At 71.8% G+C, this 57430-nt stretch carries 53 protein-coding genes and 1 pseudogene (2 of these 54 cut by a window edge); 23 read left to right on the top strand and 31 right to left on the bottom strand.

Annotation, left to right across the window (positions count from 1 at the left end; genetic code table 11):
• Positions 1-148 carry the end of a M28 family metallopeptidase gene (locus QK442_RS17805; protein ID WP_282694932.1) on the top strand. Its footprint begins 1157 nt before the window's first position, so the window shows 148 of its 1305 coding nt (coding positions 1158-1305); its start codon lies off the left edge, out of view; the stop codon is at positions 146-148.
• 75 nt (positions 149-223) lie between these two features.
• Here the strand turns inward: QK442_RS17805 and QK442_RS17800 are convergent, their stop codons facing one another.
• The 3 genes from QK442_RS17800 to QK442_RS17790 all read right to left on the bottom strand — a co-directional run bounded on the left by QK442_RS17800 (position 224) and on the right by QK442_RS17790 (position 4376).
• Complete coding sequence (locus QK442_RS17800) at positions 224-1465, bottom strand: sigma-E factor regulatory protein RseB domain-containing protein (RefSeq protein WP_282694931.1); 1242 nt, start codon at positions 1463-1465, stop codon at positions 224-226.
• A 172-nt stretch (positions 1466-1637) separates the two neighbouring features.
• Positions 1638-2648, bottom strand: coding sequence for a polyprenyl synthetase family protein (locus QK442_RS17795; protein ID WP_282694930.1), 1011 nt, complete (start codon positions 2646-2648; stop codon positions 1638-1640).
• A 369-nt stretch (positions 2649-3017) separates the two neighbouring features.
• A complete protein-coding gene (locus QK442_RS17790) occupies positions 3018-4376 on the bottom strand; it encodes a peptidase (RefSeq protein WP_282694929.1) in 1359 nt (452 codons plus the stop codon).
• Positions 4377-4668: 292 nt separating this feature from the next.
• Here QK442_RS17790 and fahA point away from each other — a divergent pair, with 292 nt between their 5' ends.
• From fahA to QK442_RS17775, 3 genes are all read left to right on the top strand, one after another.
• Positions 4669-5895: a fumarylacetoacetase gene (gene fahA, locus QK442_RS17785; RefSeq protein ID WP_282694928.1), complete on the top strand. Its 1227-nt coding sequence runs from the start codon at positions 4669-4671 to the stop codon at positions 5893-5895.
• 113 nt (positions 5896-6008) lie between these two features.
• Positions 6009-6755: a hypothetical protein gene (locus tag QK442_RS17780; RefSeq protein ID WP_282694927.1), complete on the top strand. Its 747-nt coding sequence runs from the start codon at positions 6009-6011 to the stop codon at positions 6753-6755.
• On the top strand, positions 6752-7150 hold the full coding sequence (locus tag QK442_RS17775; protein WP_282694926.1) for a GntR family transcriptional regulator: 399 nt from the start codon (positions 6752-6754) through the stop codon (positions 7148-7150). Before QK442_RS17780 ends, QK442_RS17775 begins: the two co-directional genes overlap by 4 nt.
• Before the next feature lie 76 nt (positions 7151-7226).
• On the opposite strand, the gene nuoN is transcribed toward QK442_RS17775, so the two are convergent.
• From nuoN to QK442_RS17705, 14 genes are read right to left on the bottom strand one after another with little or no spacing between them, the layout of a single operon-like run.
• Positions 7227-8876, bottom strand: a complete 1650-nt coding sequence (nuoN, locus tag QK442_RS17770) for an NADH-quinone oxidoreductase subunit NuoN (protein WP_282694925.1) — start codon at positions 8874-8876, stop codon at positions 7227-7229.
• Positions 8873-10489, bottom strand: a complete 1617-nt coding sequence (locus QK442_RS17765) for an NADH-quinone oxidoreductase subunit M (protein WP_282694924.1) — start codon at positions 10487-10489, stop codon at positions 8873-8875. Before QK442_RS17765 ends, nuoN begins: the two co-directional genes overlap by 4 nt.
• A 5-nt stretch (positions 10490-10494) precedes the next feature.
• Positions 10495-12432, bottom strand: a complete 1938-nt coding sequence (gene nuoL / locus QK442_RS17760) for an NADH-quinone oxidoreductase subunit L (protein WP_282694923.1) — start codon at positions 12430-12432, stop codon at positions 10495-10497.
• A gap of 11 nt (positions 12433-12443) precedes the next feature.
• Positions 12444-12743: an NADH-quinone oxidoreductase subunit NuoK gene (gene nuoK, locus QK442_RS17755; protein WP_282694922.1), complete on the bottom strand. Its 300-nt coding sequence runs from the start codon at positions 12741-12743 to the stop codon at positions 12444-12446.
• Positions 12740-13600, bottom strand: coding sequence for an NADH-quinone oxidoreductase subunit J (locus QK442_RS17750; RefSeq protein WP_282694921.1), 861 nt, complete (start codon positions 13598-13600; stop codon positions 12740-12742). Before QK442_RS17750 ends, nuoK begins: the two co-directional genes overlap by 4 nt.
• The gene (gene nuoI, locus QK442_RS17745; protein ID WP_282694920.1) at positions 13597-14214 is read right to left on the bottom strand and encodes an NADH-quinone oxidoreductase subunit NuoI; all 618 of its coding nucleotides are present in this window, start codon (positions 14212-14214) and stop codon (positions 13597-13599) included. The genes QK442_RS17750 and nuoI overlap by 4 nt, the downstream gene beginning before the upstream one ends.
• Positions 14207-15535 carry an NADH-quinone oxidoreductase subunit NuoH gene (nuoH, locus tag QK442_RS17740; RefSeq protein WP_282694950.1) on the bottom strand — a complete coding sequence of 443 codons (1329 nt, stop codon included), beginning with the start codon at positions 15533-15535 and terminating at the stop codon, positions 14207-14209. The genes nuoI and nuoH overlap by 8 nt, the downstream gene beginning before the upstream one ends.
• Positions 15536-15564: 29 nt before the next feature.
• Positions 15565-18057, bottom strand: coding sequence for an NADH-quinone oxidoreductase subunit G (locus tag QK442_RS17735; protein ID WP_282694919.1), 2493 nt, complete (start codon positions 18055-18057; stop codon positions 15565-15567).
• Complete coding sequence (nuoF, locus tag QK442_RS17730; protein WP_282694918.1) at positions 18054-19403, bottom strand: NADH-quinone oxidoreductase subunit NuoF; 1350 nt, start codon at positions 19401-19403, stop codon at positions 18054-18056. Before nuoF ends, QK442_RS17735 begins: the two co-directional genes overlap by 4 nt.
• The gene (gene nuoE, locus QK442_RS17725) at positions 19403-20167 is read right to left on the bottom strand and encodes an NADH-quinone oxidoreductase subunit NuoE (protein WP_282694917.1); all 765 of its coding nucleotides are present in this window, start codon (positions 20165-20167) and stop codon (positions 19403-19405) included. The genes nuoF and nuoE overlap by 1 nt, the downstream gene beginning before the upstream one ends.
• The gene (locus QK442_RS17720) at positions 20164-21486 is read right to left on the bottom strand and encodes an NADH-quinone oxidoreductase subunit D (protein ID WP_282694916.1); all 1323 of its coding nucleotides are present in this window, start codon (positions 21484-21486) and stop codon (positions 20164-20166) included. The genes nuoE and QK442_RS17720 overlap by 4 nt, the downstream gene beginning before the upstream one ends.
• Entirely contained in the window at positions 21483-22214 is a 732-nt protein-coding gene (locus QK442_RS17715; protein WP_282694915.1) for an NADH-quinone oxidoreductase subunit C, read from the bottom strand. Before QK442_RS17715 ends, QK442_RS17720 begins: the two co-directional genes overlap by 4 nt.
• Complete coding sequence (locus QK442_RS17710) at positions 22211-22765, bottom strand: NADH-quinone oxidoreductase subunit B family protein (protein WP_282694914.1); 555 nt, start codon at positions 22763-22765, stop codon at positions 22211-22213. The genes QK442_RS17715 and QK442_RS17710 overlap by 4 nt, the downstream gene beginning before the upstream one ends.
• Positions 22766-22784: 19 nt before the next feature.
• A complete protein-coding gene (locus QK442_RS17705) occupies positions 22785-23144 on the bottom strand; it encodes an NADH-quinone oxidoreductase subunit A (protein WP_019888619.1) in 360 nt (119 codons plus the stop codon).
• Between the two features lie 691 nt (positions 23145-23835).
• Here QK442_RS17705 and QK442_RS17700 point away from each other — a divergent pair.
• Positions 23836-24753, top strand: coding sequence for a C40 family peptidase (locus tag QK442_RS17700; RefSeq protein ID WP_282694913.1), 918 nt, complete (start codon positions 23836-23838; stop codon positions 24751-24753).
• Between the two features lie 74 nt (positions 24754-24827).
• On the opposite strand, the gene QK442_RS17695 is transcribed toward QK442_RS17700, so the two are convergent.
• A complete protein-coding gene (locus tag QK442_RS17695) occupies positions 24828-26114 on the bottom strand; it encodes a geranylgeranyl reductase family protein (RefSeq protein ID WP_282694912.1) in 1287 nt (428 codons plus the stop codon).
• 129 nt (positions 26115-26243) lie between these two features.
• Here QK442_RS17695 and QK442_RS17690 point away from each other — a divergent pair, with 129 nt between their 5' ends.
• Positions 26244-26990, top strand: a complete 747-nt coding sequence (locus QK442_RS17690; protein WP_282694911.1) for a peptidase inhibitor family I36 protein — start codon at positions 26244-26246, stop codon at positions 26988-26990.
• Positions 26981-28369 (top strand): phosphodiester glycosidase family protein, encoded by a 1389-nt coding sequence (locus QK442_RS17685; protein ID WP_282694910.1) that lies wholly within the window; start codon positions 26981-26983, stop codon positions 28367-28369. The genes QK442_RS17690 and QK442_RS17685 overlap by 10 nt, the downstream gene beginning before the upstream one ends.
• Positions 28370-28390: 21 nt before the next feature.
• Here QK442_RS17685 and QK442_RS17680 read toward each other — a convergent pair whose 3' ends face one another.
• Positions 28391-29086: a demethylmenaquinone methyltransferase gene (locus tag QK442_RS17680; RefSeq protein ID WP_282694909.1), complete on the bottom strand. Its 696-nt coding sequence runs from the start codon at positions 29084-29086 to the stop codon at positions 28391-28393.
• Between the two features lie 114 nt (positions 29087-29200).
• Here QK442_RS17680 and QK442_RS17675 point away from each other — a divergent pair, with 114 nt between their 5' ends.
• On the top strand, positions 29201-29752 hold the full coding sequence (locus tag QK442_RS17675; protein WP_282694908.1) for a SigE family RNA polymerase sigma factor: 552 nt from the start codon (positions 29201-29203) through the stop codon (positions 29750-29752).
• A 9-nt stretch (positions 29753-29761) separates the two neighbouring features.
• On the top strand, positions 29762-30520 hold the full coding sequence (locus QK442_RS17670; RefSeq protein WP_282694907.1) for a hypothetical protein: 759 nt from the start codon (positions 29762-29764) through the stop codon (positions 30518-30520).
• Here the strand turns inward: QK442_RS17670 and QK442_RS17665 are convergent.
• The 3 genes from QK442_RS17665 to QK442_RS17655 all read right to left on the bottom strand — a co-directional run bounded on the left by QK442_RS17665 (position 30505) and on the right by QK442_RS17655 (position 33389).
• Positions 30505-31104, bottom strand: coding sequence for a hypothetical protein (locus QK442_RS17665; protein WP_282694906.1), 600 nt, complete (start codon positions 31102-31104; stop codon positions 30505-30507). The two genes, QK442_RS17670 and QK442_RS17665, sit on opposite strands and share 16 nt — an antisense overlap.
• Positions 31105-31109: 5 nt before the next feature.
• On the bottom strand, positions 31110-32324 hold the full coding sequence (gene mqnC, locus QK442_RS17660; protein ID WP_282694905.1) for a cyclic dehypoxanthinyl futalosine synthase: 1215 nt from the start codon (positions 32322-32324) through the stop codon (positions 31110-31112).
• 198 nt (positions 32325-32522) lie between these two features.
• Entirely contained in the window at positions 32523-33389 is an 867-nt protein-coding gene (locus tag QK442_RS17655; protein ID WP_282694904.1) for a menaquinone biosynthesis protein, read from the bottom strand.
• A 270-nt stretch (positions 33390-33659) separates the two neighbouring features.
• Here QK442_RS17655 and QK442_RS17650 point away from each other — a divergent pair, with 270 nt between their 5' ends.
• A complete protein-coding gene (locus QK442_RS17650) occupies positions 33660-33863 on the top strand; it encodes a cold-shock protein (RefSeq protein WP_043442843.1) in 204 nt (67 codons plus the stop codon).
• Positions 33864-33968: 105 nt separating this feature from the next.
• Here the strand turns inward: QK442_RS17650 and QK442_RS17645 are convergent, their stop codons facing one another.
• Positions 33969-34841 (bottom strand): M23 family metallopeptidase, encoded by an 873-nt coding sequence (locus QK442_RS17645; protein ID WP_282694903.1) that lies wholly within the window; start codon positions 34839-34841, stop codon positions 33969-33971.
• Between the two features lie 128 nt (positions 34842-34969).
• On the opposite strand from QK442_RS17645, the pseudogene QK442_RS17640 reads away from it, so the two are divergent.
• The 5 genes and pseudogenes from QK442_RS17640 to QK442_RS17620 all read left to right on the top strand — a co-directional run bounded on the left by QK442_RS17640 (position 34970) and on the right by QK442_RS17620 (position 42931).
• A pseudogene (locus QK442_RS17640) lies at positions 34970-35406 on the top strand (DUF1992 domain-containing protein).
• The gene (locus QK442_RS17635; RefSeq protein WP_282694902.1) at positions 35406-35918 is read left to right on the top strand and encodes a DUF664 domain-containing protein; all 513 of its coding nucleotides are present in this window, start codon (positions 35406-35408) and stop codon (positions 35916-35918) included. The pseudogene QK442_RS17640 and the gene QK442_RS17635 overlap by 1 nt, the downstream one beginning before the upstream one ends.
• Positions 35919-36035: 117 nt before the next feature.
• Positions 36036-38267 carry a hypothetical protein gene (locus tag QK442_RS17630; RefSeq protein WP_282694901.1) on the top strand — a complete coding sequence of 744 codons (2232 nt, stop codon included), beginning with the start codon at positions 36036-36038 and terminating at the stop codon, positions 38265-38267.
• 119 nt (positions 38268-38386) lie between these two features.
• Positions 38387-40642 carry a VCBS repeat-containing protein gene (locus QK442_RS17625; RefSeq protein WP_282694900.1) on the top strand — a complete coding sequence of 752 codons (2256 nt, stop codon included), beginning with the start codon at positions 38387-38389 and terminating at the stop codon, positions 40640-40642.
• A 39-nt stretch (positions 40643-40681) separates the two neighbouring features.
• Positions 40682-42931, top strand: coding sequence for a VCBS repeat-containing protein (locus QK442_RS17620; protein ID WP_282694899.1), 2250 nt, complete (start codon positions 40682-40684; stop codon positions 42929-42931).
• 13 nt (positions 42932-42944) lie between these two features.
• Here the strand turns inward: QK442_RS17620 and QK442_RS17615 are convergent, their stop codons facing one another.
• Complete coding sequence (locus QK442_RS17615) at positions 42945-43358, bottom strand: ATP-binding protein (protein WP_282694898.1); 414 nt, start codon at positions 43356-43358, stop codon at positions 42945-42947.
• A gap of 91 nt (positions 43359-43449) precedes the next feature.
• Here QK442_RS17615 and QK442_RS17610 point away from each other — a divergent pair, with 91 nt between their 5' ends.
• From QK442_RS17610 to QK442_RS17600, 3 genes are all read left to right on the top strand, one after another.
• Positions 43450-44313: a helix-turn-helix transcriptional regulator gene (locus QK442_RS17610; RefSeq protein ID WP_282694897.1), complete on the top strand. Its 864-nt coding sequence runs from the start codon at positions 43450-43452 to the stop codon at positions 44311-44313.
• On the top strand, positions 44310-44555 hold the full coding sequence (locus tag QK442_RS17605) for a DUF397 domain-containing protein (RefSeq protein WP_282694896.1): 246 nt from the start codon (positions 44310-44312) through the stop codon (positions 44553-44555). Before QK442_RS17610 ends, QK442_RS17605 begins: the two co-directional genes overlap by 4 nt.
• 136 nt (positions 44556-44691) lie before the next feature.
• Positions 44692-46755, top strand: coding sequence for a serine/threonine protein kinase (locus tag QK442_RS17600; protein ID WP_282694895.1), 2064 nt, complete (start codon positions 44692-44694; stop codon positions 46753-46755).
• Here QK442_RS17600 and QK442_RS17595 read toward each other — a convergent pair.
• Both QK442_RS17595 and QK442_RS17590 read right to left on the bottom strand, forming a co-directional pair.
• Positions 46742-47149, bottom strand: a complete 408-nt coding sequence (locus tag QK442_RS17595; RefSeq protein WP_282694894.1) for a Zn-ribbon domain-containing OB-fold protein — start codon at positions 47147-47149, stop codon at positions 46742-46744. The genes QK442_RS17600 and QK442_RS17595 overlap by 14 nt on opposite strands.
• Positions 47146-47598 carry a DoxX family membrane protein gene (locus tag QK442_RS17590; protein ID WP_282694893.1) on the bottom strand — a complete coding sequence of 151 codons (453 nt, stop codon included), beginning with the start codon at positions 47596-47598 and terminating at the stop codon, positions 47146-47148. Before QK442_RS17590 ends, QK442_RS17595 begins: the two co-directional genes overlap by 4 nt.
• Before the next feature lie 158 nt (positions 47599-47756).
• Between QK442_RS17590 and QK442_RS17585 the strand changes: the two genes are divergently transcribed.
• From QK442_RS17585 to QK442_RS17570, 4 genes are all read left to right on the top strand, one after another.
• Positions 47757-48926, top strand: a complete 1170-nt coding sequence (locus QK442_RS17585; RefSeq protein ID WP_282694892.1) for an NAD(P)/FAD-dependent oxidoreductase — start codon at positions 47757-47759, stop codon at positions 48924-48926.
• Positions 48927-49070: 144 nt separating this feature from the next.
• Entirely contained in the window at positions 49071-51293 is a 2223-nt protein-coding gene (locus QK442_RS17580) for an acetate--CoA ligase family protein (RefSeq protein ID WP_282694891.1), read from the top strand.
• 81 nt (positions 51294-51374) lie between these two features.
• The gene (locus QK442_RS17575) at positions 51375-52103 is read left to right on the top strand and encodes an enoyl-CoA hydratase-related protein (protein WP_282694949.1); all 729 of its coding nucleotides are present in this window, start codon (positions 51375-51377) and stop codon (positions 52101-52103) included.
• 51 nt (positions 52104-52154) lie between these two features.
• Positions 52155-52763 carry a flavin reductase family protein gene (locus QK442_RS17570; RefSeq protein ID WP_282694890.1) on the top strand — a complete coding sequence of 203 codons (609 nt, stop codon included), beginning with the start codon at positions 52155-52157 and terminating at the stop codon, positions 52761-52763.
• On the opposite strand, the gene QK442_RS17565 is transcribed toward QK442_RS17570, so the two are convergent.
• Both QK442_RS17565 and QK442_RS17560 read right to left on the bottom strand, forming a co-directional pair.
• On the bottom strand, positions 52750-53208 hold the full coding sequence (locus QK442_RS17565; protein WP_282694889.1) for a hypothetical protein: 459 nt from the start codon (positions 53206-53208) through the stop codon (positions 52750-52752). The genes QK442_RS17570 and QK442_RS17565 overlap by 14 nt on opposite strands.
• The gene (locus tag QK442_RS17560) at positions 53189-54496 is read right to left on the bottom strand and encodes an MFS transporter (protein ID WP_282694888.1); all 1308 of its coding nucleotides are present in this window, start codon (positions 54494-54496) and stop codon (positions 53189-53191) included. Before QK442_RS17560 ends, QK442_RS17565 begins: the two co-directional genes overlap by 20 nt.
• Positions 54497-54593: 97 nt before the next feature.
• Between QK442_RS17560 and QK442_RS17555 the strand changes: the two genes are divergently transcribed.
• Positions 54594-55577, top strand: a complete 984-nt coding sequence (locus QK442_RS17555) for a helix-turn-helix domain-containing protein (RefSeq protein ID WP_282694887.1) — start codon at positions 54594-54596, stop codon at positions 55575-55577.
• On the opposite strand, the gene QK442_RS17550 is transcribed toward QK442_RS17555, so the two are convergent.
• The 3 genes from QK442_RS17550 to QK442_RS17540 all read right to left on the bottom strand — a co-directional run.
• On the bottom strand, positions 55535-56143 hold the full coding sequence (locus tag QK442_RS17550) for a hypothetical protein (protein ID WP_282694886.1): 609 nt from the start codon (positions 56141-56143) through the stop codon (positions 55535-55537). The two genes, QK442_RS17555 and QK442_RS17550, sit on opposite strands and share 43 nt — an antisense overlap.
• 98 nt (positions 56144-56241) lie before the next feature.
• Complete coding sequence (locus QK442_RS17545; RefSeq protein ID WP_282694885.1) at positions 56242-57291, bottom strand: alcohol dehydrogenase catalytic domain-containing protein; 1050 nt, start codon at positions 57289-57291, stop codon at positions 56242-56244.
• 42 nt (positions 57292-57333) lie between these two features.
• Positions 57334-57430 carry the end of an SDR family oxidoreductase gene (locus QK442_RS17540; protein ID WP_282694884.1) on the bottom strand. It continues 818 nt past the right edge of the window, so only the last 97 of its 915 coding nucleotides appear in the window; the start codon falls outside the window, past its right edge — the gene reads right to left on this strand; the stop codon is at positions 57334-57336.

Here is a 57430-nt window from a genome sequence, read left to right as displayed (position 1 = left end):
CTCCGGCGGCAGCGCCGACAACATCAAGCAGACCTACACCGTGAACGCCTCCTCCGAGGTCGCCAACGGCGTCTGGAAGCTCCGCGTCCAGGACAAGGCCAGCTACGACACCGGCTACATCAACAGCTTCAAGCTGACCTTCCCGTAAACCGGGAAGCGCACAAGGCCACCCGGGTGGGTCGGTGTCCTTTCTCCCGACCCACCCGGGCACCCAATCGCCGCTTTACTTCGCGGAGTTCGCCGCTTCCACCAGCTTCTGCGGCGTCACCGCGCCGATGTAGACCTTGCCGTCGTCCGTCATCAGCGCGTTGACCAGCTTGGTCGTGAAGACGGTGCCGGAGCCGAACTTCCCGCTCACCTTGTCGCCGAACGAGTCCAGGAAGCCCTGGACCTCCTTCGGCGCCTCCTCCGTCTTCGGGGCCTGCGCGCCGGTGTCCATCCGCGCGATGGCCGTCCAGCCCTCGCCGATGACGTCGAAGCCGCCCTTCTCCCCGTTCTCGAAGTTCTCGGGGTTCCCGAAGTTCCCGAAGCCGCCGAGGTCCCCGAGGCCGAGGTCGCCGAGCTCCTTCTCCAGGTCCTTCTGGGCCTTCCCGGCCTCGTGCGCCGCATCGGCCTCGTCGGCCTCCGTGACCTTCGCGCCCTCCGGGACCGCGAAGTCGAACTCCGAGGCCGCCGGCTTGCCGAAGTCGACCTTCGTGAAGCCCGCGTCGAGGACCGGCTTGCCACCGGTCGTGGAGGCGAGGGTGAACTTCAGGGGGGTGCCGGTGGCCGCGTCGACCGCGATCGTGATCGAGTCGACCGTCGAGCCCTGCTGCTTCGGCTCGACCACCAGGCGGTACGCGTCCCGGCCGGCCACCTTCGCGGTGCCGCCGACCGTGATCGAGGTGGTGTCCCCCGCGGCCTTCAGGACCTCGTCGGCGAGCTCCTTCGGGGAGGTGGCCGGGAACTCCTTCTCCTGGGCCCGGCCGCCCTCCTCGGCGCCTCCCTCGACGCCCTTCTCGTGGAAGACCTCGTTCGAGCGGGAGTCGTACGCCCACACCTCGTCGCCGTTGTGGACGAGGCTGTACTGCTCCTTGCCGTCGAGCAGCGTCAGCTTCTGCCGCTCGGGGCCGTCGGCGGCGATCCGCAGGGTGTGGCTGCCGGAGAGCAGCTTGGTGAGCTGGGCGGACGGGTCGGCGGTGCCCTCGTCGGAACCCTCGCCGGAGCCGCCGGCCATGCCTTCCGCGATCCCGCCGAGCAGGCCGTCGAAGGCGGGCAGACCCAGGTCGGTGGAGACCTTGAGGGTGCCGGACAGGGTCTGGGTGTCCGAGGCCGCGATCTTCTCGATGAGCTGCTGGGCCGTGATCTCCGGAAGGTCCGGGTCACCGGACGCGGCGAGCGCCGGGACCAGTCCGATGGTCGCGGCGGCGATGCCGGCCACCGCGACCGGGACGACGTACCGGCTCGTCTTTCGCTGTGCTGCCATGGTCTGTGATCCCTCCGTGCCCTGGCGTGGACCTGTTCCGTTCGATGTCTCCATCTCACCAGGACCGCGGCGCGGAGTCGTCAGCCCCCGGGATCAACCTCGCGTACCTCTCCGGGATGACAGGGCCCTAGGGATACGTCATCCCGCCGTACGCGACAGCCGGCCGTACGCGTCAGCCCGCGCGGTGGACCACCGCGTCGCACAGCTCCCTCAGGGCCGACTTGGCGTACCCGTCGGGCAGCGGCGCGAGCATGGCCCTGGCCTCCTCCGCGTACCGCACGGTGTCCCGGCGGGCCTGCTCCAGGGCGGGGTGGACGCGGAGCCTGCGCAGCGCCTCGGCGTGCCGGGCGTCGTCGGTGAGGTCGCCGTCGACCAGGGCGAGCAGCTCCAGGTCCTCGGGGCGGCCGTGGGCGGCCGCGGCGGCCCTCAGGTGGAGGACGGGGAGGGTGGGGACGCCCTCGCGGAGGTCGGTGCCGGGGGTCTTGCCGGACTCGTGGCCCTCGGAGGCGATGTCGAGGACGTCGTCGGCGAGCTGGAAGGCGACGCCGAGCCGCTCCCCGTACTGGGTGAGGATGTCGACGACGGACTCGTCGGCGCCGGCCATCAGAGAGCCGAGACGGCAGGAGACGGCGACGAGGGAGCCGGTCTTGCCGCCGAGGACGTCGAGGTAGTGGTCGACGGGGTCGCGGCCGTCCACCGGGCCCGCGGTCTCCAGGATCTGGCCGGTGACCAGCCGTTCGAACGCCTCGGCCTGGATCCTGACGGCCTCCGGGCCGAGGTCCGCGAGGGTGTGCGAGGCCCGGGCGAAGAGGAAGTCGCCCGTGAGGACGGCGAGCGAGTTGCCCCAGCGGCTGTTGGCGCTGGGCACGCCCCGGCGCACGGCCGCCTCGTCCATGACGTCGTCGTGGTAGAGCGTGGCCAGGTGGGTGAGCTCCACGACGACGGCCGCCGGCACCACGCCGGGCGCGTAGGGGTCGCCGAACTGGGCGGCGAGCATCACGAGCAGCGGGCGGAACCGCTTCCCGCCTGCGAGCACCAGGTGCTGCGCGGCCTCGGTGATGAAGGGGACATCGCTCTTGGTGGCGTCGAGGAGGCCGGCCTCGACGGCCGCCAACCCCGTCTGGACATCGGCCTCAAGAGCCTGGTCCCGCACGCTAAGACCGAACGGCCCGACGACGGTCACGAGGGGGTCTCCTGTCTGCTGACGCCTGCTGACGGTCACATGCCGACAATCACACGGTCCGGGTGGTGATCACACGGTGTTCGTGGTCACACGGATGGTCGATGTGTCGCCGGGATTCACTCAAGCCAGCGTATCCGGTCACGTTTCGATCACCGTGGGCGCCTTCCCGGCGCCCCGCTATGTTCGCGATCAGCCGATATCGGATAGAACGACCGCTTCGCCTTGCCTGATGATCTCGCCCGATGACCTTGCCCGATGACCTTGCCCGGCGATCTCGCCCGATGATCTCGCCCGATGACCGGCACCGCCGACGACGGATCCCCCGCACGGCGGGCCGGGCCCTGGGCCGTACGGGGGATCCCTCAGGTGTTACGCGTCGGCGCCGGCCTTGCGGCGGCGGGCGACGAACATCGCGCCCGCGCCGAGCGCGACGGCCGCGCCGGCGGCCATGCCGATCCGGGTCAGGCCGTCACCGGCACCGGTCGCGGCGAGGGTGCCGTTCACCGGGGTGTTCGAGGAGCCGCCCTGCGCGGTGGTGTTGTTCGAGGTGGCCGCCGGGGCGGGCGTGGAGGCCGACGGGGACGGGGTGGCCGTCGGCTCCCCGTCCTTCGCCTCGACGACGTCGAAGGTGGCCTCGGCGTACTGCCCGCTGATGCCGCAGGAGCCGTCCTCGTTGTCGTACTCACCGCTGGAGAAGGTGATGCCCTTGCCCTCCGGAGCGTTTCCGTCCACCGTCAGGCGCAGCGTGACGTCGACCTTGTCGCCCTTGGCGATCCTGCCCAGCTCGATGGCGTCCTCCTCGAAGTCGAGGCCGGTCCACTTCGGGTTGGCGGCGGACTTCCAGTCGATGGAGAAGTACTGGGCGAAGTCCGTCTCGTCGTCGAGAAGGACGTCCTCCCAGGACTCGGGGAGATGGGCGGCGAAGAGGTAGGAGCGGACGGAGTCGAGGTCGCGGTCCGAGGTGTTCTTCACGGTCAGCGAGAAGTTCGCGCTGGAGCCGATGGTGATGGTCTTCGGGCCGGTGAGGGTGGAGTGGACGGCATCGTCCTCGACGCACTCGGCGCCTTCCTCTTCCTCCCCTTCCTCCTCCTCGTTCCCCTCTTCCTCCTCCGGCTCCGGCTTCGGCTCCTCGAAGTTCGCCAGGGCCTCCTTCGCCTTGGCGAGCTCCTCCTCGGCGGGCTTCAGCTTGAGGTCGACGGCGTGGAGCTCCTGGAACATCGCGACCAGCACGTTCGTCACCGGGTCGTTGGCCGCCCGCGCCTCGGTCTGGGCGGTCTTCAGCGCGGCGGCGGCCTCGTCCAGGGCCTTCTGCGCCTCGGCGACGGCCGTCTCGGCCGCCTCCTTCTCCTCCTGAGCGGCGTCCTCCAGCGCCTTCTTCGCTGCGGCAAGGTCCGCCTCGGCGGCCTTGTGGGCGGCCAGCGCCGTGTCGAGGGCCTCCTTGGCCGCGGCCTGGGCGGCGAGGAGGTCCGCGTCGACGAACTCGGAGGGGTCCTTGTCGAACCGGTCGATCTTCGCCTCGACGGCGGCGCGCTGCTCCTTCAGCTCGTCGACCTTCGCCTGCGCCGCGGCGACTGCCTCCTCCAGCTCCTTGTAGGACGGGGTGGTCGTCGGCGCGGTCGTGCTCGCGGTCGGCTTGGTGTCCGCGAAGGCGGGCCCGGCGGACAGGAACACGACCGGCGTGGTGACGGCGGCGGCGACGGCGGTCGCGAGAATGCGGCGGATCTTCACGTGGGGACCTTTTCCTGGTCAGGGAAGCATGCGAAGCGTGAGAGGGGTGCGCGCCCGCGGGTTTCCTCACGCGGGGGCGGCACCACCGCGATCGTATGACCCGTCCGGGGGCCTACGACAGGGCCGTTTGCGCGGCTCGGGCGGGCCTCCGCCGACACCGGCCGAACAAAGCGCGCGAAGCCGGACAGTTGCTCTCTTAGGCCCCGGTTTCTCTGTGATCCATGTCATCCTCGCCCGGCGGACCGCCCCGTAACGTGTCCTTCACCCATCATCGAAAGCGAGGCACGCACCGATGCCCGAGCACAGCCCGCTCGACCTGGCCGAGGGCGACCCCTTCGGCCCGCACAACCTCCCGTACGGCGTCTTCTCGACCGCCGACGAGCCCGGCCGCCGCCGGCTCGGCGTCCGGATCGGCGGGTACGTGCTGGACGCGGGGGCCGCGGCGCACGCGCTCGGCTCCCCGTACGCCTCCCTCCTCGCGCAGCCGAGCCTCAACCCGCTGCTCGCGGCCGGGCGGACCGCCTGGCGGGACGTCCGCCGGGCGCTGACGGCCTGGGTGACGGTCCCGGCGCACCGGCCGGAGATCGAGCCGCTGCTGTACCCGCTGGACTCGGTGACGCTGCACCTGCCGTACGAGGTCGCGGACTACGTGGACTTCTACGCGAGCGAGCACCACGCCACCAACGTGGGCCGCATGTTCCGCCCGGACGGTGAGCCGCTGACGCCCAACTGGAAGCACCTGCCGATCGGCTACCACGGGCGCGCGGGCACGGTCGTCGTCTCGGGCACGGACGTGGTCCGCCCCTCGGGCCAGCGCAGGACGCCCGCCGACGCCGCTCCCGTCTTCGGGCCTTCGGTGAAGCTGGACATCGAGGCGGAGGTCGGCTTCCTCGTCGGCACCCCGTCGGAGCTCGGCCGCCCGGTGCCGCTCTCCGCCTTCCGGGACCACGTCTTCGGCCTGACGCTCCTGAACGACTGGTCGGCGCGGGACGTGCAGGCGTGGGAGTACGTGCCGCTCGGCCCCTTCCTCGGCAAGTCCTTCCAGACCTCGGTGTCGGCCTGGGTGACGCCCCTGGAGGCCCTGGACGCGGCCCGCACCGCGCCGCCGGCCCGCGACTTCCCCCTCCTGCCGTACCTGGACGACGCGGCGGAGGAGGAGCCGGGCGGCTACGACGTGCGGATCTCCGTGGAGATCAACGGCGAGGTGGTGGCGGAGCCGCCGTTCTCCACCATGTACTGGACGGCCGCGCAGCAGCTCGCCCACATGACGGTGAACGGCGCCTCCCTGCGTACGGGTGACCTCTACGGCTCCGGTACGGTCTCCGGCCCCGAGGTGAACCAGCGCGGCTCGCTCCTGGAGCTGACCTGGAACGGCCGCGACGCGATCGAACTGCCCGGCGGCAAGCGGACGTTCCTGGAGGACGGCGACGAGGTCGTGCTCACGGCCTGGGCCCCCGGCCCGGACGGCACCCGGGTGGGCCTGGGCGAGGTGCGGGGCCGGATCGCTCCCTCGGCCTGACACCCGCCACTTGTATCAAGCGTTTGACACAAGTCTTCGGATGGCGCCATCTTGTACTCACCAGTTGATACAAGTGGGCGCGCGTCGGCGCGCCCGCCATCCGGGGGTCCTCCTTGTCTGACACCGACATCGACACCAGCACCAGCTCTCTCGTCCGCACCGACCGCTTCGCCCAGTGGGCGGGGATCGCCGCCGGAGCCTTCGGCGGCCTCGCCGTCGCACGGGCGGACACCCTCGGCGTGGGCCTGCTCTGCGCGCCCACCGTCCTCGGACTCGGCGCCGTGGCCGGCGTCCTGGCCGGGGACGCGCTCACGCCGCGCCCGGGAGGCGCGGTCCGCACCGCCGGACTGGCGCCGCGCCGGGTGCGCGACCAGGTGCCCCGCCGCCTGACCCCGCTCCTGCTCGGCCTCGGCGGCCTCCTCGTCGTCCTGCTCGCGGTGGCCGCGGCGATCGCATCCCCGGACGACATGGGGCGGGCCGGACGCGCGTTGAGCGTCGCCTGCCCGGACGGGACGCAGACGGCCGGCCCCTGGCCCGGCCTGTACTACGGCCTCCCGGCCGCCCTCGCCCTGGCCGCCGCCACCCTGGTCTGCGTCGTCGCCCTGCGCCATGTGACCCGCCGCCCCGGCGAGGCGGACCTCCGCCGGTCGCGGGCCTCGGCGATCGTCGCCGCCTGGGGCCTGCTGGTCGCCGGGACGCTGACCGGCACGGCCCTCACGGCGGCGAGGTCGCTGAACTCCCTGAGCTGCGACGGCGCCCTCGGCACCGTGGGCGCCGCCCTGCTCTACCCGACGGCCCTGACCGCCCTGTGCACCGCCCTGTGGTGCCTGTGCACCCTCCTCGTCGCGGACCGGCGATGAGCGGCGGCCCCGTCCTCCGCGTCGACACCGCGGGGCCGATCCCTCCGTACGAGCAGATCCGCGCCCAGCTCGCCGCCCTGATCGCCTCCGGAAGCCTGGCCGACGGCGAGCGGCTGCCGACCGTACGCCAGCTGGCCGCCGACCTCGGTCTCGCCACCGGCACCGTGGCACGCGCCTACCGCGAGCTGGAAGCCGCCTCCCTGGTCCGCACCCGCCGCGGCGCGGGCACCCGCGTCCACCGCCCGCCCGGGACGGCCACCCCCACGGCGACCGCCCCCGACCGGGCCCGACTGGCCGCACTGGCCCAGGAGTTCACGGCGGCGGCCCGCGCCCTCGGCGCCGACGACACGACGATCCTGTCCGCCACCCAGTCCGCCCTCGGCCGCCCGCACTGACCCCCGCACACGAGGAAGGGCCCGGCTCGCCCCCGAGCCGGGCCCTTCTCCTCAGCGAGGCAGGCGAATCGAGCGGTCAGCGGACGAACACGCTCGCCTGGCTCGCCAGGTCCAGGAAGTACTGCGGCGCGAGGCCGAGGACCAGGGTGACGACCACGCCCGTGGTGATGGTGAGGGTCGTCAGGATCGAGGGCACGGCGACCGTGGGGCCGTCCGCCTTCGGCTCGCTGAAGAACATCAGCACGATCACCCGGATGTAGAAGAAGGCCGCCACCGCCGAGGCGATGACACCGACCACCACAAGGGCGCCCGCGCCGCCCTCCGCCGCCGCCTTGAAGACCGCGAACTTGCCGGAGAAGCCGGAGGTCAGCGGGATGCCGGCGAAGGCGAGCAGGAAGACCGCGAAGACCGCCGCGACCAGCGGCGAACGGCGGCCCAGGCCCGCCCACTTGGAGAGGTGGGTGGCCTCTCCGCCCGCGTCCCGCACCAGGGTGACGACGGCGAAGGCGCCGATCGTCACGAAGGAGTAGGCGCCGAGGTAGAACAGGACCGACGAGATGCCGCTCGGGGTGGCGGCGATGACGCCCGCGAGCAGGAAGCCCGCGTGCGCGATCGACGAGTACGCCAGGAGCCGCTTGATGTCGGTCTGGGTGATGGCGACGATCGCACCGCCCAGCATCGTGACGATCGCGACGCCCCACATGACCGGCCGCCAGTCCCAGGTGAGGCCCGGCAGCACCACGTACAGCAGGCGGAGCAGCGCGCCGAAGGCGGCGACCTTGGTGGCGGCGGCCATGAAGCCGGTCACCGGGGTCGGGGCGCCCTGGTAGACGTCCGGGGTCCACATGTGGAACGGGATGGCGCCGACCTTGAAGAGCAGGCCCATGAGGACCAGCGCGAAGCCGATGAGCAGCAGCGCGTCGTTGCCCATCGTCTCGGCGAGCGCCGGGTTCACGGTGGTGACGGAGCCGTCGACGACCTGGGCGATGGTGGCGTACGAGACGGAGCCCGCGTAGCCGTAGAGCAGGGCGATCCCGAAGAGCAGGAAGGCCGAGGAGAAGGCGCCGAGCAGGAAGTACTTGACGGCCGCCTCCTGCGACATCAGCCGCTTGCGGCGGGCGACGGCGCACAACAGGTACAGCGGGAGGGAGAAGACCTCCAGGGCGATGAACAGGGTCAGGAGGTCGTTGGCGGCCGGGAAGACCAGCATGCCGGCGATCGCGAAGAGCGCGAGCGGGAAGACCTCGGTGGTGGTGAAGCCGGCCTTGACGGCCGCCTTCTCGTGGTCGCCGCCGGGGACGGCCGCGGCCTCGGCGGCGAAGGAGTCGACCTTGTGACCGTGGTCGGCCGGGTCGAGCCTGCGCTCGGCGAAGGTGAAGACCGCGACGATCGAGGCGAGCAGGATGGTGCCCTGGAGGAACAGGGCGGGGCCGTCGACGGCGATGGCGCCCATGGCCGCGATGCCGGCCTTGGTGGTGCCGTAACCGCCGGCCGCGAGGCCGACGACGGCGGCGAACGCGGCCGCGAGGGCCAGGACGGAGAGGAAGACCTGGCCGAGGTAGCGGCCCTTGCGGGGCACCACGGCCTCGACGAGGACGCTGACGACCGCCGCGCCGACCACGATCAGCACCGGCGCGAGCTGGGTGTACTCGATCTTCGGTGCCGGAATCCTGGTCAGCGGCTCGGCAGCCGTCGTCCACAGGCTGTGGACAGCGAGGGCGTTCACTTGGCCGCCTCCACGTTCTGGACGGGAACTTCGGGCTGGGGGTCGGTCCGCTGCACGTCCGACATCGTGTGCTGGACCGCCGGGTTGACCACGTCCGTCAGCGGCTTCGGGAAGACGCCGAGGAAGAGGAGGACCGCGATGAGCGGGGCGACCACCGCCAGCTCGCGCGGCCGCAGGTCGGGCATCGACCGCACCTCCTCCTTCACCGGGCCGGTCATCGTCCGCTGGTAGAGGACGAGGACGTACAGCGCGGCGAGGACGATGCCGGTGGTGGCGATGATCCCGGCCACCGGGTAGCGGGCGAAGGTGCCCACCAGGACCAGGAACTCGCTGACGAACGGGGCGAGTCCGGGCAGCGACAGGGTCGCGAGACCGCCGATCAGGAAGGTGCCGGCGAGGACCGGGGCGACCTTCTGCACACCGCCGTAGTCGGCGATGAGCCGAGAGCCGCGCCGGGAGATGAGGAAGCCGGCGACGAGCATCAGGGCGGCCGTGGAGACGCCGTGGTTGACCATGTAGAGCGTGGCCCCCGACTGCCCCTGACTTGTCATCGCGAAGATGCCCAGGATGATGAAGCCGAAGTGGGAGATCGACGCGTAGGCGACGAGCCGCTTGATGTCCCGCTGGCCGACCGCGAGCAGCGCCCCGTACACGATGCTGATCAGGGCGAGGACGACGATCGCGGGCGTGGCCCACTTCGACGCCTCGGGGAAGAGCCCGAGGCAGAAGCGGAGCATCGCGAAGGTGCCGACCTTGTCGACGACGGCGGTGATGAGGACGGCGACCGGGGCGGTCGCCTCTCCCATCGCGTTCGGCAGCCAGGTGTGCAGCGGCCACAGCGGCGCCTTCACCGCGAAGGCGAAGAAGAAGCCGAGGAAGAGCCATCGCTCGGTGCTGGTCGCCATCTCCAGCGAGCCTCCCCCTACGCCTCCGGCGTGGGAGGTACCCCCAGCGCGGGCCGCGGCGATCTCGGTGAGCGAGAAGTTCCCCGCGACCACGTAGAGGCCGATGACCGCGGCCAGCATGATCAGGCCGCCGGCCAGGTTGTACAGCAGGAACTTGACCGCCGCGTACGAGCGCTGGGCCGCCGCGTTCTCGTCGGAGCCGCTGTGCGCGCGGTCGCCGAAGCCGCCGATGAGGAAGTACATCGGGATGAGCATGGCTTCGAAGAGGATGTAGAAGAGGAAGACGTCGGTGGCCTCGAAGGAGAGGATCACCATCGCCTCGACCATGAGGATCAGGGCGAAGAAGCCCTGCGTCGGCCGCCACCGCTTCGACTGCGTCTCCAGGGGGTCGGCGTCGTGCCAGCCCGCCAGGACGATGAACGGGATCAGCAGGGCCGTGAGGCCGATCAGCGCGACCCCGATGCCGTCGACACCGAGCTCGTACCGGACCCCGAAGTCCTTGATCCAGGCGTGGGACTCGACCAGCTGGTAGCGGTCGCCGCCCGGTTCGAAGCGGGCGAAGACGATCCCGGCGAGCACGAGCGTGGCCAGTGAGACCAGCAGCGCCAGCCACTTGGCGGCGGTGCGGCGGGCCGCGGGCACGGCGGCGGTGAGCACGGCGCCGATCGCCGGCACCGCCGCCGTCACCGTAAGGAGCGGGAAGGACATCGGAGTTACACCGCCCTCATCAGCAGGGTCGCGGCGATGACGACCGCCGCACCGCCGAACATGGAGACCGCGTACGAGCGGACGTAGCCGTTCTGGAGCTTGCGCAGCCGCCCGGAGAGCCCGCCGACACCGGCCGCGGTGCCGTTGACCACGCCGTCCACGAGGGTGTGGTCGACGTAGACCAGTGAGCGGGTCAGGTGGGTGCCGCCGGTGACGAAGACGGCGTGGTTGAAGTCGTCCTGGAGCAGGTCGCGGCGGGCCGCCCGGGTGAGCAGCGAGCCGCGCGGGGCGACCACCGGCACGGGACGGCGCCCGTACTGGAGGTACGCGAGGCCGACGCCGAGCACCATGACGGCCACGGTCGCGGTGGTGACGGCGGCGGCGCTGATCGGCGCGTGGCCGTGCGCGAAGCCGGTGACCGGCTCCAGCCACTCGACGAACCCGGCGAACTCGAAGAAGGCGCCCGCGGCGACCGAGCCGACGGCCAGCAGGACCATGGGAATGAGCATGGACTTGGGCGACTCGTGCGGGTGCGGCATCTCGCCCGGCGCGTGCTCGGCGGCCGGCTCGGCGCTGGGCGCCGCGTCGGCGTCCGGCGCCGGCTGCCAGCGCTTCTCGCCGAAGAAGGTCATCAGCATCACGCGGGTCATGTAGTACGCGGTGATGGCGGCGCCAAGCAGGGTGACCGCGCCGAGGATCCAGCCCTCGGTGCCGCCCTTGGCGAAGGCCGCCTCGATGATCTTGTCCTTGGAGAAGAAGCCGGACAGGCCCGGGAAGCCGATGATCGCCAGGTAGCCGAGGCCGAAGGTGACGAAGGTGACCGGCATGTACTTCCTGAGGCCGCCGTACTTCCGCATGTCGACCTCGTCGTTCATGCCGTGCATGACCGAACCGGCGCCGAGGAAGAGCCCGGCCTTGAAGAAGCCGTGCGTCACCAGGTGCATGATCGCGAAGACGTAGCCGATCGGGCCGAGGCCGGCCGCCAGGATCATGTAGCCGATCTGCGACATCGTCGACCCGGCGAGGGCCTTCTTGATGTCGTCCTTCGCGCAACCGACGATCGCACCGAAGAGGAGCGTGACCGCGCCGACGATGGTGACGACGAGCTGGGCGTCCGGCGCCGCGTTGAAGATGTTCGCGGAGCGGACGATCAGGTAGACGCCGGCGGTGACCATGGTGGCCGCGTGGATGAGGGCCGAGACCGGGGTCGGGCCCTCCATCGCGTCCCCGAGCCAGGACTGCAGCGGCACCTGGGCCGACTTGCCGCAGGCCGCGAGGAGCAGCATCAGGCCGATCGCCGTCAGCTTGCCCTCGGAGGTCTCGCCGGCCGAGGCGAGCACGGGGCCGAAGGCGAAGGTGCCGAAGGTGGTGAACATCAGCATGATCGCGATCGACAGGCCCATGTCGCCGACCCGGTTGACCAGGAAGGCCTTCTTCGCGGCGGTGGCCGCGGTGGGCTTGTGCTGCCAGAAGCCGATCAGGAGGTACGAGGCGAGACCGACGCCCTCCCAGCCGAAGTAGAGCAGCAGGTAGTTGTCCGCGAGGACGAGCAGCAGCATCGCCGCGACGAACAGGTTCAGGTAGCCGAAGAAGCGGCGGCGCCGCTCGTCGTGCTCCATGTACCCGATCGAGTACACGTGGATGAGCGTGCCCACACCGGTGATCAGCAGGACGAAGGTCATCGACAGCTGGTCGAGCTGGAAGGCGATGTCCGCCTGGAAGCTCTCGACGGGGATCCAGGTGTACAGGTGCTGGTGCATCGTCCGGTCGTCGGCGCTCTTGCCGAGCATGTCGGCGAAGAGGACGAGACCGATGGCGAAGGAGACGGCCGCGAGGAGCGTGCCGAGCCAGTGCCCGGCCTTGTCGAGCCGGCGGCCGCCGCACAGCAGGACGGCCGCTCCGAGCAGGGGCGCCGCGATGAGCAGCGCAATCAGGTTGTCCACGGTTCAGCCCCTCACAGCTTCATCAGGCTGGCGTCGTCGACCGAGGCCGAGTGGCGGGATCGGAAGACGGACACGATGATCGCGAGCCCGACGACGACCTCCGCGGCGGCCACGACCATCGTGAAGAAGGCGATGATCTGGCCGTCGAGGTTGCCGTGCATACGGGAGAAGGTGACGAGCGCGAGGTTGCAGGCGTTGAGCATCAGCTCCACGCACATGAAGACCACGATCGCGTTCCGCCGGATCAGCACCCCGGCCGCACCGATGGTGAACAACAGGGCGGCGAGGTACAGGTAGTTGACGGGGTTCACCGCGTGGCCTCCTCTCCGTCACGAGCTCCGTCACGAGCGTCGTCGCGGGTCTCGTCGCGGTCGCGTCCGAGGCGCTCCTCGGCGCGCTGCTCCAGGGCCTTGAGATCGGCGAGCGCCTCCGTCGACACGTCCCGCACCTGGCCCCGCTCGCGCAGGGTCGAGATGACGGTGAGCTCGGACGGGGTGCCGTCGGGCAGCAGACCGGCGATGTCCACCGCGTTGTGCCGGGCGTAGACGCCGGGGGCGGGCAGCGGCGGCAGGTGCCTGCCCTCGCGCACGCGCTGCTCGGCCAGCTCGCGCTGGGTGCGGGCCCGCTCGGTGCGCTCCCGGTGGGTGAGGACCATCGCGCCGACGGCGGCGGTGATCAGCAGGGCGCCGGTGATCTCGAAGGCGAAGACGTACTTGGTGAAGATGAGGGCCGCCAGGCCCTCCACGTTCCCCCCGTACGCCGCGTTCGCCGCGCCGAGGCCGGTGAACTCGGTCAGCGCCGCGTTCCCGATCCCGGCGAAGAGCAGGACGCCGAAGCCGAGGCCGCAGGCGGCGGCCCACCACCGCTGGCCCTTGATGGTCTCCTTCAGCGCGTCCGCGGCCGTGACACCGACCAGCATGACGACGAAGAGGAAGAGCATCATGATCGCGCCGGTGTAGACGATGATCTGCACGATGCCGAGGAAGTACGCGCCGTTGGCCAGGTAGAAGACGGCGAGCACGATCATCGTGCCGGCCAGGCAGAGCGCCGAGTGCACGGCCTTCCTCATGAGGACGGTGCACAGCGCGCCGACGACGGCGACGGTGCCGAGCACCCAGAACTGGAACGCCTCACCGGAGGAGGTGGTGTAGGCGGCGAGCGCGCTCATCGGCCGATCACCTTCCCCGAGGCGGGCTCGTCCTCGCCGGAGGTCGACTCGCCCTCCTGCGGCGTCTCCCCCTTGGACACGGCGACCTGGCGGACCGTCCCGGGCGCGGCCTCGGTGACGAGACCCCGGTAGTAGTCCTGCTCGGTCATGCCCGGGAAGATCGCGTGCGGGGTGTCGACCATGCGCTCGTCGAGGCCCGCGAGCAGCTGTTCCTTGGTGTAGATCAGGTTCTCGCGGGAGGAGTCGGCCAGCTCGAACTCGTTGGTCATCGTCAGCGCGCGGGTGGGGCACGCCTCGATGCACAGCCCGCACAGGATGCAGCGGGCGTAGTTGATCTGGTAGACGCGGCCGTACCGCTCGCCGGGCGAGTAGCGCTCCTCGTCCGTGTTGTCCGCGCCCTCCACGTAGATGGCGTCGGCGGGGCAGGCCCAGGCGCACAGCTCGCAGCCGACGCACTTCTCAAGACCGTCCGGGTGGCGGTTGAGCTGGTGCCGGCCGTGGAAACGGGGCGCCGTCGTCTTCTTCTGCTCCGGGTACTGCTCGGTCAGCCGCTTCTTGAACATGGCCTTGAAGGTCACGCCGAACCCGGCCACCGGATTCTGGAAGTCAGACACGATCCGTCCCCCTCTCATCACTCTCGGTAGCAGTATCGGGGCCACCACTGACAACGAGGTCCCGCTGGTGTCGGGGCCTGCGCCGGGGCACGGGCGGCAGGGACTGTCCGGGCTTGGGCGGTACGGGGAAACCGCCGGCCATCGGGTCGAACTCCCGCTCGGCGGCGGGGCCGGCCGTGGTGTCGCCCTTCTTCCGGTCGCGGTAGAAGTCGGCGACGAAGGAGAGCAGCAGCACCACCAGGACGGCACCGGCCACGTACAGCACGATGTCGGTGAAGGCGATGTTCTCGTTGCGCAGCGCCCGGACGGTGGCGACCAGCATCAGCCAGACCACGGAGACCGGGATGAGCACCTTCCAGCCGAGCTTCATCAGCTGGTCGTAGCGGACGCGGGGCAGGGTGCCGCGGAGCCAGATGAAGAAGAAGACCAGCGCCTGCAGCTTGACGACGAACCAGAGCAGCGGCCACCAGCCGTGGTTGGCGCCCTCCCAGAACGCGGAGATCGGGTACGGGGCCCGCCAGCCGCCGAGGAACAGGGTCACCGCGATCATCGAGACGGTGATCATGTGGATGTACTCGGCCAGCATGAACATCGCGAACTTGATGGAGCTGTACTCGGTGTTGAAGCCGCCGACCAGGTCGCCCTCGGACTCGGGCATGTCGAACGGGGCGCGGCTGGACTCGCCGACCATCGTCACCATGTAGATCAGGAACGAGACGGGCAGCAGCACCACGTACCAGCGGTCCTGCTGCGCGTCGACGATCGCCGAGGTCGACATGGAACCGGAGTAGAGGAAGACCGAGGCGAACGCGGCGCCCATGGCGATCTCGTACGAGATGATCTGGGCGACCGAACGCAGCCCGCCGAGCAGCGGATAGGTCGATCCGGAGGACCAGCCGCCGAGGACGAAGCCGTACACCCCGAGCGATCCGATCGCCAGGATGTAGAGCGCCGCGATCGGCAGGTCGGTCAGCTGCATCGTGGTCCGCGTGCCGAAGATCGACACCTCGTCACCGGCCGGGCCGAAGGGGATCACGGCGATCGCCATGAACGCGGGGATGGCGGCGACGATCGGGGCCAGGACGTAGACGACCTTGTCGGCCCGCTTGACGATCACGTCCTCCTTGAGCATCAGCTTGACGCCGTCCGCGAGGGACTGGAGGAGGCCCCAGGGGCCGTGCCGGTTGGGGCCGATGCGCAGCTGCATCCAGGCGACGACCTTGCGCTCCCACACGATGGAGAAGAGCACGGTGACCATCAGGAACGCGAAGCAGAAGACGGCCTTGAGCAGGACGAGCCACCAGGGGTCCGTCCCGAACATGGACAGGTCCTCGGCTGCGAGGAGCGTGTTCACGCCTGCGCCTCCTTCGGGGTGGCCGGGCCGATGCGGACCAGGTCGCCCGGGCGGGCGCCGGTGCCGGCGAGGACGCCGTGGCCGGCCGAGTTCAGCGGGAGCCAGACGACCCGGTCGGGCATCTCGGTGACCTGGAGGGGGAAGGCGACCGCGCCGGCCGGTCCGGTGACTTCGAGCAGGTCGCCGTCCTTGACCCCGGTGTCGGCGGCGGTGGTGGCGGAGAGCCGGGCGACCGCCGCGTGACGGGTGCCGGCCAGCGCCTCGTCGCCCTCCTGGAGCCGGCCGAGGTCGAGGAGGAGCCGGTGGCCCGCGAGGACGGCCTCGCCGTCGCCGGGCCGGGGGGCCGGGACCGCGTGCGCGGTGGGCTCGGAGGCCCGCTCCTCGGTCCAGCGGCCGAGCCGGTCCATCTCGCGCCGGGCCGTCTTCAGGTCGGGCAGGGCGAGGTGGACGTCGAGGGCGTCGGCGAGCATGTGGAGCACGCGCGCGTCGGCAGGAGCGACCGCCCTTGTCATCTGCTCGGGCTTGAGCGCGGCCTCGAACATCCGGGCGCGGCCCTCCCAGTTGAGGAAGGTGCCGGACTTCTCGGCGACGGCGGCGACCGGCAGGACGACGTCGGCGCGCTCGGTGACGGCGCCGGGGCGCAGCTCCAGGGAGACGACGAAGGCCCGGTCGAGGGCTTCACGCGCGCGTGCCGGGTCGGGCAGGTCGTCGACGTCGACGCCGCCGACGAGCAGCGCGGCGAGTTCGCCGCCGGCGGCGGCCTGGAGGATCTGGCCGGTGTCGCGGCCGTAGCCGTGCGGGAGTTCGCGGACGCCCCAGGCGGCGGCGACCTCCTCACGCGCGCGGGGGTCGGTCGCGGGCCGGCCGCCGGGCAGCAGGCTCGGCAGCGCGCCCGCCTCGATCGCTCCCCGCTCACCGGCCCGGCGCGGGATCCACACGAGCTTCGCGCCGGTGGCGGCGGAGGCGCGCAGGGCGGCGGTGAGCGCGCCGGGCACCCCGGCGAGCCGCTCGCCGACGGCGATGACGGCCCCCTCCTGGCGCAGCGCCTCGGCGGCGGCCCAGCCGGTGGAGTCGAGGCCGACGCGGGAGGTGAGGGCGTCGAGCCACTCGGTCTCGGTGCCGGGGGCGGCGGGCAGCAGGGTGCCGCCGGTCTTCTCCAGGCCGCGGGTGGCGTGGGAGGCGACGGCGTACGTCTTCTGCCCGTGCTTGCGCCAGGCCTTGCGGAGCCGCAGGAAGACGCCGGGGGCCTCCTCCTCGGACTCCAGGCCGACGAGCAGCACCATCGGCGCGGCTTCGAGCGAGGTGTACGTGACGCCGGAACCGTCCAGATCCCGTCCCCGTCCGGCGACGGCCGAGGCCAGGAAGTCGGCCTCCTCGCCGGAGTGGATCCGGGCGCGGAAGTCGACGTCGTTGGTGTCGAGGGCGACCCGGGCGAACTTGGCGTACGCGTAGGCGTCCTCGACGGTGAGCCGGCCGCCGGCGAGGACACCGGTGCGGCCGCGGACCAGGCCGCGGGCGGCGGCCTCCAGGGCCTCCGGCCACGAGGCCGGTTCCAGGACCCCGGCCGCGTTGCGTACGAGCGGGGTCGTCAGCCGGTCGCGCTGCTGCGCGTACCGGAAGCCGAACCGGCCCTTGTCGCAGATCCACTCCTCGTTGACCTCGGGGTCGTCCTGCGCGAGGCGGCGCATGACCTTGCCGCGCCGGTGGTCGGTGCGGGTGGCGCAGCCGCCGGCGCAGTGCTCGCAGACGGACGGCGAGGAGACCAGGTCGAAGGGGCGGGCGCGGAAGCGGTAGGCGGCGGAGGTGAGGGCGCCGACCGGGCAGATCTGGATGGTGTTGCCGGAGAAGTACGACTCGAAGGGGTCGCCCTCGCCGGTGCCGACCTGCTGGAGGGCGCCGCGCTCGACGAGCTCGATCATCGGGTCGCCGGCGACCTGGTTCGAGAAGCGGGTGCAGCGGGCGCAGAGCACGCACCGCTCGCGGTCGAGCAGCACCTGCGTGGAGATCGGCACCGGCTTCTCGTACGTCCGCTTGGCGCCGTCGAAGCGGGACTCGGCCTGCCCGTGGGACATGGCCTGGTTCTGCAGGGGGCACTCGCCGCCCTTGTCGCAGACCGGGCAGTCCAGCGGGTGGTTGATGAGCAGCAGCTCCATCACGCCGTGCTGGGCCTTCTCGGCGACCGGCGAGGTCAGCTGGGACTTGACCACCATGCCGTCGGTACAGGTGATGGTGCAGGAGGCCATCGGCTTGCGCTGGCCCTCGACCTCGACGATGCACTGGCGGCAGGCGCCCGCCGGGTCGAGGAGGGGGTGGTCGCAGAAGCGGGGGATCTCGATGCCGAGCTGTTCGGCGGCGCGGATGACCAGGGTCCCCTTGGGGACGGAGATCTCGATGCCGTCGATGGTCAGCGTGACCATGTCCTGGCCTGCGTCCTTGGGCGGCCCCGCCGGGGAACCGCCGCCGGACGGGCCGGCCGTGGTGACCGTCATGCCGTCACCTCCTTGTGGTTGTCCGCCCAGGCGGTCGACTTGGCCGGGTCGAAGGGGCAGCCCTTGCCCGTGATGTGCTGCTCGTACTCCTCGCGGAAGTACTTCAGCGAGGAGAAGATCGGCGAGGCGGCGCCGTCGCCGAGGGCGCAGAACGACTTGCCGTTGATGTTGTCGGCGATGTCGTTCAGCTTGTCGAGGTCGGACATGACGCCCTTGCCCGCCTCGATGTCGCGCAGGAGCTGGACGAGCCAGTAGGTGCCCTCCCGGCAGGGGGTGCACTTGCCGCAGGACTCGTGGGCGTAGAACTCGGTCCAGCGGGTGACGGCCCGGACCACGCAGGTGGTCTCGTCGAAGCACTGGAGGGCCTTGGTGCCGAGCATGGACCCGGCGGCGCCGACGCCCTCGTAGTCGAGCGGCACGTCCAGGTGCTCGTCGGTGAACATGGGGGTGGAGGAGCCGCCGGGCGTCCAGAACTTGAGCCGGTGCCCGGGGCGCATCCCGCCGCTCATGTCGAGGAGCTGGCGCAGGGTGATGCCGAGCGGGGCCTCGTACTGGCCGGGCGAGGCGACGTGCCCGCTGAGCGAGTAGAGCGTGAAGCCCGGGGACTTCTCGCTGCCCATCGAGGTGAACCACTCCTTGCCGCGGTGGAGGATCGCGGGAACCGAGGCGATGGACTCGACGTTGTTCACCACGGTGGGGCAGGCGTAGAGGCCGGCGACCGCGGGGAAGGGGGGCCGCAGCCGGGGCTGGCCGCGGCGGCCTTCGAGCGAGTCGAGGAGGGCGGTCTCCTCGCCGCAGATGTACGCGCCGGCGCCGGCGTGCACGGTGAGCTCGACGTCGAGCCCGCTGCCGAGGATGTTCTTGCCGAGGTAGCCGGCCCGGTACGCCTCGCGGACCGCCTCGTGGAGGCGGCGCAGGACGGGGACGACCTCGCCGCGCAGATAGATGAAGGCGTGGTTGGAGCGGATCGCGTAGCAGGCGATCACGATGCCCTCGATGAGGGAGTGCGGGTTGGCGAAGAGGAGGGGGATGTCCTTGCAGGTGCCGGGCTCGGACTCGTCGGCGTTGACGACGAGGTAGTGCGGCTTGCCGTCGCCCTGCGGGATGAACTGCCACTTCATGCCGGTGGGGAAGCCGGCGCCGCCGCGTCCGCGGAGACCGGAGTCCTTCACGTACGCGATGAGGTCGTCGGGGCTCATGGCGAGCGCGCGCCTGAGGCCCTGGTAGCCGTCGTGGCGCTGGTACGTCTCCAGGGTCCAGGAGTCCGGCTGGTCCCAGAAGGCGGAGAGCACCGGGGAGAGCAGCTTCTCGGGGCTGCTGGAGTTGATCTCGGCGGCCACTGTCATCACGCTCCCTCCTGACCGGCTGCCTCGCCGCGCGGGTGGACGATTCGGGTATGGGGGGCCTCGCCCTTGGCCAGGCGGAGGCCGACGAGGGAGGCGGGCCCGGCGCCGCCGGTGGCCGCGACGGCGCCGGGGCGCTCGTCGGGGAAGCCGGCGAGGATCCGGGCCGTCTCCTTGAAGGTGCAGAGGGGGGCGCCGCGGGTGGGTTCGACGGTGCGGCCCGCGCGCAGGTCGTCGACCATCTTCTTTGCCGACTCGGGGGTCTGGTTGTCGAAGAACTCCCAGTTGACCATCACCACGGGGGCGTAGTCGCAGGCGGCGTTGCACTCGATGTGCTCAAGAGTGATCTTGCCGTCCGCAGTCGTCATGTCGGCTCCGTCGTTTCCGACGCCGAGGTGCTCCTTGAGCTCCTCGAAGATGGCGTCGCCGCCCATGACCGCGCAGAGGGTGTTGGTGCAGACGCCGACCTGGTAGTCGCCGGACGGCTTGCGGCGGTACATGGTGTAGAAGGTGGCGACGGCGGTGACCTCGGCGGTGGTCAGGCCGAGCATGTCGGCGCAGAACCGCATGCCGGTACGGGTCACGTGGCCCTCCTCCGACTGCACGAGGTGCAGCATCGGCAGGAGCGCGGAGCGGGAGTCGGGGTAGCGGTCGATGATCGCCTTCGCGTCCTCCTCCAGCCGGGCCCGGACGTCGTCCGGGTAGGCGGGGGCGGGGAGCTGGGGCATCCCCAGGCTGACGTTGCCGCTCGTCGGGGTCTCTGTCATCGGTCGACGCCTCCCATCACGGGGTCGATGGAGGCGACGGCGACGATGACGTCGGCGACCTGGCCGCCCTCGCACATCGCCGCCATGGCCTGGAGGTTGGTGAAGGACGGATCGCGGAAGTGGACCCGGAAGGGGCGGGTGCCGCCGTCGGAGACGACGTGCACGCCGAGCTCGCCCTTGGGGGACTCGACGGCCGCGTACGCCTGGCCGGCCGGGACCCGGAAGCCCTCGGTGACCAGCTTGAAGTGGTGGATCAGGGCCTCCATGGAAGTGCCCATGATCTTCTTGATGTGTTCGAGGGAGTTGCCGAGGCCGTCGGGGCCGAGGGCGAGCTGCGCGGGCCAGGCGATCTTCTTGTCGCCGACCATGACCGGTCCGGGGGCGAGCCGGTCGAGGCACTGCTCGACGATCCGCAGCGACTGGCGCATCTCCTCCAGGCGGACGAGGAAGCGGCCGTAGGAGTCGCAGGTGTCGGCGGTGGGGACCTCGAAGTCGTAGGTCTCGTAGCCGCAGTACGGGTCGGACTTGCGCAGGTCGTGCGGGAGGCCCGCCGACCGGAGGATCGGTCCGGTGGCGCCGAGGGCCATGCAGCCGGTGAGGTCGAGGTGGCCGACGTCCTGCATGCGGGCCTTGAAGATGGGGTTGCCGGTGGCGAGCTTGTCGTACTCCGGCATGTTCTTCTTCATGGTCTTCACGAACTCGCGCACGGCGTCGACGGCGCCGGGCGGGAGGTCCTGGGCGAGGCCGCCGGGCCGGATGTAGGCGTGGTTCATGCGCAGGCCGGTGATCAGCTCGTACAGGTCCAGGATCATCTCGCGGTCCCGGAAGCCGTAGATCATGATCGTCGTGGCGCCGAGCTCCATGCCGCCGGTGGCGATGGCGACCAGGTGCGAGGAGAGCCGGTTGAGCTCCATGAGGAGGACCCGGATGACGGTGGCCCGGTCGGGGATGTCGTCGGTGATGCCGAGCAGCTTCTCCACGCCGAGGCAGTACGCCGTCTCGTTGTAGAACGAGGTGAGGTAGTCCATGCGCGTGACGAAGGTGGTGCCCTGCGTCCAGGTCCGGTACTCGAGGTTCTTCTCGATGCCGGTGTGGAGGTAGCCGATGCCGCAGCGGGCCTCGGTGACGGTCTCGCCGTCGATCTCCAGGATGAGCCGGAGCACGCCGTGGGTGGACGGGTGCTGGGGGCCCATGTTGACGACGATCCGCTCGTCGTCGGCCTTCGCGGCGGACTGGACGACCTCGTCCCAGTCGCCGCCGGTGACCGTGTAGACGGTCCCCTCGGTCGTTTCGCGGGGAGAGGCGGACGGGGTGTTCACGAGTACGACCTCCGCTGGTCCGGAGCCGGGATCTGGGCGCCCTTGTACTCGACGGGGATGCCGCCGAGCGGGTAGTCCTTGCGCTGCGGGTGGCCCTGCCAGTCGTCCGGCATCATGATCCGGGTGAGGGCCGGGTGGCCGTCGAAGACGATGCCGAAGAAGTCGTACGTCTCGCGCTCGTGCCAGTCGTTCGTCGGATAGACGGAGACGAGCGACGGGATCCGCGGGTCCTGGTCGGGGGCCGAGACCTCCAGGCGGATCAGCCGGCCGTGGGTGAGCGAGCGCAGGTGGTAGACGGCGTGCAGCTCGCGGCCCTTGTCGCCCGGGTAGTGGACGCCGGAGACGCCGGTGCAGAGCTCGAAGCGGAGCGCCGGGTCGTCGCGGAGGGTGCGGGCGACGCGGACGAGGTGCTCGCGCTCGATATGGAAGGTGAGCTCGCCGCGGTCGACGACCGTCCTCTCGATCGCGTTCTCCGGGGCGAGCCCCTGCTCCTCCAGGGCGCCTTCGAGCTCGTCGGCGACCTCGTCGAACCATCCGCCGTAGGGGCGGGTGGCCGGGCCGGGGAGGCGGATCGAGCGGACGAGGCCGCCGTAGCCGGAGGTGTCGCCGCCGTTGTTCGCGCCGAACATGCCGCGCTGGACCCGTACCTCCTCCCCGTGCTCACCGCGCTGACCGGGCAGGTTCTGCTCGCTCAGCTCCTTCTCGGGGTTCGGGGTTTCGTCGCTCAACGGAGCAGACCCTTCATCTCGATGGTCGGCAGCGCCCTCAGCGCCGCCTCCTCCGCCTCGCGGGCCGCCTCCTCGGCGTTCACGCCGAGCTTCGAGGTCTGGATCTTCTGGTGGAGCTTGAGGATCGCGTCCATCAGCATCTCCGGGCGCGGCGGGCAGCCCGGCAGGTAGATGTCGACCGGCACGACGTGGTCGACGCCCTGCACGACCGCGTAGTTGTTGAACATGCCGCCCGAGGAGGCGCAGACGCCCATGGAGATCACCCACTTGGGGTTGGGCATCTGGTCGTAGACCTGCCTCAGGACGGGCGCCATCTTCTGGCTGACCCGGCCCGCGACGATCATGAGGTCGGCCTGGCGCGGGGAGCCGCGGAAGACCTCCATGCCGAAGCGGGCGAGGTCGTAGCGGCCGGCGCCGGTCGTCATCATCTCGATGGCGCAGCAGGCGAGGCCGAAGGTCGCGGGGAAGACGGATGACTTCCGGACCCAGCCCGCGGCCTGCTCGACGGTGGTCAGCAGGAAGCCGCTGGGCAGTTTCTCTTCGAGTCCCATGGGTGCTCCTCAGCCCTTCTCAGTCCCATTCCAGGCCGCCGCGCCGCCACACGTAGGCGTAGGCGACGAAGACGGTGAGCACGAAGAGCAGCATCTCCACGAGCCCGAAAAGCCCCAGGGCGTCGAAGGTGACGGCCCAGGGGTAGAGGAAGACGATCTCGATGTCGAAGACGATGAAGAGCATCGCCGTCAGGTAGTACTTGATCGGGAAGCGACCGCCTCCGGCCGGCGTCGGGGTCGGCTCGATGCCGCACTCGTACGCCTCAAGTTTTGCCCTGTTGTACCGCTTTGGCCCGATTAGCGTGGCCATGACCACGGAGAAGATCGCAAACCCCGCACCCAGGGCACCGAGCACGAGGACGGGCGCGTACGCATTCACGCTCCTCGCTCCTTCCAGTCGTCCTTGACCGTTGGACCGCACCAGCCGGCTCGCGGAGCCCCGGAACGATCTCCGGAAAGATCGCCCCCATGTGAGGCAGTTCACAAGCCTGACGTCCGCGTATCTTAAGCCCGCCCCTCTGTGATCTGCGACACGGGGGTCACCAACGGATTTGTGATCTTCACCACCTGACGAAGGATCATGAAGTCGGATGAGCAGTGATCTTGTCGCGTGAAGCGCCCAGGTGGTCACCAGGTGTGACATTCGGACCGGAAGTCGCCGGTCGGAGGGGTGTTGCCCTATCAAGAGATGGGCAGTACAAGCAAATTGGCAGTGGACGCGTACGAGTGATATAGGCATCCGCGTCGCCCGTCCGGGGGTTCGCCGAGACGGAAGTGGACGCCTCGACTCCGTGTGCACGCGTTCACGAGACGGAGGTGTGACCTGCGTCACGGCTCGACAGGGTGAAAAGAACGGGGCTTGGCCATCCGCCCCAAGAGGTGGTAAGCGAAGGGCAATTCGGGCATCTCATTGAAAACCCATGATCAAGGGCACAATGAGCCGTGCCCGATTTGCCCGTTACGGCGTCAGTAAGGGCGGCAAGAAAGCGGATTGGACGGTTCCATTCGTAACTGTGGCGCAACCCACGTTTCTTGAAGGGAACCGCGAAGCCCTGATAGCGGTTGTACCCATGTCCCACACCGCTCACATACCCAGCCACCGGAAGCCCCGCCGCAGCGCTTCGAAGCTCGCGCTCCGCGCCGGAGTTGCCGGTGGCGTCCTCAGCACCATCGCGGTGGCCGGTGCTGCCGGACCGGCGAATGCCGAGCCGGTGACCGAGACCATCGAGATGCCCACCCTGGGCTCGCTCACCACCGACCTCTCCACCGCCGTGGCCGCCTCCGCCGAGGCGTCCGAGCAGGAGGCGCTCGGCCAGAGCCTGGAGGCCCAGGAGGCCGCCGCCCTGCAGGCGGCCGCCAAGGAGGCCAAGAAGGCCAAGGCCGAGGCCGACCGCAAGGCCGAGGCCGAGCGCGCCGAGAAGGCCCGCCAGGAGGCCGAGGCCAAGGCGAAGGCCGAGCGCGAGCGCGCCGAGGCCGCCGAGGCCGAGGCCCGCGCGCAGGCCCAGGCCCGCGCCTCCCGCGACAGCGCCCGGACCCAGCTGACCACCACCGCGGCGTCGGCCTCCTCCTCGGACTCGGGCTCGGACTCCTCGGACAGCGGCTCCTCCGCCTCCGCGTCCACCCAGGTCGCCTCCGGCTCCGCCGCCGCGATCGTCGCCTTCGCCCGCGCCCAGATCGGCGACGCGTACGTCATGGGCGGCACCGGCCCGAACTCGTGGGACTGCTCGGGCCTCGTCCAGGCCGCCTACCGCCAGGCCGGCATCGACCTGCCGCGCGTCTCCGGCGCCCAGTCCTCCATGGGCACCTCCGTCTCCCTGAGCAACCTCCAGCCGGGCGACATCCTCTACTGGGGCAGCCGCAGCGGCTCGTACCACGTCGCCATCTACGTCGGCGGCGGCAAGTACGTCGGCGCGCAGAACCCCTCGACCGGCGTCGTCGAGCGCTCGCTCGACTGGGACCGTCCCTCGGGCGCCGTCCGCATCCTCTGAGCCGTACGCAGCACGAAGGGCCGTCACTCCTCGGGGGAGCGACGGCCCTTCGGCGTGCCGGGACGGCCCGGGGGTCAGGCCTTCGGCGCGACCTTCGACAGGCCGTTGATGATGCGGTCCATCGCGTCGCCGCCGGTCGGGTCCGTGAGGTTCGCCAGCATCTTCAGCGTGAACTTCATCAGGAGCGGGTGGGTGAGGCCGCGCTGGGTCGCGATCTTCATGACCTTCGGGTTGCCGATGAGCTTCACGAAGGCGCGGCCCAGCGTGTAGTAGCCGCCGTAGGTGTCCTTGAGGATCCGCGGGTAGTTGCGGAGGGCCAGTTCGCGCTGGGCGGGGGTGGCGCGGGCGTGGGCCTGGACGATGACGTCGGCGGCGATCTGGCCGGACTCCATCGCGTAGGCGATGCCCTCGCCGTTGAAGGGGTTGACCAGGCCGCCGGCGTCGCCGACGAGCAGCAGGCCGCGGGTGTAGTGCGGCTGGCGGTTGAAGGCCATCGGGAGGGCCGCGCCGCGGATCGGGGTCGTCATGTTCTCCGGGGTGAAGCCCCAGTCCTCCGGCATCGAGGCGCACCAGGTCTTCAGCACCTCGCGCCAGTCGAGCTCGCGGAAGGCGGAGGAGGAGTCGAGGATGCCGAGGCCGACGTTGGAGGTGCCGTCGCCCATGCCGAAGATCCAGCCGTAGCCGGGGAGGAGACGGTCCTGGGGGCCGCGCTTGTCCCACAGCTCCAGCCACGACTCCAGGTAGTCGTCGTCGTGCCGGGGGGTCGTGAAGTAGGTGCGGACGGCGACGCCCATCGGCCGGTCCTCGCGCCGGTGCAGGCCCATGGCGAGGGAGAGGCGCGTCGAGTTGCCGTCGGCGGCGACGACGAGCGGCGCGTGGAAGGTGACCTCGCGCTTCTCCTCGCCCAGCTTGGCGTGGACGCCGGTGATCCGGCCGGTGCGGGCGTCGACGACCGGGGCGCCGACGTTGCAGCGCTCGTACAGGCGGGCGCCGGCCTTCTGCGCCTGCCGGGCGAGCATCTCGTCGAAGTCGTCGCGCTTGCGGACGAGCCCGTAGTCCGGGTACGAGGCGAGGTCGGGCCAGTCGAGCTGGAGCCGGACGCCGCCGCCGATGATCCGCAGACCCTTGTTCCGCAGCCAGCCGGCCTCTTCCGAGATGTCGATGCCCATGGAGACGAGCTGCTTGGTGGCGCGCGGGGTCAGACCGTCGCCGCAGACCTTCTCGCGCGGGAACGCCGTCTTCTCCAGGAGCAGCACGTCGAGCCCGGCCTTGGCCAGGTAGTACGCGGTGGTGGAGCCGGCCGGCCCCGCACCGACGACGATCACATCTGCGCTGTGCTCGGAGAGGGGCTGCTCGGTCACGGCGGATTCTCCCGAAGACTAGGGCGGTAGGGGCGGTAAAGACGTACCCGGGCAGTCTATGGGGGGCCGTCACGGACTGTCCGGAGGGCCACCCACCAGGGGGCACCCCCCCGTGAGGGATCATCTCGTGTGACCATCTCTCGTACACACATACGGCGCGGCTCGCTGATCACAGCGGTCCTCGCCCTCCTCTGCTCGGCGTTCCTCGCCCTGCCCGCGAGCGCCGAGCCCGCGCCCTTCGACGACTGCCCCGCGGACACCCTCTGCCTCTACAGCGGGCCCGGCGGCACCGGCGAGCGGCGGGACTTCACGACCGGGCAGAACCAGGAAGGCTACGACGCCACCTGGGACGACAAGACCCTCTCCGCCAAGAACAACACCAACCAGTGGGCCTGCCTCTACGTCGACGCCGGCTACGGCGGTCTGATGCAGACCGTCAAGCCCGGCCGGTCCGACGAGTACCAGACCTCCGACACCCGCTTCGTGAACACGCTCAGCGGCCACAAGACGGTCCCGACCCGCGCCCTGTGCTTCACCGGCTACGAGCGCTGCCCCGACAACCGGGTCTGCACCTTCGAGGAGCCGGCCGGCCGCGGCCCGATGACCACGCACCTGCCCGCGACGGACGCGGCCAAGCTGCGCTACGGCAACAGCTACGGCACCGAGGCCGCGCCGAAGTCGGTCTTCAACCGCACCAAGAAGCACGTCTGCTTCTACCCCCAGCCCACCTTCAGCGGCACCTGGACCAACCCGGCCGACGGCAAGGTGTACGGCGCCTACGTGGTGCTGCGCGGCGACAGCACCACCGTGCCCGCCCCGTTCGCCGGCACCTTCCGCTCGCACGAGCTCGTCAACGGAACGGCGGAATGCCAGTGACCAGGACCCACCGCCCCCTCGTCGGCCTCGTCGCCGTCGTCGGCGCCCTCGCGTTCACCACCTCGGCCGTCGCCGCGCCCACGGCCGAGGAGCCGCTGAGCCCGCTCGCCCAGCGCTGGACCCAGGGCACGCCGGTCACCCTCGCCACCGGCGTCACCCACACCACGTGGACCGAGACCACGCCCGACAACCGCGCCGCGGGCCGCATCCTGCAGATCGTCGAGATCGACCCCACCGCCGGCGCCGTCACCCTGGAGAGCTTCGTCGGCACCGGCGACGCCTCGGCGGAGCCGGTCACCGACCAGCTCGCCGCCGTGTCCTCCGTGGCCTCCCGCCACCCGTACGCGGGCGTGAACGGCGGCCTGTTCCAGCGGGAGCCGAGCGGCAGCACCGCCGCGAAGCCGGTAGTACACACCGGCGCCTCGGCCATCGACGGCGTCCTGCACAGCTCCAGCTGCTGGGACGGCGGGAAGGGCAGCACCGGAGCGGTGATCCAGTACGGCATCCCGTACATCACCAAGCTCCTCACGAAGATGGAGCTGACCGCGCCCACCGGCGAGACCATCCGGATCGACGACGTCAACCGGACCCCCGGACGCGCCCCGCACTGCGCCCGCGACGCGGAGGACGTCAAGGTGAGCAGCAGCCCGGTCGTCTACACGGACCCCGACGAGATCGTCGTGTTCACCGACGACTACGGGATCGCCGTCCCCAAGCCGGGCACGGACCCGGCCGTCCCGGCCACCGCCGACAAGGGCTTCGAGGTCGTCCTCGACGCGAACGGCGTCGTCACCGACGCCCACGAGGGCCGCGGCGGCATCACGGTCCCGGCCGGCGGCCGCGTCCTCCAGGGCGTCGGCACCGGGGCCGCGTGGCTGCGCGCCCGGTTCGTCCGCGACGACCGGGCGACGATCGACATGAAGCTCCACGACGTGACGATGAACCGGGACATCCCGCTGGACGCCTCGGTCGACGTGGTCAGCTCCTTCCACCAGTTGCTGCGCAACGGCGAGATCCCCGTCGGGCTGTCCAACTCGTGCAGCGGGACGGAGACGGGCGCCGACGGCACCACCCCGATCTGCACCGACTCGCGCACCGCGCTCGGCACCAACGTCAAGGGCCACCCGGTGCTCGTCACCCTCACCGGGAAGGCCAACGAGGACGGCGACTACCTGCGTTCCTTCGCCGAGCTCCTCGACTCCACGGAACTCGCCCTGGTCGACGCGCTCAACCTCGACGGCGGCGGTTCGACCACCCTGGTGACCGGTACGCAGGTCCGCACGCCGCCGACGGACACCGAGAACGGCGTGAAGGTGCACCGGAAGGTCGCCGACACCGTGTACACCGGCGTCGGCGGCTACGGCATGTACGCCAAGTAGCAGTACGCCACGTGGCGGCGCCTACGCCGGCTTGAACCCCCGGTGCAGGGCGACGATCCCGCCGGTCAGGTTCCGCCAGGCCGGCTTCGACCAGCCGGCCTTCCGGAGGAGACCCGCGAGGGTCGGCTGGTCGGGCCAGGACTGGATGGACTCGGCGAGGTAGACGTACGCGTCGGGGTTGGAGGAGACGGCGCGGGCCACCGGCGGCAGGGCGCGCATCAGGTACTCCTCGTACACCGTGCGGAACGGCGCCCACGTGGGGTGCGAGAACTCGCAGATCACGACCCGGCCGCCGGGCTTCGTCACGCGGTACAGCTCGCGCAGGGCCTGCTCGGTGTCCTGGATGTTGCGCAGCCCGAAGGAGATCGTCACCGCGTCGAAGACGTCGTCCTTGAAGGGCAGCCTCGTGCCGTCGCCCGCCGTGAACGGCATCCACGGGTGACGCTGCTTGCCGACGCGGAGCATCCCGAGCGAGAAGTCGCACGGGACTACGTACGCGCCCGCCCGCGCGAAGGGCTGCGAGGAGGTGGCGGTGCCGGCGGCGAGGTCGAGGATCTTCTGCGCGGGGCGCGCGTCGACCGCCTTGGCGACCTCCTTGCGCCAGCGGCGGTCCTGGCCGAGCGAGAGCACGTCGTTGGTGAGGTCGTAGTTGGCCGCCACGTCGTCGAACATGGAGGCGACTTCGTGCGGCTGTTTGTCCAGGTTGGCTCGGGTCACGGGACCCATTCAAGCAGCCGCCGGAATTTCCTCCCGTACCGCTTCAACCTTTCGGGCCCGGGGGCGCTCAAGGACGGTCGAACAGCACGCGACGGCGAGGGGAGCAGGGGTGCGATGGCAGTGCCGATCGAAGTGAGGGCCCTGACGGTGGAGGAGGTGGACGTGGGGTCGGCCGCCGGGTTCGAGGAGTTCGCGCGGGCCGCGCAGCAGCGGCTGTACCGGACGGCGTACCTGCTCTGCGGGGACGCCGAGACCGCGCGGGACCTGACCCAGACCACGCTGGCCAAGCTGTACCAGCACTGGCGGCGGGCCGGGGCGGCCGAGCATCCGCACGCGTACGCCAAGAAGGTTCTGACCAGGACGTTCCTGGCGGAGCGGCGCCGGGGGCTGCGGGATCTGCTGGCGCTCACCCGGACCGGGGGCACGGTGCCGGGGCCCGCCGCCGACCACACCGACCTGCGGGTCACGCTGCTCGCGGCGCTCGCCGAACTGCCGCCCCGGGCGCGGGCGATGGTCGTGCTGCGCTACTGGGACGACCAGAGCGTGGCCTCCGTGGCGGCGCTGCTGGGGTGCGGCGAGGCCACCGTCAAGAGCCAGTGCTCGCGCTCGCTCGCCCGCCTTCGCGTACGCCTGGCCGACGCCGGGCTCTCCCTCTCGGAAAGGTGAGGTCCCCCTGTGGAAGACCACCGCGACATCGATCTGCTGCACGACGCCATGGCCCGGACGGCGGACACTCTGCCGCCGCTGCCCGATCTCGTACCGTCCGCGGTGCGCGAGGGCCGCCGGCGCCGGGCCCGCTCCCGGCTCGCGGTCGGCGCGGCCGCCTTCGCCGTGGCCACGGCGGGGGCCCTCGGGCTCACGCTGCTGCCGGGGACCGGCCCCGGGGTGACCGTGCCCGTGGCCTCGTCCGGCGACGGCACGGGGATGTCCGGGGCCGAGCGGGAGCGCCGGGAGGAGTACCGGCGGAAGATGGCGGCCCTCCTCGACGAGCGGCTTCCGGAGACGGTCACCGGCGTCCGCCCGGTGGGCGACCGGGTGAGCGACTACCGGTTCGACGCGGGCGGCAGGACCTTCCGCATGGCCGTGTCGGTGCGGTCCGTGTGCGCCGGCATGGGGCCGGACCCGTCCGGCAGGAAGAGCGTCGCGGAGCTGAGGAGCGGGGCGATCAGCGAGCTGGGCGGCAGGGTGTTGGTGCAGTACACGTACCGCGAGAGGGACGTCACGTTCATCGTGTACGCCGATAGTGCGGAGACGACGGTGGCGGCGAAGGAGCTGTCCGCCGTCGCCCAGGATCCGCGCTTCCTGGAGCTGGTGAAGGAAGCGGACGCGCATCCGATGGAGGAGAACGACCCGCCGCTCGACCCGGGCATCGCTCTCGAGGTGCGGCCCGGCGAGGTGCGCTTCGTCCACGTGGACTGTCAGCGGGCGCGGTAGACGAGCCGCCCGTCGATGACCGTGGCCACGCAGGTCGACGCGCCCCGGCGGACCAGCGTCGCCGTGTCGGGGACGTCGAAGACGGCGAAGCGGGCCGGGGCGCCGGGCGTCAGGCGCGGGAGGAGGATCAGGGGGGTCGGGGAGAGGGACGGGGGGCCCGGGAGGGTGTCGGGGCGGCGGCCGGTCGCGAGGCCGGCGCGGCGGACCGCGTCCCGGGCGGCCCTCGACCGCAGTTCGCCGGCGACCGCCACCGTGCCGTGGGCCAGCATCCGCTGGACGCCCCGCCGGGCGCTCGCGCCGAGGCGGGCCGGGTCGGCGCGGAAGAGCTCCGCCGCCCGCTCCCCCGTGATCGGCGCGGTGCCGAACTCGTTGGCCTCGCGCGGGTCCGGGTGGTAGGTCCGCTCCAGGAGCTCGGGGGCGTACGGGTTGAGCAGGCCGGGCAGCAGGATGCCCGGCCAGCGGCGGAGGCGGGCGTCCTGGTGCTCATCGGCCAGCTGCTCGTACGGGCCGACGGCGGCGATCCGGGCGCCGTCGACGAGAACGGCCAGTTCCGGGGAGGCCTCGGCGGTGTGGAGGGTGAGCACCGGCGTCAGTTCGCGTCGAGGAGCTTCAGCTCGGGGTGGGCCGTCCCGCCCTCGATGGCCACCGACGAGATGTGGGAGGCGACCCGCTCGTCGACCGGGTCGTTCGCCGGGTCGTCGTGGACGGTCAGGTGCTCGTAGGTGGTGGAGCGCTGGGCGGGGACGCGGCCGGCCTTGCGGATCAGGTCGATGATCTCCAGGCGGTTGGAGCGGTGCCTGGCACCGGCCGAGGAGACCACGTTCTCCTCCAGCATGATCGAGCCGAGGTCGTCGGCGCCGTAGTGGAGGGAGAGCTGGCCGACCTCCTTGCCGGTGGTCAGCCAGGAGCCCTGGATGTGGGCGACGTTGTCGAGGAAGAGCCGGGCGATCGCGATCATGCGCAGGTACTCGAAGAGCGTGGCCTGCGTGCGGCCCTTGAGGTGGTTGTTCTCGGGCTGGTACGTGTACGGGATGAAGGCCCGGAAGCCGCCCGTCCGGTCCTGCACGTCGCGGATCATCCGCAGGTGCTCGATGCGCTCGGCGTTGGTCTCGCCGGTGCCCATCAGCATCGTGGAGGTGGACTCGACGCCCAGCTTGTGGGCGATCTCCATGATCTCCAGCCAGCGCTCGCCGGACTCCTTGAGCGGCGCGATCGCCTTGCGGGGGCGCTCCGGGAGGAGCTCCGCGCCCGCTCCCGCGAAGGAGTCGAGGCCGGCCGCGTGGATGCGGGTGACGGCCTCCTCGACGGAGACGCCGGAGATGCGCGCCATGTGCTCGACCTCGGAGGCGCCGAGGGAGTGGATGACGAGCTGCGGGAACTCCTTCTTGATGGCGGCGAAGTGCTCCTCGTAGTACTCGACGCCGTAGTCCGGGTGGTGGCCGCCCTGGAACATGATCTGCGTGCCGCCGAGCTCCACGGTCTCCGCGCAGCGGCGCAGGATGTCGTCGAGGTCGCGGGTCCAGCCCTTCTTCGTGTCCTTCGGGGCCGCGTAGAAGGCGCAGAACTTGCAGGCGGTGACGCAGACGTTGGTGTAGTTGATGTTCCGCTCGATGATGTACGTCGCGATGTGCTCCGTACCGGCGTAGCGGCGGCGGCGCACGGCGTCGGCGGCGGCGCCGAGGGCGTGCAGGGGCGCCGAGCGGTACAGGTCGAGCGCCTCCTCGGGGGTGATCCGGCCGCCCGCGGCGGCGCGGTCGAGAACGGCTGTGACATCGAACGGCGTGAGGTCGGCCTTCTCGGTCACCGGTTCGTCCCTTTCGGAGGGTTGCTGACGGACCGCACCAGCGTACGCCAGCGGGGGTGGGCGGCCCGGCCGGGGTCCGCGGCGGCATGAATTTCCGATGAACGTTCCCTTGCGTGAATCCCGTGAAGGGAATGCGAGCGTGTGACGCGGCTCCCGGCCGGGAAATGCGGGCGTGAATTGCCCGGCTCCGCTGGGGGTCTATTCCGGCGGCAGCAGATCGACCGTCACATCGGCCGGAAATCCGGTCGTCGGTCCGGTGCGGCGGGCGAACTCGCGTACTCCGGCGAGTTGCTCGGGGCCGAAGCGGAAGTCGAGCGTGCGGAAGTACCGTTCGAGCAGCTCGGCGTCGAATGCCTCCCAACGGGCCGCCTGTTCCGCCACCTTGGTGACCTCGTCGAGGGAGAGGTCGCGGGAGGCGAGGAAGGCGCGGTGGACGTCGTGGACGGTCTCCGGTTCGCGCGCCAGGTACTCCTTGCGGGCCGCCCAGACGGCGAAGACGAACGGCAGTCCCGTCCACTCCTTCCACATCAGGCCGAGGTCGTGGACCTGGAGCCCGAGCCGGGGCGCGTCGTGCAGCGAGGCGCGCAGGGCCGCGTCGCCGATGAGCACCGCCGCCTCCGCCTCCTGCATCATCAGGCCCAGGTCGGGCGGGCAGGTGTAGTACGCGGGCTCGACCCCGTACCGCTCGGCGAGCAGCAGCTGGGCGAGGCGGACCGAGGTCCGGGAGGTGGAGCCGAGCGCGACGCGGGAGCCGTCCAGCTCCTCCAGGGGCCGCTGGGAGACGATCACGCAGGACATGACGGGCCCGTCGCAGCCGACCGCGATGTCGGGGAGGGCGATCAGGTCGTCGGCGTGGCGGAGGTACTCCACGAGGGTGATCGGGCCGATGTCGAGACCGCCGCGGACGAGCCGCTCGCTCAGCTTCTCCGGGGTGTCCTTGGTGAGCTCCAGATCGAGGAGCGTGCCGGTCCTGGCGAGGCCCCAGTAGAGGGGCAGGCAGTTCAGGAACTGGATGTGTCCGACCCGGGGCCGGCTGCGCTGGTGCTCGTCGTTCGCATTGTCCACAGCGCCGAGGCTAGACCCCTCTCCCGCGGGGGAGGACGGCGGCGTGGCGCGTCAGCGCGTCAGCGCGTTAGGCGCGGGTCAAACACGCGGGTGACGTGATCTTTCCCTCTATCGCTCTCCACACACTGCGTGCTACGCTCGACGCAAGTTGCAGTTTGGTTTCCCTTGCAGTACAGAGCCTGCGGAGCATGTGACCCGCAGGCTTTTGTAGTTTTCAGACTTGTTTGCAGGTTCTGGAGCAGGGCGACCCTTTGGCCCATAGGAGGGCTCATGGCTACCGGAACCGTCAAGTGGTTCAACGCTGAAAAGGGCTTTGGCTTCATCGCCCAGGAAGGCGGCGGCCCGGATGTCTTCGTCCACTACTCCGCGATCAACGCGAACGGCTTCCGCTCGCTTGAGGAGAACCAGCAGGTGAGCTTCGACGTCACCCAGGGCCCGAAGGGTCCGCAGGCGGAGAACGTCACCGCGATCTGAACGCCGTAGTGGCGATCGTGATCTTCTAGAGCAGTACCCAAGGAGCCCCGCTCCGTGCCGCAGGTGCGGCACGAGACGGGGCTCCTGCCCGTTTCGGCGGGCGTTTCAGCAGTTCGGGATCACGGTCCCGTTGTTGTCGCGGGCCTCGTCGTTGCCCCAGCGGGACAGGTAGTAGGCGGAGACGTACGCGCCGTAGCCGTTCTTGCCGGAGTAGACCGAGTCGAGGTCGGTGCGCAGCCACCAGTGGTTGTAGTTGCCGGAGGAGTCGCGGATCTCCTGGCCCCAGACCTTGCAGTAGACGTAGTTCGTGCCCTTGTACAGGACGCCCTGGGGGTCGTTGGTGTTGGCGGCCGCGTAGCCGGTGGCGTTGGCGAAGGTGTCCACCCAGTACTTGCCGCCGCCCCCGCCCGAGCAGCCGTTGTCGCTGGTCAGGTACTTGGAGCCGTACGAGCCGGGGTAGGGCGCGAGTGAGACGCCGTTGATCACGATGGTCTGGCCGACTCCGTTGTAGAGCTGCTCGTAGTGGATGTGGGCGCCGGAGCTGTTGCCGGTGGAGCCGGTGGTGCCGATCTGCTGGCCCTGGGAGACGGCGGCGCCGTGCGCGACCGAGTAGGCGCTGAGGTGGAAGTAGTACGTCTTCCAGCCGCCGCCGTGCTCGATCACGATGTAGTTGCCCGCGCCGGAGGGCTGCGAGTAGCGGTAGGCGGTGCCGGAGGCCGAGGCCAGGACGGGGGTGCCGGCGGTGGTGCCGCCGTCGGCGCGGACGAAGTCGAGGGCCTGGCGGACCTCGGCGGAGTGGTGGCTGTAGGTCCACTTCTGGCCGCAGGGGAACGGGGCCTTGAAGACCGGCGCGGCATGGGCGGTGCCGGCCGTGCCGAGGACCGTGAGCAGGCCGGCGAGGAGCGCGAAGAGGGTGCCGAGGACGGGGAGCCTGGCGGGGATCCGGGCGGTGGTCCGTGTCGTACGCGGGTGACGCATGCATCCTCCGTGACGTGGAGCGACAGGGGTTTACGCGCGTTGAACGGCCTTAGAGTGCCGGAAGACCGGCCGTCGCAGTAGACCGAGTGCACCACATGCGTCCCGGCCCCGATACGTACGCTGGACACATGACCGATCGGAAACCGCCCGGCGTCAGCTTCGAGTCCTTCGTCGACCGGCAGATCCGTGAGGCGGCCGAGCGCGGCGAGTTCCGGGCCCTCCCCGGCTTCGGCAAGCCTCCCCCAGACTTCGTCCGGGGGGACCCCCACCCGACGACACGGCGCCCTACGACCCGCTGTGGTGGATCAAGGAGAAGACGCACCGCGAGGGCATGTCGGCGCTGCCGCCCGCCCTCCGGCTGCGCAAGGATGCGGAGGACGCCGCCGAGGCGGTGGCCGGGGCCGTCTCGGAGAGCCAGGTCCGGCGCATCCTCGGCGAGATCAACACCAAGATCGCGGAAGCCCTGCGCCGCCCGCCGGCGGGCCCGCCGCTGAACCTGACGCCCTTCGACGTCGAGGCGGAGCTGGCCCGGTGGCGGAAGGCGCACGACCCCCAGGGGGCGTGATGAACAGTGCCGGTCTGCTGCTGGACTCCTTCGGACGGATCCGGGAGGCCGTCCACGAGGCCGTGAAGGGCCTCGGCGAGGACGACCTCGCGGCCAGGATCGATCCCGACGCCAACTCGATCGCCTGGCTCGTCTGGCACCTCACCCGCATCCAGGACGACCACCTGGCGGGTGCCTTCGGCACGGAGCAGCTGTGGCACCCGGACGGCTGGCGGGACCGCTTCGACCTGCCGTTCCCGCCCGCCGCGACGGGTTACGGCCACACGTCCGCCCAGGTCGGAGCCGTACGGGCCCCGGCCACGCTGCTCCTCGGCTACCACGACGCCGTCCACGACCGGACGGCCTCCCTCCTGGCCCCCCTCACGGACCCGGACCTGGACCGCGTCGTCGACACCTCCTGGGACCCGCCGGTGACGCTGGGCGTCCGGCTGGTGTCGGTGATCGCGGATGACCTGCAGCACGCGGGGCAGGCGGCGTACGTGCGGGGGGTGGTGGAGCGGACGGGCGGGTGACGGGCGGGCGGCTGAGAGGGCGAACGGTTTCCCGATCTCTCGTACAACCCATCGAACCGATCATGAGTCTGACCGGGCACGGCACTTCCCGTGCCGGTCTTCCCATGGGGGTTCACTGTGCAGTTCCGCACCACCGGTACCCGTCTCGCCGCCGCCGTCACGGCCGTCCTGGCCGTCACCGCGCTCGGCGCGGGCGCGCTCGCCGCGGCGCCGGCGGCCTACGCGGCCACGCCCGCCGCCGCCGGGGCGAACCGGGACACCGGCCTGCTCCTCTTCCCCGAGGGCTACGGCCTCGGCGGTGCGGGCAGCACCGGTTTCCTCGGCGCCTCCGTCACCAGCCACGGCACGTACCTGCTCTGGACGCCGTACGGCGGCGGGGCGTCGACCTGGGTCAAGAAGCCCGAGGGCGGCTCCTGGACCATGGCGGGCAGCGACGTGCTCGTCCTCGGCGACGCCGGCTGGACCTCCGAGATGCGGAAGCTCACGCTGCGGAACATGGCCACCCCGTCCGCCCCCGGCGTGGACATCGACCTCACCGCGCTGAACGCGAACTACGTGGGCGTGCTGAGCCCGACGAGCGTCCTCGCCCAGGTGACGAAGGCCGACGGCACGGCGGAGCTGTGCGTCGTGACCAAGGACGGCACGACGCTGCGGACCCAGGCGGTCACGGGGCTGCCCGCGGACGCCACCGACTTCTTCGGCGGCGGACCGGTCAGGGACGGCCGCGCCTTCGTCGGGTACGAGACGGGCCCCGAGGGCGCGCGGACCGGCGGCCGGGCCGTGATCGACCTGGCGGCCCTGCGGGCCACCGAGACGTACGCCGCCGTCGAGTCCGGCTACGGCTTCAGCAACCTGATGCTCTCCGACTCGTACGCCGCCTGGCTCGACTACCGGTCCGGCACCGGCCTGTTCGTCACGTCCGTCGACCGCGCGACGGGCGAGAGGAAGGAGACCCACGTCGGCAGCCGGACCGAGAAGTCGTACGCGGAACTCGTCGGCGACTGGCTGGTCGTCGGCGACTGGCTGGTCGTCGGCGACGAGTCGTCCACCCCGCAGGTCGTCGACCTCCGCGACGGCACGAGGAGCGGCTTCCTCGACCACGTCCGCGGCTTGTCGGCCGTCGCCGACGGCAGCCTGCTGGTGAACGGCGACCGGGCCGCCGACGGCGAGGGCCTGTTCCGGATCACCGCCGCGGAGAGCGCCGCCCCCACGGTCACGAAGGTGGCAGAGACGGCCCCGCCGCGCCCGCTGGAGATCGAGCAGGTCCACGTCCCCGGCACGGTCGACCTCGACAAGACCGGCGGCACGGTGACCCTGGGCTGGACGCTGTCGCGCCCCGACGCGTCCCTGGACGTCACGCTCACGCACACCGCCACGGACCGGACGTTCCGGGCGCGTGCGGCCGCCTCCGTCGACGGCGCCGACTTCTCCCTCGTCTGGGACGGCACGATCGACGGCGTGGACGCGCCGAACGGCACCTACGCCGTGGAGGCCGAGGCGACCTCGCTCGACGGCACCGACGGGCCCGTCTACCAGGGCTGGCTCATGAACCTCACCCGCACCCCCAACCCGCACGACTACACGAACAACGGTTCCACCGACGTCCTTGCCCGCGACGCCGGCGGCGTGCTGTGGCGCGACGACCTGCGGGACCGGCCGGTGAACGGCCGGATCGAGGCCGCCCAGCGCACCCGGGTCGGCGGCGGGTGGAACACGTACAAGCAGATCGAGGCCGTCGGGAACATCGTGGGCAACGGGGTCGGCGACCTGGTCGCGCTCGACGGCTCCGGCGTGCTCTGGCAGTACGCCGGCAAGGGCGACGGCACCTTCGCGCCCCGCGTCCGCGTCGGCGGCGGCTGGAACGTCTACCACCAGCTCGCGGGCGGCTCGGACCTCGGCGCGGACGGCAAGGCGGACCTGTTCGCCGCCGACACCTCCGGCGTCCTGTGGTTCTACAAGGGCACCGGCAACGCCTCCGCGCCCTACGCCCCGCGGATCCGGATCGGCGGCGGCTGGAACGTCTACAACCAGCTGACGGCCGTCGGGAACATCGCGGGCGACGCGGGCGGCGACCTCGTCGCCCGCGACAAGGACGGCGTCCTGTGGCTCTACAAGAGCGACGGCTACCGCTTCGCCCCGCGCGTGCGGGTCGGCGGCGGCTGGAACGCCTTCACCCACCTCGTCGGCGCCGGCGACGTCGACGCCGACGGCCGCCCGGACATGATCGCGTACGGCCCCGGCGGCACGTACGTCTACAAGTCGACCGGCTCCACCTCCGACAACCCCTTCGTGCGGGTCGGCACGCCGCTGTACGCGGGTGAGGGAAGCAAGTTCACCAACGTGTCCTGAACCGGACTTGACGAACTGAGGAACGAATCCCGGAAGGCCGTACAACCCTGAACGGCCTTCATCGGTCCTGTGGTCGAGGCGCGCGGACGCCTCGACCACGGACCTCGGGAGGAATCCCCGTGAAGCACCTCAGCCCGGCCGCCGGACGGCTCGCCCTGGCCGTCACCGTCGCCCTCGCCGTGACGGCCGGCGGCCTGGCGGCCCCGGCGTTCGCGGCCGGACCGGCGACCCCGGTCACCGTGCGGGCCACGGCCGAGACGGCCGCGCCGCTGACCGTCCCCGTCGGCTCGGTGGTCGTCAGCACGGGCAGGACCGGCATGCTCACCCGTACGGGCACCGGCACCGGCACCGTCCACCGGTGGACCCGCCACGCGGACGGCGTCACCACGACGCTGCCCGCCGGGGCCTACTGGGGCAGCCCCGGCACGGACCTCGTCGTCTCCCAGTCCGGGACGGTGTACACGCTCACCGACATGGGCGGGGCGGCGGACCCGGTCGTGATCGACACGTCCGTGCTCGGCGCGGAGGCCGCCCACCGCACGCTCCGGCAGGTGGTCGGGAGCACGCTGGTGATGTCGGGTTCGGTGGACGGCGTGGCCCGGCACCACCTGGTCTCCCTGGAGGCCGGAAAGGTCGTCTCCCGAACGGTCCCCTTGTCGGCGGGCTGGGACTCCTGGCGGGACTACGTCACCGGCCCCGGCACCTTCGCGGTGATCCTCCGTTCGCCGGGCACCGCGTCGCGGAGGCTCGGAGTGGTGGACGTGGCCACCGGCGAGATCGTCGAGTCGTACGCCCTCAGGTACACGACGTCCGTCGAGTCCGTCACCCTGACGCCGACCCACATCGCCTGGGCGGAGGACCCCTACTCGGTGAACAAGAGGATGGTCGTCGCCCCCAGGGGCACGGACCAGGTCCAGTCGGTGCCGTGGGACTCCCCGGCTTACGCGAACGGCACCGTGCTCCACGCCCTCGGCGACTGGGTGGCGTACACCAAGCCGGGCGGCGGCACCGCGCTCTTCCCGAACGACCTCCACCCGGTCGCCGTCCGTTCGGTGAGGACCGGCGAATCGTTCCCGCTCCTGGACCACGCGTCGTCGCTCGTCCCCGACGGCGACGGCGGCCTGCTCGCCGTCGGCGGTACCGTCGCCCACGGCGAGGGCCTGTACCGGATCGCCCTGGACGCCGCCACCGGCAAGCCCGCCGCGACGCTCGTACGCACCTCCCACCTGCCGACCGCCCTCACCGTGGTGAAGGAGACCCTGCCGCCGACCGGCACCTTCGACTTCGACCGCGCGGGCGGCGGGCTGCCGGTCGGCTGGACGCTCAGCCGGTTCAACGCGAAGGTCTCGCTGACGCTGACCCACACGGCCTCCGGCCGGACCGTGAAGATCGCCGACACGAAGCCCGACGAGGGAGTGACCACGTTCCCGCTCGCCTGGAACGGCCTGTACCGCGACGGCCTCCCGGCCTACAACGGCGCCTACACCTGGACGATGCGCGCCGAGCCCGCCAACGGCATCGGCCCGGCCGTCGAGCGCAAGGGCACCTTCACGCTGACCCGCGCGCCCCGGCCGCGCGACTTCGACGGCAACGGCTCGCCGGACGTGCTCTCCCTCTACGGGGGCTACCTCTTCTCGTACGACCTCCGGCAGCTCCGGAACCGCGCATCGAGCCAGGACCGGTACGAGGTCCTTGTCGGCGGCGGCTGGCAGGTGTACGACCGGATCACCCCCACCGGGAACATCGGCGGCACCCGCGACGCCGACCTCGTCGCCCGCGACCGCTCCGGCGTGCTCTGGGTCTACGAGGGCAAGGGCACCCACAAGGCGCCCTTCGCACCGCGCACCCGGATCGGCGGCGGCTGGCAGGTGTACGACAAGCTCACCGGCGGCTCCGACCTGACCGGCGACGGCCGCAACGACCTCCTCGCCGCCGACAAGTCCGGCGTCCTGTGGCTCTACCCCGGCACCGGCAACGCCAAGGCCCCCTTCAAGCCCCGGGTGAAGATCGGCGGCGGCTGGCAGACCTACAACCAGATCACGGCCACCGGCAACCTAGCGGGCGCCGCCGCCGGCGACCTCGTCGCCCGCGACCGCGCCGGAGTCCTCTGGCTCTACCTCGGCAAGGGCGACGGCACCTTCGCCCCCCGCACCCGCATCGGCGGCGGCTGGCAGCACTACCAGCAGATCCTCGGCGTCGGCGACCTGGACGGCGACGGCCGCAACGACCTCGTCGCCGAGTACGTGTCCCCGGATCCGGCCGCCGACTCGCCGCAGACGTCCCTTCTCCTCCACCGGGGCACGGGCCGGTGGGCGACGCCGTTCGCCGCCAGGCAGCACGTCGGCTCCCTGTGGAGCGACCACCAGCTCTACTGACCCCGCCTTCCCCTCCGCACCCCTGAGAGGCACGCCCCTGTGACCCACCACAGATCCACCGCCGCCCGCCGCCTCGGCGCCGTCATCGCCGTCGTCCTGATGGCCACCGCCGGTCCGGCCGTGCTGCCGGCCGGTGCCGCCCCGACCGGCTCCGTACCCGTCGCCGCGATCGCGGGGACCGCCGACGCCACGGCCCCCCTCCTCAAGCCCGGCGACACCATCTGGGGCCTGGGCCGGACCGGGTTCCTCAGCTGGGACGCGGAGGATCCGAACATCCAGCGCTGGACCCGCCTGTCCGACGGGGCGGTGACGACCTTCCCGCGCGAGGCCACGGCCTTCGGTTCCCGCGACTCGGACGTGGTCGCGGTCCGGGGCTACGACACCGTCACCCTGCGGGACATGGCGGCGGGCAAGGAACTCCTCTCCGTGCCGCTGCGCCCGAACCGGTACGTGGGGGCCGTCGGCTCCACCGTCTTCACCGTCGCGAGCGAATCGGGCGAGGGCCCCCTCGAACTCCACTCCCCCGGCGCGAACGGTCCGGTGCGCCGGACGGCCACCGGACTGCCCCTCGGCGCGGCCGGGCAGCACGTCGTGGCGGCGGCGGGCGGCGAGGCCCTGGTGCGGTACACGACCGGCTCGGGGGAGACCCTCGTCCGCCACCTGGCGGTCCTGGACATCGCCTCCGCCACCGTCACCTCCACCCACCGGACCGGCACCCCCGGCGATTACACCGACTTCGCCCTCTCCGCCGGGTACCTCGCCTGGACCGAGGCCGAGGGGACGGCCACCACCGTCGTCGTCCTCGACCGCTCCACCCGGAAGGTCCAGCGCTTCAAGGTGGCCGAGGCGCGCCGCCTTTTCATCGGCCTCGTCGGGAAGTGGGTCACGTACTCCCGCCCCGGCGGCCTCCAGGAGTACAGCGCCGACCCGGCCAACGCGCTGACCGCCCGCAGCCTCACCTCCACCGCCACCCGCAAGCTCCTCGACCACACGGTGTCCGACATCGACGCCCCGGGCGACGCGCACGGCTTCCTCGGCGGCACCGCCGCCGGCGGCGAGGGCCTCTACCGGATCGCCCCCGGCACGGACGGCGTCCCGGTCGCCACCCGACTCGCCGCCACGGGCGCGCCGACGCAGGTCACGCTGCTCCGCCACACCGTCCCCGCGACGGTGGACCTCGACCGCACCGGCGGCAAGCTCTCCATGGCCTGGTACCTCAGCCGGAACAACGTCGACATGACGGTCACCGTCCGCAACACCCGCACCGGCGAGTCCGTCACGGAGAACGTCACCCAGTCGACGCGGGACGAGGACCCGCAGCCGATGCGGTTCGACTGGAACGGAACGCTCAGCTGGCAGGGAAAGCCCGACTTCTGGACCGCCGCCTCGGCCGGCCCGTACACCTGGCAGATCACCGCGACCCCGCGCAACGGCATCGGACCCGCCCTGAAGAAGTCCGGCACCTTCACCGTGACCCGCAAGGCCGGCGCGCACGACTACGACAGCGACGGGTCGCCGGACATCCTGGCCCGGGACACCACGGGCGTGCTGTGGATCCAGGACGTCCACCACCACCCCGACTGGCGGGAGACCCGCCAGAACCCGGAGTCGCGCGTCGGCGGCGGCTGGCAGGTCTACGACCGGATCGAGGCCACCGGCAACCTCGGCGGGACGGCCTCCCCCGACCTCGTGGCCCGCGACCGGGACGGCGTGCTCTGGCTGTACCGGGGCACCGGCGACGGGAAGGCCCCGTTCGCCACCCGGACCCGGATCGGCGGCGGCTGGAACACGTACGTCCACCTGGCCGGCGGCAGCGACCTCACCGGCGACGGCCGCCCCGACCTGGTCGCCACCGACAAGTCCGGCCGACTGTGGATGTACCGGGGCACGGGCTCCGCCTCCGCGCCCTTCGCCACGCGCCGCCTGATCGGCAGCGGCGGCTGGGGCGTCTACAACCAGCTCACCGCCACCGGCAACATCGGCGGCGCCGCCCCCGGAGACCTCGTCGCCCGCGACAAGGACGGCGTCCTGTGGCTGTACCTCGGCAAGGGCGACGGCACCTTCGCGCCCCGCACCCGCATCGGCGGCGGCTGGGGCGGCTACAAGGAGCTGATCGGCTCCGGCGACGTGAACAAGGACGGCAGGCCCGACCTGTACGTGACCTTCCAGGAGTACGGCAGCCCGGCGGCGGGCCTCTACCGGGGCACGGGCGCGTGGCGGACGCCGTTCCGCCCCCTGGAGCGGGTGTACAACGTCCAGTTCGGGCGGACGTTCAACCTCTTCGCCTGATCCGTGCAGCCGGTCACAGCGGGACCGTCGCCCAGACCGTCTTGCCGACCGTGCGCGCCTTGACGCCCCATGTGGTGGCGAGGGCGGCTACGAGCAACAGGCCGTAGCCGCCCTCCTCGGGGCTCGGGTGGGGTGACGGGCGGCGGTCGGCGCGGGCGTCGGAGAGTTCGAGGTGGACGCGGTCCCCGGCACGCTCCATGCGGAGCTCGAAGTCCCGGCCGGGGACGCGGCCGTGCAGCACCGCGTTGTTCGCCAGTTCGGCCACGACCAGCTCCGCCGCCTCCGCCGCCGGGCCCGCCACGCCCCAGTCGCGCAGCTGCTGCGCCGCCAGGAGGCGGGCCAGGCGTGCGCCCCGGGGCGTGGGGGACAGACGGAGCGCGAACTCCGGCGCGCACTCACTTGTCGGGGTGGTGATTTCCGGCTTCATGACACCGAGAGTGGGGCCTCGGTCGTACGCTCACCAGGAGCGCAGCTTCGACGCTGAGTGACGGTACGGGCACGCCAAGAGGGCGGTACGGATGTCGGGGAAGCACGTGGAGCGGCTGGAACGGCCCTCCGAAGTGGACGGTACGGCGCACTTGTTCAAGGCGCTGGGGAAGATCATCAAGGTGCTGAGGCAGAACGCGGGCCTCAGTCAGGTGGAGCTCGCCGAGATCACGCATTGCAGCGATGATCTGATCTCCTCGATGGAGAGGGGAGTGCGGATCCCGCAGCCGGATTTCCTGCTGCGGGCGGACACGGCGCTGAACGCCGAGGGCGTGCTGGCGGCGGCCGTGGAGGACACGGAGAAGGCGCTCGCCCGGGCCCGGGTGCGGCACCCGGACTGGTTCCAGAGCTTCGCGGCGGAGGAGGCGCGGGCGCTGGCGGCGCACTATTACGAGGTGCAGGCGGTGCCGGGCATCTTGCAGACGCCTGCGTACGCGCGGGCGTTGTTCGAGCACCGTCGTCCCATGCTGGACGAGGAGACGATCGAGAAGCGGATCGCCGACCGCATCTCGCGGCACGCGCTCTTCGAGCGGTGGCCCGCGCCGACGTTCACCTTTGTGCTGGAGGCGGTCGTCCTGCTCCGGCCCTTCGGCGGGCGCGAGGTCCACCGGGAACAGCTCCGGCGCATCCTGGAGGTGGGTCAGCGGCGGACCGTGGAGTTGCAGGTTCTTCCGCTCGACAGGGATGACCACCCTTACCTGGGAGGCCCGTTCACCCTCCTGACGCCACCGGGGCGGCGGGAGGTCGCGTACACCGAGATCTACGGGCACGCGCGGCTGATCACCGACCCGGAAGAGGTTCGCCACTTCTCCGAGCGCTATGGAATCCTGCGCTCACAGGCACTCACCAAGCGGGAGTCCCTGACCTGGATCGAGAAACTGCTGGGAGAACAATGAGTACCGCGGATCTGGCCTGGTTCAAGAGCAGCTACAGCGACGCCTCCGGCGGCAACTGCATCGAAGTCGCCTACGACTGGCGGAAGTCCAGCTACAGCGGCCCCGAGGGCGGCAACTGCGTCGAGGTGGCCGCCCACCCCACCACCGTCCACGTCCGTGACTCCAAGGTCCCCCACGGTCCCCGGCTCGCCGTCTCCCCCGCCTCCTGGGCCGCGTTCGTCGAGGACACCTCCCGGGCCTGAGGGGCGGGCGTACGCGAAGGGCCTTCCCGGCTTCCCCGGGAAGGCCCTTTCCCTTCACCGAACCTTCAACCACAGCCCGGTAACAAGGACTTGGCCCGCATTCAGGTGTCGTGCGCGCTGGGCTACCCTGTGCCCCATGCAGGGGGAACTGGAAAACGACTCTAATTTGGTCGGCAGCGGTGCGGTCCCGCTCGACGCGGACGACCCGCGCCGCATCGGTGCCTTCCGCCTGCTCGGCGTGCTCGGGTCCGGCGGGATGGGCCGCGTGTACCTGGGCGCGGTGCCGGGGACGTACGCGGCCGTCAAGCGGGTGCTGCCGACGCTCGCCGAGGACAAGGACTTCCTGGACCACTTCGGGCACGAGCTGGACAACCTGGCGCGGCTGCCCTCGGGGGCCAGCACGAAGCTGCTGGCGAGCGACCGGCTGGCGAAACCGCCGTGGTTCGCGACCGAGTTCATCCCGGGCGTGACGCTCAGCGACGCGCTGCGGCTCCACGGCGGGCCGCTGCCCGCCGACGCGCTGTGGCGGCTGCTGCGGGAGGCGGCGGCGGGGCTGCGGGCGGTGCACGCGGCCGACATGGTGCACCGGGACCTCAAGCCGTCCAACGTGATGCTGACCGGGGACGGGCTCTCGCTCATCGACTTCGGCGTGGCGCGGGCGGCCGACCAGAGCCGGCTGACGAAGACCGGCATGATCATCGGGACGCCGGCGTACATGGCTCCCGAACAGGCCGTGGCCGACAAGCAGTTGACGGGGGCTGCGGACGTCTTCGCGCTCGGCAGTCTCGTGCTGTACGCGGCGAACGGGCGGCCTCCTTTCGGCGACGGGTCCGGGCACGACCTGCTCTACCGGGTCGTGCACGGCGAGCCCGACTTCGGCCGCCTGGAGGACACCGACCAGGACCTCGCCGACCTCGTCCGCACCTGCCTCGCCAAGGAGCCCGACGACCGGCCGACCGCCGCCGAGCTCGTCGGGCACGCGGACGCGCGCGCGGCCGGGGTCGCGTGGCCGGAGGCCGTGGCGGCGCGGATCGCCGAACGGGCCGCCTTCGCGGCCGGGGCGCCGAGCGCCGAGGCGCTGGCCGAGCTGGAGGCCGCCGACCCCTCGCAGGACGTGGCCACGGCCCCGCTGACCCCGCAGCCGCCGGTCCCGTCCCCGGCCGACCCCGCGTACGCCCTCACCGGGAAACCGGCGGCGGGGAAGGACCACCGCAGGCGGCGGAACCGGATCGTCCTGCTGGCCGTGCCCGTCGTGGTCACCACCGGTACGACGCTGACGCTGGCGCTCGGTCCGTACGAGATCGGGCGCGCGGGCGCGGAGGGGCGGCCCTCCACGTCCCCGACAGCGGTGCTGCCTCCGCCGGCGGGCTCGCCGTCCGGCACTCCGACGTCGGCGCCGCCGTCGTCCGCTTCCGCCTCGTCGTCCACCTCCGCGTCGGTGTCCGCGTCGGCGTCCGCCTCGACGAGCGAGGCGCCTGCGCAGCCGCCGGCTCCGCCTGCGGACGGGGGCGGGAGCGCGGGCGGGGGCTCGGCCACGGGCGGTGGCGGCGGCGGTGGCGGTTCGTCGACCTCGGGAGGTACGTCGGGAGGCACCTCTGGGGGCTCCAGCAGTACGTCAGGAGGCAGCACCTCCGGAGGCTCGTCCGCCTCAGGCGGCTCCTCCACCTCCGGCGGCACGACCACCACCGCCCCCCGCCCCACGACCGCCGCGCCCCGCCCCACCGCGACCACGACCACCACGGCCCCCAAGCCGTCGCCGACGCCGACCTCCGGCGGGGGCGGTTCGGGGCCCTCGGGGACGCACTCACTGGAGAACGTCTCCGATGGAAAGTGCCTGGGTGAGTACAACGCCGAGTACGCCGTCATCGCCAACACCTACGACTGTGGGTCCACCGACGGCATCGGCACGCCGATCTACTACTCCTGGACGTACGTCTCCAACGGCAACGGCACCTTCCGCCTGGTCAACAAGAAGACCGGCCACTGCCTCCAGCCGAACGGCAACCCCAGCGCCACGGCCACCACCTGCAACGGCTCCAGCAACCAGTCGTGGAAGATTCACGCCACCACATCGTCGGGCCGGACGATCAAGAACGTCGGCAATGGCAACTGCCTTCAGGTGGGCCCCCCGTTCCTCATGACCTACACCTGCGACTCCGGCAACCGGGCCCAACTCTGGCGCAATATCAGCCCCCTGTAGCCCCCGCGCCGAAGACCGGCACCGTCACCCCGTCCGCCCCCTCACGGAAAGCGACCGTGAGGGGCATGCCGATACGAAGGTCGCCTTCCCCCACATCCACCACCTCCGTCATCATGCGCGGCCCCTCCTCCAGGTCGACCACCGCCGCCACGTACGGGACGCGGTCGCCGAAGGGCGGGAGGTCGTTGCGGTGGACGACGGACCACGTGTAGAGCGTGGCGCGGCCGCTCGCCCGCTCCCACACCACGTCCTCGCTCCAGCAGTGGGGGCAGAACTCGCGCGGGTAGTGGTGGGGTCGGTCGCAGGCCCGGCAGCGGCGGAGGAGCAGACACCCCTCGGCGGCGGCGTCCCAGTAGGGGCGGGTGAAGGCGTCGATGTCGGGGGTGGCCGTCATGAGAAGAGTCCGATCGCCGCGTCGAGGGACCAGGTCTGCCAGGACATCGCGAAGAGGGCCACGAGGGAGATCAGCGCCATCATCGCGTTCTGCCCCTGCTCGGCCCAGTCGTGGATCATGAGGACGAGGTAGAGGAGGTTGAGGAGGAGGCCGCAGGCCAGGGCTATGGGGGTGAGGAAGCCGGCGATCAGGCCTAGCCCCAGGGCGAGTTCGGCGTAGACGACGACGTACGCCATGAGCTTGGGGCGGGGGGCGACGACCACCTCGAAGCCGTTGCGCACCGCCGCCCACCGGTGCTTGCCCGCCACGTCCGCCGCCCACGCAATGCCGGTGCCGCGCTCGAACCAGCCCTTGCGGTCCTTGTGGCGCCAGCTCTCCAGCCACCACAGGCCGAGGCCGATGCGGAGGACGGCGAGCCATTCGGCGCCGGTGAGCCAGACGGTCTGCATGCGCGTTCCTCCTCGGCGGAGCCCAGCTATCTGACGGTACGTCAGTTCAGCGCACCCCGCCCGCGCTCCGCAAGGGCTCGTACGGCGTGACCGTTTCGCAACCGAAATCCCTCTTGACCGAGACCCACTACGTGTACACGTCATTACGCTCAGCATTCATGGTCACCACCACCCCCCAAGAACCGGTGTACGTCATCGGCGCCGGCCCCGGCGGGCTCGCGGTCGCCGCCACCCTGCGCGCCCGTGGCGTCCGGGCCGTCGTCCTGGAGAAGTCCGACGCGGTCGGCACCTCCTGGCGCGGCCACTACGACCGGCTGCACCTGCACACCACCCGGCGCCTCTCCGCCCTGCCCGGGATGCGGATACCCCGCTCGTACGGCCGCTGGGTCGCCCGCGCCGACCTGGTCCGCTACCTGGAGGCGTACACCGAGAAGCACGACCTCGACGTGGTCACGGGCGTCGAGGTGCACCGGATCGAGCGCGCGGAGGACGGGACCGGCGGCTGGGTGCTGCACGCGACCGGCGGGCGGCGGCTGACCGGCCGGGCCGTGGTCGTCGCCACCGGGTTCAACCACACGCCGAGCCTGCCGCGCTGGCCGGGGCTCGGCACGTACGAGGGCGAGCTCGTCCACGCGCGGGAGTACCGGAACCCGGCCCCCTACGCGGGCAAGGACGTCCTCGTCGTCGGCATCGGCAACACCGGCGCCGAGATCGCCGCCGACCTCGCCGAGGGCGGCGCCGCGCGCGTCCGCATCGCGGTCCGCACCGCCCCCCACATCCTCCGCCGCACCACCGCCGGCTGGCCCGCCCAGCGCAGCGGCATCCTCGTCCGCCGCCTCCCGACCGCCCTGGTCGACCTGCTCGGCCGGGCCCTCACCCGCTTCGCCACCCCGGACCTCTCCGCGTACGGCCTCCCCCGCCCGACCACCGGCCTGGCCACCCGCGCCCGGGAAGGCGCCATCGCCGTCCAGGACGTCGGCCTCGTCGCCGCGATCCGGGCGGGCAAGGTCGAGGTCGTCGCGGCCGTCGAGGACCTGGACGGCCGCGAGGTCGTCCTCACGGACGGCACCCGGATCGCCCCCGACGCGGTGATCGCCGCCACCGGTTACCGCCGCGCCCTGGAACCCCTCGTCGGCCACCTCGACGTCCTCGACCCCCGAGGCCGCCCCCTCGTACGGGGCGCCCGCAGCCCCCGCCACGCACCCGGGCTCTACTTCACCGGCTTCACCAACCCCATCAGCGGCATGCTGAGGGAACTGGCCCTGGACGCGGAACGGATCGCCCGCCGGATCGCCCGCACGCGGCGGAAGCAGGGGCCGAAGCCGTAGCGGTCCGCACGCCGGGGCCCGCTCGGCGGTCCTTCGCGCTTCCTCCGCTCCGCCTATTCCTGACTACTCGTCAGTTCTGTAATCTGACTGAGCGTCAGGTCACTTGTCCGGGACGCGTCCTGAACGGAAGGGCGGAGCGGAACGATGCTTGGATCGACTCACGGCACCTTCACCACCGGTCTGCGCGCCCGGGTGGACGCCTGCGGGGAGTCGCCCCGCACCGCCGTCCACGGGCGGGCCGCCGCGCCCGGCGACCGGGACGTCAGCGGGCGGGCGCTGTACGCCGAGGTTCCCGATCTCGACCGGTTCTTCCGGCCCCGGTCCGTCGCCGTCGTCGGCGCCTCCGACGCCGAGGGGCGGCCCCGCACGGGGATCACCCGGCAGCTGCTCGCCTGGGCGGAGCGGGTCGGCGCGGAGCTCGTACCCGTGCATCCGACGCGTACCACCGTCTTCGGGCTCGACTGCGTGCCGTCCGTCAGGGACATCCCCGGACCCGTCGACCTCGCCGTCCTGCTCGTCGCCGATCCGCTGCCGGTCATCGAGGAGCTGGGGGAGGCGAAGGTGCGGTTCGCGGTCGCCTTCGCCTCCGGGTTCGCCGAGGCGGGGGCCGCCGGGGCCGCCGCGCAGGAGCGGCTCGCCGAGGCCGTGCGGCGTACCGGGGTCCGGCTGCTCGGGCCCAACACCAACCTCAACGCCTTCGAGCGCTTCCGCGACGACCTCGAAGGGCCCGCCGTCGCCCTCATCACCCAGTCCGGGCACCAGGGCCGGCCCGTCTTCACCCTCCAGGAGCTGGGCGTCCGGCTCTCCCACTGGGCGCCGACCGGCAACGAGGCCGATCTGGAGACCGCCGACTTCGTCTCGTACTTCGCCTCCCTCCCGGAGGTCGGCGCCATCGCCGCGTACGTCGAGGGGCTCAAGGACGGGCGCTCCTTCCTCCTCGCCGCCGACCGCGCGGCCCGCGAGGGCGTGCCGGTGGTGGCCGTGAAGGTCGGCAGGACCGAGACCGGGGCCCGTACCGCCGCCTCCCACACCGGGAAGCTGACCGGCGCGGACCGGGTGGTGGACGCGGCGATGCGGCAGTTCGGGGTGATCCGCGTCGACGGCCTCGACCAGCTCCAGGACACCGCCACCCTGCTCGCCCGCGCCCGCCGCCCCCTCGCGGACGGCGTCGTCGTCTACTCGATCTCCGGCGGTACGGGCGCCCACTTCGCCGACCTCGCGACGGCGGCCGGGCTCAGCCTGCCCACCCTCCCGCAGGCGAAGCAGGACGAGCTCCACCAGTGGATCCCGGAGTACCTCAGCGTCGCCAATCCCGTCGACAACGGCGGGCATCCGGTCGGTGACTGGCGCGGCCGGAAGATCATCGACGCGATCCTCGCCGACCCGTCGGTGGGTGTGCTGATCTGCCCGATCACCGGGCCCTTCCCGCCCATGAGCGACCGGCTCGCGCAGGACCTCGTGGAGGCGGCCGAGGCCACCGACAAGCTGGTGTGCGTCGTCTGGGGCTCGCCCGTCGGCACCGAGGACGCCTACCGCACCACCCTCCTCGGCTCCTCCCGCGTCGCCACCTTCCGCACCTTCGGCAACTGCATCGGCGCCGTGAGGGCCTACCTCGACCACCACCGCTTCACCGCCGACTACCGCTCCCCCTTCGACGAGGCCCCCCGCACCCCCTCCCCCTCCTTCCGCAAGGCCCAGGCCCTGATGCGGCCCGGGCAGCGGCTCAGCGAGCACGCCGCCAAGCAGCTGCTGCGCGCGTACGGCATCCGCGTCCCGCGCGAGCAGCTCGTCACCAGCGCGGCGGCGGCCGTCCGGGCCGCCGGGCTCGTCGGCTACCCGGTGGTGATGAAGGCGTCGGGCGCGCAGCTCGCCCACAAGACGGAGCTCGGACTTGTGAAGGTCGGGTTGACGTCGGCGAGCCAGGTGCGGGACGCGTACCGCGACCTCACCGACATCGCCCGCTACGAACAGATCGACCTCGACGGCATCCTCGTCTGCCAGATGGTGGGGAGGGGCGTCGAGATGGTCGTCGGGGTCACCCGCGACGAGCTGTTCGGCCCGACGGTCACGGTCGGCCTGGGCGGGGTCCTGGTGGAGGTCCTGAACGACACCGCCGTCCGCGTACCGCCCTTCGGGGAGCGCGAGGCCCGCTCGATGCTGGACGAACTGCGCGGCCGGGCCCTCCTCGACGGCGTACGCGGCGCGCCGCCGGCCGACGTCGACGCGCTGGTCGAGGTCGTGCTCCGGGTCCAGCGGATGGCCCTCGAACTCGACGGCGACCTCGCCGAACTGGACATCAACCCGCTGATGGTGCTGCCGCGCGGGCAGGGCGCGGTCGCCCTGGACGCGCTGGCGGTCTGCCGATAGGAGCCCCCCGTGTCCGAGCCCGATGTGCTGCACACCGTCGAGAACGGCGTCTCGTGGATCACCCTCAACCGCCCCGAGGCGATGAACGCGGTCACCTGGGACCAGCGGGAACGGATCATCGCCCTGCTGGCCGGGGCGTCGGCCGACCCGGCCGTACGGTGCGTGGTCGTCACCGCCACCGGGCGTGGCTTCTGCGCGGGCGCGGACCTGCGGGGTGCTCCCGCCGCGGGAGACGCGGGAGAGCGGGTGGCCGGGGACGTGGCCCGGATGATCCGGCAGGGCGCCCAGCGCTTCGTCACGGCGGTCATGGACTGCGAGAAGCCGGTGATCGCGGCCGTGAACGGCACGGCGGCGGGCATCGGCGCCCATCTCGCCTTCGCCTGCGACCTGGTGATCGCCGCCGAGACCGCCCGCTTCGTCGAGGTCTTCGCCCGCCGGGGCCTCGTCCCCGACGGCGCCGGCGCGTACCTGTTGCCGCGCCTGATCGGCCCCCAGCGGGCGAAGGAGCTGATGTTCTTCGGCGACGCCCTGCCGGCGGCGGAGGCGCGGGCGATGGGCCTGGTGAACCGGGTGGTCCCGGCGGAGGACCTGGAGAAGACGGCCCGCGAGTGGGCCGAACGCCTCGCCCAGGGCCCCACCCGCGCCCTCGCCCTCACGAAACAGCTGGTCAACGCCTCCCTGGACTCCGACCGCGCGACCGCCCTCGCGGCGGAGGCGACCGCCCAGGAACTGAACATGACCACCCGCGACGCGCAGGAGGGCGTGGCCGCGTTCGTGGAGCGGCGGGAGGCGCGGTACGAGGGGCGATGACCGCCTGCGCGGGACTTCCTATCTGATGCCACGTCAGATTCAATGCTGGACATGATGGGACACGCGGGGATGGCGGCCACCGCCGTCCGACACCTGAGAGCGGCCGGGGCGCCCACGGCCGTCGAACCCCTTCCCCGGCCCGCGCTGCGGGCCGTCCGGGAGGACGAGCGGGCGCCCGTCGACCCGGCGGAGTTCCGGCGGGTGCTCGGGCACTTCGCGAGCGGCGTCACCCTCGTGACGGCGGCCGGGGAGGCCGGTCCGGCCGGCTTCGCCTGCCAGTCCTTCGCCTCGCTCTCGCTCGACCCGCCCCTCGTGGCCTTCATGGTCGCCCGGACCTCGACCACCTGGCCCCGCATCGCCGCCGCCGGGACCTTCTGCGTGAATGTGCTGGGCGCCGAACAGGGGGCCCTGTGCCGGGCGTTCGCGGTCAGCGGCGCCGACAAGTTCGCGGGGGTGGAGTGGACGCCCGCGCCGGTGACCGGCGCGCCTCGGGTGGGCGGAGTGCCTGCCTGGATCGACTGCACGATCAGCGCCGTCCACACGGGGGGTGACCATCTGATCGTGGTGGGGCGGGTGGAGGCGCTGGGGGCGGCGGAGGAGGGGGGTGGGGGGCCGTTGCTGTTCTATCGGGGGCGGTTCGGGGGGTTCAGCGGCGGGTGAAGACGCGCTGGTCGCCTGCATATCCGACGCCGCCTACGTAGTAGACGATCTCCGGGGCGGACGGGGAGCCGATCACGTCCCACTGTATCCAGTTCATCCCGCCGCCGCAGGCGGTACCGATGCTCACCACGTGACTCCAGCGCGGGCGGGACTCGTTGAAGGACCAGTTCGCGTCCCGGTCCTCGCAGCGGTCCATGACGACCTCTCCAGGGCCGTCGTCCTTCACGTACTCGACCCCCGACAGCACCGCTGTCCCGTCCGCCTTCAGCGTCACCGCGCCCCCGTGCCCGTCCTCGTACCGCCCCACCAGGTCCTCCCTGCCCGGCCGCGGCGGGTCCTCCGGCCCCAGGACCCGCGTGTACGTCCCGATCCCCGCGATCGTCGCCGCCGCGGGCACCATCAGCAGCGCCCACAGCAGCCACGGCTTACTTCTCCAGCTCCCCATGGGCTCCATCATGCCGGGGCCGCCGGATCACCAGCGCCATCAGAGCGGCCGCAGCGCACAGTGCGCCGGAGGCGTACCAGACGACGTCGTACGAGCCGAAGACGTCCCGGGCGACGCCGCCCGCGAAGGCGACCACGGCGGCGCCCACCTGGTGGGAGGCGAGGACCCAGCCGAAGACGATCGCGGAGTCCTCGCCGTAGTGCTCGCGGCAGAGGGCGATCGTGGGCGGGACGGTGGCGACCCAGTCGAGGCCGTAGAAGACGACGAAGAACAGCATCGGCGGGTGGACGGCGGGGGCGAGGAGGAGCGGGAGGAAGAGGAGGGAGACGCCTCGGAGCGCGTAGTAGACCGCGAGCAGGCGGCGGGCCTCGAAGCGGTCGGTGAACCAGCCCGAGGCGATCGTGCCGACGACGTCGAAGACGCCGATCACCGCGAGGAGTCCGGCCGCCGCCGTGACCGGCATGCCGTGGTCGTGCGCGGCGGGTACGAAGTGGGTCTTCACCAGGCCGTTCGTCGACGCGCCGCAGATCGCGAAGGTGCCGGCGAGGAGCCAGAAGGGGCCCGTGCGCGCCGCCTTGAGGAGGACGGTGACCGCTCGGCGGGCCGCGCCCGTGGCGGGGGCCGGCTTGGGGGCGTACTCGCCGCCGTACGGGGGCAGTCCGACGTCCGCCGGGTGGTCGCGGAGCAGGAGGAGGACGAAGGGGACGACGGCCAGGGCGGAGAGGGCGACGGTCACGGCGGCCGGGCGCCAGCCGTGGTGCTCGACCAGCCAGGACAGGAGCGGCAGGAAGACGAGCTGGCCGGAGGCGCCGGCCGCCGTGAGGATGCCGGTGACCAGGCCCCGGCGGGCGGTGAACCAGCGGTTGGTGACGGTCGCGGCGAAGGCGAGCGCCATGGAGCCGCTGCCGAGGCCGACGAGGATCCCCCAGTACAGGACCAGTTGCCAGGCGGCCGTCATCCAGACGGTGAGCAGCGAGCCGAGCGCGATGACGGAGAGGGCCACGGCGACGACCCTGCGGATGCCGAAGCGGTCCATCAGCGCGGCGGCGAAGGGGGCCGTGAGGCCGTAGAGCGCGAGGTTCACGGAGACCGCGAAGCCGATCGTGCCGCGTGACCACGCGAACTCGGCGTGGAGCGGTTCGATGAGCAGGCCCGGGAGGGAGGCGAAGGCCGCCGCGCCGATGATCGTGACGAAGGTGACCGCGGCGACCGACCAGGCTCGGTGGAAGCGGGGGGTACGGGGTGTGCGGGTGGGGGTGGAGGGGCGGTGCTCCGTTGTCTGGGCCATGCCACCGAGGATCCCGGCCGGGCCCGCCCTCCTACCATTGGCCCGACTGTCACGTTTCCAACGGATCGGGCCACGCCCGGCCCCGGAGGGAGTACGCATGCCGAAGCCGCACCGCGTCGTCGTCCTCGCCCTGCCCGGGCTTCTCCCCTTCGAGCTGGGCATCCCGCACCGGATCTTCGGGCGCGCCAGGGACCCGGAGGGGCGGCCGCTGTACGAGATCGTGACGTGCGCGACGGCTGCCGGGCCGGTGGAGACCGACGCCGACTTCGCCGTGCACGTGGAGCACGGTCCGGAGGCGCTGGCCACGGCGGACACGGTCGTGGTGCCCGCCTCGTACGAGCTGGGGCCGGTGTACGAGGAGGGGCGGCTCACCGGCGAGCTGGCCGCCGCGCTCGGGCACATACGGCCCGGCACGCGGCTCGTCGCGATCTGCACGGGCGGGTACGTGCTCGCCGCCGCCGGTCACCTCGACGGGCGGCCCGCCACCACCCATTGGGCGTCGGCCGAGCACTTCCAGCGGCTCTTCCCTACGGTGCGGGTCGACGCGGACGTCCTCTTCGTCGACGACGGCGACGTGCTCACCTCGGCGGGCGTCGCCGCCGGGATCGACCTGTGCCTGCACCTCGTGCGCCGCGACCACGGCTCGGCGGTCGCCAACGACGTGGCCCGCCGTACGGTCGTCCCGCCGCACCGGGACGGCGGCCAGGCCCAGTACATCGCCCGCCCGGTCCCGGAGACCCGTACGCACACCACGACCGCCGCCCGCGCGTGGGCGCTGGCCCGCCTCCACGAGCCGGTGCAGCTGCGGGACCTGGCCGAGCGGGAGGCGATGAGCGTGCGGACCTTCACCCGCCGTTTCCGCGAGGAGGTCGGGCTCAGCCCCGGCCAGTGGCTCACCCAGCAGCGGGTCGAGCGGGCCCGGCACCTCCTGGAGACCAGCGACCTGCCGATCGACCGGGTGGCCCAGGACTCCGGCTTCGGCACGGCCCAGTCCCTCCGGGTCCACCTGATGTCCGCGATCGGCGTGACGCCGACCGCCTACCGGCGCACCTTCCGCCTGGGCTTGTCGTCATCGTCGTGATCGTCGTCCAGGTCCGTGCCGCCCTGGCCCGCACCCTGGCCCACGTTCTCGTCCGTGCCCTGGTCCGTGTCCTGGTCCGCTCCGGAGCGGGCGGAGTCGATCCGCCAGGCGACCATGCCGGTCGCCCCGGCCGCTCCGGTGATCTCCACCGGCAGTTCCGCCGGGGCGTTCTCGACGAGCTCCCACGCGGCCGTCCCGTCGCAGGACACCGTCCTCGGGGCCCGGGCCGCGACGACGACCTTCACCGTCCCCGTGCCGACGCAGGCCACGGAGACCTGGTACGCCTCGCCCTGGTTCAGCGCGGCACGGACGTGCGCGCCGTCCGTGACCCGCTCGACCCCCGACTCGACGAACTCCGGGTCGCCCACCCCGGCCGCGCCCACGGCCTCCCGAGCCTGCTCCCTCTGCGCCTCCTCGTCGTCCCCGGCCGTGGTCCTTTCCTCCGCCGGCTCCGGTATCGACTCCACCGGGACGTCCGCGGGGCGCGAGGTCTCGCCGCAGCCGGCCGCCAGGAGGGACGCGAGGGCCAGGGGCACGGCCAGGGTCAACGGCCTGCGAAGTCTCATCCGGGTTCCTTCACGTCGAGGGGGCGTCTGCGTTCTCTCCTCCGGACGCGGCACCTCGCGCTCCCGGTTCCGGCCGGAGAACGACGTCCGGACGACGCTCAGAAGACGAGCACGCCCCGCGCCACCTTTCCCGCCTCCGCGTCCTCGCGGGCGCGGGCGAACTCCTCCACCGGGTAGGCGGCGGTGACGAGTTCGTCGAGGAGGAGGGCTCCGGTGCGGTAGAGCTCGGCGTAGAGCGGGATGTCCTTCTGGGGGCGGGAGGAGCCGTAGCGGCAGCCGAGGATCGCCTTGTCGAGGAACATCGCGGCGGGCGGGAAGCTCGCCTCCGCCGTCGGCGCGGTCATGCCGAGCAGCACCGCCTGCCCGTGCCGGTCGAGGAGGTCGATCGCGGTGCGGACGAGGCCGGTGTGGCCGACGCACTCGAAGACGTGGTCGGCGCCGGCCGGCAGGACCTCCCGTACGAGGTCGGCGGAGCCGAGGAAGTGGGTGGCGCCGAAGAGGCGGGCCGTCTCCTCCTTCGCCGGGTTGGTGTCGACGGCGACGACGGTGAGCGCGCCCGCGATCCGGGCGCCCTGGATGACGTTGAGCCCGATCCCGCCGGTGCCGATGACGACGACGGTGTCGCCGCGTGCCACCTTCGCCCGGTTGAGTACGGCTCCGACGCCGGTGAGGACGCCGCAGCCGAGCAGGGCGGCGGAGGGGAAGGGCACGTCGTCGGGGATCTTCACGGCCTGCACGGCCTTCACGATCGTCCGCTCGGCGAAGGACGAGTTCGACGCGAACTGGAAGAGCGGCTTTCCCTGCCGTGAGAACGGGCGGCCCGGCCTGCCGATCGCCTTGCGGCACATGGTGGGCCGGCCGGCGTCGCAGTCGGGGCAGGCGCCGCAGTTGGCGAGCGTGGACAGGGCCACGTGGTCGCCGACGGCGACATGGACCACCCCCTCCCCCACGCCCTCGACGACCCCGGCGCCCTCGTGCCCGAGGACGACGGGCGGCGGGAAGGGGATGGTCCCGTCGATGACGGACAGGTCGCTGTGGCAGAGCCCGGCCGCCCGTATCCCCACCAGGACCTCGCCGGGCCCCGGGTCCCTCACCTCCAGGTCCGCGACGACCTCGACGTTCTTCCCGTCGAACACCACACCCCGCACGACAGCCCCCTTCCGGAGATCTCCTGGAAACTTCTCTTGCCGTCACCGGTTCGGGCGGGAGCCCTCCGCCGCCGCGCGGGCCATCTCCTCCAGGCGGGCCAGCATCGGCATGGGGTCCACGCCGACCGTGCCCGGCAGG

Source organism: Streptomyces sp. CC208A (genome assembly GCF_030010625.1).
Classification (GTDB): Bacteria; Actinomycetota; Actinomycetes; order Streptomycetales; family Streptomycetaceae; genus Streptomyces.
Note: the sequence above shows the minus strand (reverse complement) of the source record. Positions and strands in the feature narration are given on the sequence as shown.

Coding starts and splice junctions, on each gene's coding strand:
- QK442_RS17600 (WP_282694895.1), top strand. CDS start 44,692: ATGCAGGGGGAACTGGAAAACGACTCTAATTTGGTCGGCAGCGGTGCG.
- QK442_RS17575 (WP_282694949.1), top strand. CDS start 51,375: ATGAACGCGGTCACCTGGGACCAGCGGGAACGGATCATCGCCCTGCTG.
- QK442_RS17675 (WP_282694908.1), top strand. CDS start 29,201: ATGGCAGTGCCGATCGAAGTGAGGGCCCTGACGGTGGAGGAGGTGGAC.
- QK442_RS17555 (WP_282694887.1), top strand. CDS start 54,594: ATGCCGAAGCCGCACCGCGTCGTCGTCCTCGCCCTGCCCGGGCTTCTC.
- QK442_RS17550 (WP_282694886.1), bottom strand. CDS start 56,143: ATGAGACTTCGCAGGCCGTTGACCCTGGCCGTGCCCCTGGCCCTCGCG.
- nuoE (WP_282694917.1), bottom strand. CDS start 20,167: ATGACAGAGACCCCGACGAGCGGCAACGTCAGCCTGGGGATGCCCCAG.
- nuoF (WP_282694918.1), bottom strand. CDS start 19,403: ATGACAGTGGCCGCCGAGATCAACTCCAGCAGCCCCGAGAAGCTGCTC.
- QK442_RS17685 (WP_282694910.1), top strand. CDS start 26,981: ATGCCAGTGACCAGGACCCACCGCCCCCTCGTCGGCCTCGTCGCCGTC.
- QK442_RS17700 (WP_282694913.1), top strand. CDS start 23,836: ATGTCCCACACCGCTCACATACCCAGCCACCGGAAGCCCCGCCGCAGC.
- QK442_RS17610 (WP_282694897.1), top strand. CDS start 43,450: ATGTCGGGGAAGCACGTGGAGCGGCTGGAACGGCCCTCCGAAGTGGAC.
- QK442_RS17735 (WP_282694919.1), bottom strand. CDS start 18,057: ATGACGGTCACCACGGCCGGCCCGTCCGGCGGCGGTTCCCCGGCGGGG.
- QK442_RS17615 (WP_282694898.1), bottom strand. CDS start 43,358: ATGAAGCCGGAAATCACCACCCCGACAAGTGAGTGCGCGCCGGAGTTC.
- QK442_RS17585 (WP_282694892.1), top strand. CDS start 47,757: ATGGTCACCACCACCCCCCAAGAACCGGTGTACGTCATCGGCGCCGGC.
- QK442_RS17595 (WP_282694894.1), bottom strand. CDS start 47,149: ATGACGGCCACCCCCGACATCGACGCCTTCACCCGCCCCTACTGGGAC.
- QK442_RS17635 (WP_282694902.1), top strand. CDS start 35,406: ATGAACAGTGCCGGTCTGCTGCTGGACTCCTTCGGACGGATCCGGGAG.
- QK442_RS17580 (WP_282694891.1), top strand. CDS start 49,071: ATGCTTGGATCGACTCACGGCACCTTCACCACCGGTCTGCGCGCCCGG.
- QK442_RS17650 (WP_043442843.1), top strand. CDS start 33,660: ATGGCTACCGGAACCGTCAAGTGGTTCAACGCTGAAAAGGGCTTTGGC.
- QK442_RS17765 (WP_282694924.1), bottom strand. CDS start 10,489: ATGTCCTTCCCGCTCCTTACGGTGACGGCGGCGGTGCCGGCGATCGGC.
- nuoH (WP_282694950.1), bottom strand. CDS start 15,535: ATGTTCGGGACGGACCCCTGGTGGCTCGTCCTGCTCAAGGCCGTCTTC.
- QK442_RS17775 (WP_282694926.1), top strand. CDS start 6,752: ATGAGCGGCGGCCCCGTCCTCCGCGTCGACACCGCGGGGCCGATCCCT.
- QK442_RS17590 (WP_282694893.1), bottom strand. CDS start 47,598: ATGCAGACCGTCTGGCTCACCGGCGCCGAATGGCTCGCCGTCCTCCGC.
- QK442_RS17570 (WP_282694890.1), top strand. CDS start 52,155: ATGATGGGACACGCGGGGATGGCGGCCACCGCCGTCCGACACCTGAGA.
- QK442_RS17560 (WP_282694888.1), bottom strand. CDS start 54,496: ATGGCCCAGACAACGGAGCACCGCCCCTCCACCCCCACCCGCACACCC.
- QK442_RS17565 (WP_282694889.1), bottom strand. CDS start 53,208: ATGGGGAGCTGGAGAAGTAAGCCGTGGCTGCTGTGGGCGCTGCTGATG.
- fahA (WP_282694928.1), top strand. CDS start 4,669: ATGCCCGAGCACAGCCCGCTCGACCTGGCCGAGGGCGACCCCTTCGGC.
- QK442_RS17645 (WP_282694903.1), bottom strand. CDS start 34,841: ATGCGTCACCCGCGTACGACACGGACCACCGCCCGGATCCCCGCCAGG.
- QK442_RS17800 (WP_282694931.1), bottom strand. CDS start 1,465: ATGGCAGCACAGCGAAAGACGAGCCGGTACGTCGTCCCGGTCGCGGTG.
- QK442_RS17750 (WP_282694921.1), bottom strand. CDS start 13,600: ATGAGCGCGCTCGCCGCCTACACCACCTCCTCCGGTGAGGCGTTCCAG.
- QK442_RS17605 (WP_282694896.1), top strand. CDS start 44,310: ATGAGTACCGCGGATCTGGCCTGGTTCAAGAGCAGCTACAGCGACGCC.
- QK442_RS17710 (WP_282694914.1), bottom strand. CDS start 22,765: ATGGGACTCGAAGAGAAACTGCCCAGCGGCTTCCTGCTGACCACCGTC.